The organism is Mycobacterium sp. C31M (assembly GCF_053345865.1).
This window is the reverse complement of record NZ_JBKFAX010000006.1, coordinates 170,651-225,897: the sequence shown is the minus strand read 5'-3', so window position 1 is coordinate 225,897 and position 55,247 is coordinate 170,651. Positions and strand designations below refer to the sequence as shown.

At 68.0% G+C, this 55,247-nt stretch carries 57 protein-coding genes and 2 pseudogenes (2 of these 59 running past the window's edge); 22 read left to right on the top strand and 37 right to left on the bottom strand.

The features are described from left to right. Together ACLBYA_RS11920 and pgm are read right to left on the bottom strand one after the other, a co-directional pair. Positions 1 to 1,102, bottom strand: partial view of an MFS transporter gene (locus tag ACLBYA_RS11920; protein ID WP_447709606.1) — the 5' portion only. The gene continues 167 nt to the left of window position 1, outside the view; 1,102 of the gene's 1,269 nt are visible here — the first part of the coding sequence; the start codon lies at positions 1,100 to 1,102; the stop codon falls past the left edge of the window. Next, positions 1,099 to 2,733: a phosphoglucomutase (alpha-D-glucose-1,6-bisphosphate-dependent) gene (pgm, locus tag ACLBYA_RS11915; RefSeq protein ID WP_447709605.1), complete on the bottom strand. Its 1,635-nt coding sequence runs from the start codon at positions 2,731 to 2,733 to the stop codon at positions 1,099 to 1,101. The genes ACLBYA_RS11920 and pgm overlap by 4 nt, the downstream gene beginning before the upstream one ends. Before the next feature lie 96 nt (positions 2,734 to 2,829). Here pgm and ACLBYA_RS11910 point away from each other — a divergent pair, with 96 nt between their 5' ends. Continuing rightward, positions 2,830 to 3,495 carry a hemerythrin domain-containing protein gene (locus ACLBYA_RS11910; RefSeq protein WP_447709604.1) on the top strand — a complete coding sequence of 222 codons (666 nt, stop codon included), beginning with the start codon at positions 2,830 to 2,832 and terminating at the stop codon, positions 3,493 to 3,495. Positions 3,496 to 3,560: 65 nt separating this feature from the next. On the opposite strand, the gene ACLBYA_RS11905 is transcribed toward ACLBYA_RS11910, so the two are convergent. Beyond that, positions 3,561 to 6,803, bottom strand: coding sequence for a BTAD domain-containing putative transcriptional regulator (locus ACLBYA_RS11905; protein ID WP_447709603.1), 3,243 nt, complete (start codon positions 6,801 to 6,803; stop codon positions 3,561 to 3,563). 47 nt (positions 6,804 to 6,850) lie between these two features. Here ACLBYA_RS11905 and crcB (ACLBYA_RS11900) point away from each other — a divergent pair, with 47 nt between their 5' ends. From crcB (ACLBYA_RS11900) to mbtN, 5 genes are all read left to right on the top strand, one after another. Beyond that, positions 6,851 to 7,225 (top strand): fluoride efflux transporter CrcB, encoded by a 375-nt coding sequence (gene crcB / locus ACLBYA_RS11900; RefSeq protein ID WP_447709602.1) that lies wholly within the window; start codon positions 6,851 to 6,853, stop codon positions 7,223 to 7,225. Beyond that, positions 7,222 to 7,578 (top strand): fluoride efflux transporter CrcB, encoded by a 357-nt coding sequence (gene crcB, locus ACLBYA_RS11895; RefSeq protein ID WP_447709601.1) that lies wholly within the window; start codon positions 7,222 to 7,224, stop codon positions 7,576 to 7,578. The genes crcB (ACLBYA_RS11900) and crcB (ACLBYA_RS11895) overlap by 4 nt, the downstream gene beginning before the upstream one ends. A gap of 63 nt (positions 7,579 to 7,641) precedes the next feature. After that, entirely contained in the window at positions 7,642 to 7,911 is a 270-nt protein-coding gene (locus ACLBYA_RS11890) for an acyl carrier protein (RefSeq protein WP_447709600.1), read from the top strand. A 17-nt stretch (positions 7,912 to 7,928) separates the two neighbouring features. After that, complete coding sequence (gene mbtM, locus ACLBYA_RS11885) at positions 7,929 to 9,500, top strand: long-chain-fatty acid--ACP ligase MbtM (protein WP_447709661.1); 1,572 nt, start codon at positions 7,929 to 7,931, stop codon at positions 9,498 to 9,500. Continuing rightward, positions 9,497 to 10,681: a mycobactin biosynthesis acyl-ACP dehydrogenase MbtN gene (mbtN, locus tag ACLBYA_RS11880; protein ID WP_447709599.1), complete on the top strand. Its 1,185-nt coding sequence runs from the start codon at positions 9,497 to 9,499 to the stop codon at positions 10,679 to 10,681. The genes mbtM and mbtN overlap by 4 nt, the downstream gene beginning before the upstream one ends. A 104-nt stretch (positions 10,682 to 10,785) precedes the next feature. Here the strand turns inward: mbtN and ACLBYA_RS11875 are convergent, their stop codons facing one another. Then, the gene (locus tag ACLBYA_RS11875; RefSeq protein ID WP_447709598.1) at positions 10,786 to 11,415 is read right to left on the bottom strand and encodes a GNAT family N-acetyltransferase; all 630 of its coding nucleotides are present in this window, start codon (positions 11,413 to 11,415) and stop codon (positions 10,786 to 10,788) included. Between the two features lie 68 nt (positions 11,416 to 11,483). Between ACLBYA_RS11875 and ACLBYA_RS11870 the strand changes: the two genes are divergently transcribed. Together ACLBYA_RS11870 and ACLBYA_RS11865 are read left to right on the top strand one after the other, a co-directional pair. After that, positions 11,484 to 11,675, top strand: coding sequence for a hypothetical protein (locus ACLBYA_RS11870; protein ID WP_447709597.1), 192 nt, complete (start codon positions 11,484 to 11,486; stop codon positions 11,673 to 11,675). A 9-nt stretch (positions 11,676 to 11,684) separates the two neighbouring features. Next, positions 11,685 to 13,376: a patatin-like phospholipase family protein gene (locus ACLBYA_RS11865; RefSeq protein ID WP_447709596.1), complete on the top strand. Its 1,692-nt coding sequence runs from the start codon at positions 11,685 to 11,687 to the stop codon at positions 13,374 to 13,376. Here the strand turns inward: ACLBYA_RS11865 and ACLBYA_RS11860 are convergent. Together ACLBYA_RS11860 and ACLBYA_RS11855 are read right to left on the bottom strand one after the other, a co-directional pair. Next, positions 13,373 to 13,768: a DUF2237 family protein gene (locus tag ACLBYA_RS11860; protein WP_447709595.1), complete on the bottom strand. Its 396-nt coding sequence runs from the start codon at positions 13,766 to 13,768 to the stop codon at positions 13,373 to 13,375. The genes ACLBYA_RS11865 and ACLBYA_RS11860 overlap by 4 nt on opposite strands. A 22-nt stretch (positions 13,769 to 13,790) precedes the next feature. Continuing rightward, positions 13,791 to 17,039 carry a beta-propeller fold lactonase family protein gene (locus tag ACLBYA_RS11855; protein WP_447709594.1) on the bottom strand — a complete coding sequence of 1,083 codons (3,249 nt, stop codon included), beginning with the start codon at positions 17,037 to 17,039 and terminating at the stop codon, positions 13,791 to 13,793. A 301-nt stretch (positions 17,040 to 17,340) separates the two neighbouring features. Here ACLBYA_RS11855 and ACLBYA_RS11850 point away from each other — a divergent pair, with 301 nt between their 5' ends. Then, on the top strand, positions 17,341 to 17,574 hold the full coding sequence (locus ACLBYA_RS11850; protein ID WP_447709593.1) for a hypothetical protein: 234 nt from the start codon (positions 17,341 to 17,343) through the stop codon (positions 17,572 to 17,574). Here ACLBYA_RS11850 and nagA read toward each other — a convergent pair. From nagA to ACLBYA_RS11835, 3 genes are read right to left on the bottom strand one after another with little or no spacing between them, the layout of a single operon-like run. Continuing rightward, the gene (gene nagA / locus ACLBYA_RS11845; protein WP_447709592.1) at positions 17,571 to 18,713 is read right to left on the bottom strand and encodes an N-acetylglucosamine-6-phosphate deacetylase; all 1,143 of its coding nucleotides are present in this window, start codon (positions 18,711 to 18,713) and stop codon (positions 17,571 to 17,573) included. The two genes, ACLBYA_RS11850 and nagA, sit on opposite strands and share 4 nt — an antisense overlap. Beyond that, on the bottom strand, positions 18,714 to 19,499 hold the full coding sequence (gene nagB, locus ACLBYA_RS11840) for a glucosamine-6-phosphate deaminase (RefSeq protein ID WP_447709591.1): 786 nt from the start codon (positions 19,497 to 19,499) through the stop codon (positions 18,714 to 18,716). Next, positions 19,499 to 19,960, bottom strand: a complete 462-nt coding sequence (locus tag ACLBYA_RS11835; RefSeq protein ID WP_447709590.1) for a PTS sugar transporter subunit IIA — start codon at positions 19,958 to 19,960, stop codon at positions 19,499 to 19,501. The genes nagB and ACLBYA_RS11835 overlap by 1 nt, the downstream gene beginning before the upstream one ends. A gap of 145 nt (positions 19,961 to 20,105) precedes the next feature. On the opposite strand from ACLBYA_RS11835, the gene ACLBYA_RS11830 reads away from it, so the two are divergent. Further along, the gene (locus ACLBYA_RS11830) at positions 20,106 to 21,554 is read left to right on the top strand and encodes a PTS transporter subunit EIIC (RefSeq protein ID WP_447709660.1); all 1,449 of its coding nucleotides are present in this window, start codon (positions 20,106 to 20,108) and stop codon (positions 21,552 to 21,554) included. Here the strand turns inward: ACLBYA_RS11830 and ACLBYA_RS11825 are convergent. Together ACLBYA_RS11825 and ACLBYA_RS11820 are read right to left on the bottom strand one after the other, a co-directional pair. After that, a complete protein-coding gene (locus ACLBYA_RS11825) occupies positions 21,551 to 22,102 on the bottom strand; it encodes a chorismate mutase (protein WP_447709589.1) in 552 nt (183 codons plus the stop codon). The genes ACLBYA_RS11830 and ACLBYA_RS11825 overlap by 4 nt on opposite strands. Then, positions 22,099 to 23,859, bottom strand: a complete 1,761-nt coding sequence (locus ACLBYA_RS11820; protein ID WP_447709588.1) for an N-acyl-D-amino-acid deacylase family protein — start codon at positions 23,857 to 23,859, stop codon at positions 22,099 to 22,101. Before ACLBYA_RS11820 ends, ACLBYA_RS11825 begins: the two co-directional genes overlap by 4 nt. A 375-nt stretch (positions 23,860 to 24,234) precedes the next feature. Between ACLBYA_RS11820 and ACLBYA_RS11815 the strand changes: the two genes are divergently transcribed. Further along, positions 24,235 to 24,741 (top strand): hypothetical protein, encoded by a 507-nt coding sequence (locus ACLBYA_RS11815; RefSeq protein WP_447709587.1) that lies wholly within the window; start codon positions 24,235 to 24,237, stop codon positions 24,739 to 24,741. A 110-nt stretch (positions 24,742 to 24,851) separates the two neighbouring features. Here the strand turns inward: ACLBYA_RS11815 and ACLBYA_RS11810 are convergent, their stop codons facing one another. Further along, positions 24,852 to 25,847: a DUF2993 domain-containing protein gene (locus ACLBYA_RS11810; protein ID WP_447709586.1), complete on the bottom strand. Its 996-nt coding sequence runs from the start codon at positions 25,845 to 25,847 to the stop codon at positions 24,852 to 24,854. Between the two features lie 65 nt (positions 25,848 to 25,912). Then, a complete protein-coding gene (locus ACLBYA_RS11805; protein ID WP_447709585.1) occupies positions 25,913 to 26,179 on the bottom strand; it encodes a hypothetical protein in 267 nt (88 codons plus the stop codon). 105 nt (positions 26,180 to 26,284) lie between these two features. Here ACLBYA_RS11805 and ACLBYA_RS11800 point away from each other — a divergent pair, with 105 nt between their 5' ends. After that, complete coding sequence (locus ACLBYA_RS11800) at positions 26,285 to 28,048, top strand: sulfatase-like hydrolase/transferase (protein ID WP_447709584.1); 1,764 nt, start codon at positions 26,285 to 26,287, stop codon at positions 28,046 to 28,048. Between the two features lie 79 nt (positions 28,049 to 28,127). Here ACLBYA_RS11800 and ACLBYA_RS11795 read toward each other — a convergent pair whose 3' ends face one another. Both ACLBYA_RS11795 and ACLBYA_RS11790 read right to left on the bottom strand, forming a co-directional pair. Then, entirely contained in the window at positions 28,128 to 28,808 is a 681-nt protein-coding gene (locus ACLBYA_RS11795) for a YceI family protein (RefSeq protein ID WP_447709583.1), read from the bottom strand. Between the two features lie 25 nt (positions 28,809 to 28,833). Further along, positions 28,834 to 29,010, bottom strand: coding sequence for a hypothetical protein (locus ACLBYA_RS11790; RefSeq protein ID WP_447709582.1), 177 nt, complete (start codon positions 29,008 to 29,010; stop codon positions 28,834 to 28,836). On the opposite strand from ACLBYA_RS11790, the gene ACLBYA_RS11785 reads away from it, so the two are divergent. Next, positions 28,994 to 29,818 carry an oxidoreductase gene (locus tag ACLBYA_RS11785; protein WP_447709581.1) on the top strand — a complete coding sequence of 275 codons (825 nt, stop codon included), beginning with the start codon at positions 28,994 to 28,996 and terminating at the stop codon, positions 29,816 to 29,818. The genes ACLBYA_RS11790 and ACLBYA_RS11785 overlap by 17 nt on opposite strands. A 44-nt stretch (positions 29,819 to 29,862) precedes the next feature. Then, on the top strand, positions 29,863 to 31,482 hold the full coding sequence (locus tag ACLBYA_RS11780; RefSeq protein ID WP_447709580.1) for a peptide chain release factor 3: 1,620 nt from the start codon (positions 29,863 to 29,865) through the stop codon (positions 31,480 to 31,482). Here ACLBYA_RS11780 and ACLBYA_RS11775 read toward each other — a convergent pair. The 9 genes from ACLBYA_RS11775 to ACLBYA_RS11735 form a co-directional block, all read right to left on the bottom strand. Continuing rightward, a complete protein-coding gene (locus tag ACLBYA_RS11775) occupies positions 31,445 to 31,855 on the bottom strand; it encodes a type II toxin-antitoxin system death-on-curing family toxin (RefSeq protein ID WP_447709579.1) in 411 nt (136 codons plus the stop codon). The two genes, ACLBYA_RS11780 and ACLBYA_RS11775, sit on opposite strands and share 38 nt — an antisense overlap. Further along, a complete protein-coding gene (locus ACLBYA_RS11770) occupies positions 31,852 to 32,049 on the bottom strand; it encodes an antitoxin Phd (RefSeq protein ID WP_447709578.1) in 198 nt (65 codons plus the stop codon). The genes ACLBYA_RS11775 and ACLBYA_RS11770 overlap by 4 nt, the downstream gene beginning before the upstream one ends. 36 nt (positions 32,050 to 32,085) lie before the next feature. Beyond that, a complete protein-coding gene (locus ACLBYA_RS11765) occupies positions 32,086 to 33,027 on the bottom strand; it encodes a mechanosensitive ion channel family protein (protein ID WP_447709577.1) in 942 nt (313 codons plus the stop codon). Positions 33,028 to 33,104: 77 nt separating this feature from the next. Then, positions 33,105 to 33,602: an O-acetyl-ADP-ribose deacetylase gene (locus ACLBYA_RS11760; protein WP_447709576.1), complete on the bottom strand. Its 498-nt coding sequence runs from the start codon at positions 33,600 to 33,602 to the stop codon at positions 33,105 to 33,107. Between the two features lie 8 nt (positions 33,603 to 33,610). Continuing rightward, a complete protein-coding gene (locus ACLBYA_RS11755) occupies positions 33,611 to 36,700 on the bottom strand; it encodes a helicase HerA domain-containing protein (protein ID WP_447709575.1) in 3,090 nt (1,029 codons plus the stop codon). Next, on the bottom strand, positions 36,700 to 37,311 hold the full coding sequence (locus tag ACLBYA_RS11750; protein ID WP_447709574.1) for a hypothetical protein: 612 nt from the start codon (positions 37,309 to 37,311) through the stop codon (positions 36,700 to 36,702). The genes ACLBYA_RS11755 and ACLBYA_RS11750 overlap by 1 nt, the downstream gene beginning before the upstream one ends. 39 nt (positions 37,312 to 37,350) lie before the next feature. Further along, a complete protein-coding gene (locus ACLBYA_RS11745; RefSeq protein ID WP_447709573.1) occupies positions 37,351 to 38,316 on the bottom strand; it encodes a DUF7159 family protein in 966 nt (321 codons plus the stop codon). Positions 38,317 to 38,395: 79 nt separating this feature from the next. After that, positions 38,396 to 38,785, bottom strand: coding sequence for a type II toxin-antitoxin system VapC family toxin (locus ACLBYA_RS11740; RefSeq protein WP_447709572.1), 390 nt, complete (start codon positions 38,783 to 38,785; stop codon positions 38,396 to 38,398). Further along, a complete protein-coding gene (locus ACLBYA_RS11735) occupies positions 38,782 to 39,039 on the bottom strand; it encodes a type II toxin-antitoxin system VapB family antitoxin (protein WP_447709571.1) in 258 nt (85 codons plus the stop codon). Before ACLBYA_RS11735 ends, ACLBYA_RS11740 begins: the two co-directional genes overlap by 4 nt. A gap of 141 nt (positions 39,040 to 39,180) precedes the next feature. On the opposite strand from ACLBYA_RS11735, the gene ACLBYA_RS11730 reads away from it, so the two are divergent. Then, a complete protein-coding gene (locus ACLBYA_RS11730) occupies positions 39,181 to 40,425 on the top strand; it encodes a plasmid pRiA4b ORF-3 family protein (protein ID WP_447709570.1) in 1,245 nt (414 codons plus the stop codon). Between the two features lie 143 nt (positions 40,426 to 40,568). Then, positions 40,569 to 40,838: a type II toxin-antitoxin system Phd/YefM family antitoxin gene (locus tag ACLBYA_RS11725; RefSeq protein ID WP_447709569.1), complete on the top strand. Its 270-nt coding sequence runs from the start codon at positions 40,569 to 40,571 to the stop codon at positions 40,836 to 40,838. Here the strand turns inward: ACLBYA_RS11725 and ACLBYA_RS11720 are convergent. Beyond that, the gene (locus ACLBYA_RS11720) at positions 40,824 to 41,051 is read right to left on the bottom strand and encodes an AbrB/MazE/SpoVT family DNA-binding domain-containing protein (protein ID WP_447709659.1); all 228 of its coding nucleotides are present in this window, start codon (positions 41,049 to 41,051) and stop codon (positions 40,824 to 40,826) included. The genes ACLBYA_RS11725 and ACLBYA_RS11720 overlap by 15 nt on opposite strands. 51 nt (positions 41,052 to 41,102) lie before the next feature. On the opposite strand from ACLBYA_RS11720, the gene ACLBYA_RS11715 reads away from it, so the two are divergent. Continuing rightward, the gene (locus tag ACLBYA_RS11715) at positions 41,103 to 41,192 is read left to right on the top strand and encodes a hypothetical protein (RefSeq protein ID WP_447709658.1); all 90 of its coding nucleotides are present in this window, start codon (positions 41,103 to 41,105) and stop codon (positions 41,190 to 41,192) included. Positions 41,193 to 41,264: 72 nt separating this feature from the next. Here ACLBYA_RS11715 and ACLBYA_RS11710 read toward each other — a convergent pair whose 3' ends face one another. Both ACLBYA_RS11710 and ACLBYA_RS11705 read right to left on the bottom strand, forming a co-directional pair. Next, entirely contained in the window at positions 41,265 to 42,119 is an 855-nt protein-coding gene (locus ACLBYA_RS11710; RefSeq protein WP_447709568.1) for an RNase H family protein, read from the bottom strand. Between the two features lie 92 nt (positions 42,120 to 42,211). Beyond that, on the bottom strand, positions 42,212 to 42,505 hold the full coding sequence (locus ACLBYA_RS11705; protein WP_447709567.1) for a hypothetical protein: 294 nt from the start codon (positions 42,503 to 42,505) through the stop codon (positions 42,212 to 42,214). A 96-nt stretch (positions 42,506 to 42,601) separates the two neighbouring features. On the opposite strand from ACLBYA_RS11705, the gene ACLBYA_RS11700 reads away from it, so the two are divergent. Next, positions 42,602 to 43,165, top strand: coding sequence for a hypothetical protein (locus ACLBYA_RS11700; protein WP_447709566.1), 564 nt, complete (start codon positions 42,602 to 42,604; stop codon positions 43,163 to 43,165). Between the two features lie 201 nt (positions 43,166 to 43,366). On the opposite strand, the gene ACLBYA_RS11695 is transcribed toward ACLBYA_RS11700, so the two are convergent. Then, positions 43,367 to 44,032, bottom strand: coding sequence for an NUDIX hydrolase (locus ACLBYA_RS11695; RefSeq protein WP_447709565.1), 666 nt, complete (start codon positions 44,030 to 44,032; stop codon positions 43,367 to 43,369). 66 nt (positions 44,033 to 44,098) lie between these two features. Here ACLBYA_RS11695 and ACLBYA_RS11690 point away from each other — a divergent pair, with 66 nt between their 5' ends. The 4 genes and pseudogenes from ACLBYA_RS11690 (at position 44,099) to ACLBYA_RS11675 (ending at position 47,130) form a co-directional block, all read left to right on the top strand. Then, complete coding sequence (locus ACLBYA_RS11690; RefSeq protein ID WP_447709564.1) at positions 44,099 to 45,478, top strand: ADP-ribosylglycohydrolase family protein; 1,380 nt, start codon at positions 44,099 to 44,101, stop codon at positions 45,476 to 45,478. Then, positions 45,475 to 45,633, top strand: a pseudogene (locus ACLBYA_RS11685) (nicotinamide riboside transporter PnuC); the annotation flags it as partial. The gene ACLBYA_RS11690 and the pseudogene ACLBYA_RS11685, both read left to right, overlap by 4 nt. Then, positions 45,614 to 46,087 (top strand): nicotinamide riboside transporter PnuC, encoded by a 474-nt coding sequence (gene pnuC / locus ACLBYA_RS11680; RefSeq protein ID WP_447709563.1) that lies wholly within the window; start codon positions 45,614 to 45,616, stop codon positions 46,085 to 46,087. The pseudogene ACLBYA_RS11685 and the gene pnuC, both read left to right, overlap by 20 nt. Next, a complete protein-coding gene (locus ACLBYA_RS11675) occupies positions 46,084 to 47,130 on the top strand; it encodes an AAA family ATPase (RefSeq protein WP_447709562.1) in 1,047 nt (348 codons plus the stop codon). The genes pnuC and ACLBYA_RS11675 overlap by 4 nt, the downstream gene beginning before the upstream one ends. Positions 47,131 to 47,136: 6 nt before the next feature. On the opposite strand, the gene ACLBYA_RS11670 is transcribed toward ACLBYA_RS11675, so the two are convergent. The 9 genes and pseudogenes from ACLBYA_RS11670 to ACLBYA_RS11630 all read right to left on the bottom strand — a co-directional run. Next, positions 47,137 to 47,544 (bottom strand): type II toxin-antitoxin system VapC family toxin, encoded by a 408-nt coding sequence (locus ACLBYA_RS11670; RefSeq protein ID WP_447709561.1) that lies wholly within the window; start codon positions 47,542 to 47,544, stop codon positions 47,137 to 47,139. Beyond that, on the bottom strand, positions 47,541 to 47,759 hold the full coding sequence (locus tag ACLBYA_RS11665; protein WP_447709560.1) for a type II toxin-antitoxin system CcdA family antitoxin: 219 nt from the start codon (positions 47,757 to 47,759) through the stop codon (positions 47,541 to 47,543). Before ACLBYA_RS11665 ends, ACLBYA_RS11670 begins: the two co-directional genes overlap by 4 nt. Before the next feature lie 5 nt (positions 47,760 to 47,764). Beyond that, a complete protein-coding gene (locus ACLBYA_RS11660) occupies positions 47,765 to 48,910 on the bottom strand; it encodes a Wadjet anti-phage system protein JetD domain-containing protein (RefSeq protein WP_447709559.1) in 1,146 nt (381 codons plus the stop codon). Then, positions 48,907 to 52,272, bottom strand: a complete 3,366-nt coding sequence (locus ACLBYA_RS11655) for an ATP-binding protein (protein WP_447709558.1) — start codon at positions 52,270 to 52,272, stop codon at positions 48,907 to 48,909. Before ACLBYA_RS11655 ends, ACLBYA_RS11660 begins: the two co-directional genes overlap by 4 nt. Next, complete coding sequence (locus tag ACLBYA_RS11650; protein ID WP_447709557.1) at positions 52,265 to 52,843, bottom strand: DUF4194 domain-containing protein; 579 nt, start codon at positions 52,841 to 52,843, stop codon at positions 52,265 to 52,267. Before ACLBYA_RS11650 ends, ACLBYA_RS11655 begins: the two co-directional genes overlap by 8 nt. After that, complete coding sequence (locus ACLBYA_RS11645) at positions 52,840 to 54,264, bottom strand: DUF3375 domain-containing protein (RefSeq protein WP_447709556.1); 1,425 nt, start codon at positions 54,262 to 54,264, stop codon at positions 52,840 to 52,842. The genes ACLBYA_RS11650 and ACLBYA_RS11645 overlap by 4 nt, the downstream gene beginning before the upstream one ends. A gap of 77 nt (positions 54,265 to 54,341) precedes the next feature. After that, positions 54,342 to 54,737, bottom strand: a pseudogene (locus ACLBYA_RS11640) (PIN domain-containing protein); the annotation flags it as partial. Beyond that, a complete protein-coding gene (locus ACLBYA_RS11635; RefSeq protein WP_447709555.1) occupies positions 54,734 to 54,973 on the bottom strand; it encodes an AbrB/MazE/SpoVT family DNA-binding domain-containing protein in 240 nt (79 codons plus the stop codon). The gene ACLBYA_RS11635 and the pseudogene ACLBYA_RS11640, both read right to left, overlap by 4 nt. Positions 54,974 to 55,018: 45 nt before the next feature. After that, positions 55,019 to 55,247 carry the end of a DUF6398 domain-containing protein gene (locus tag ACLBYA_RS11630; RefSeq protein ID WP_447709554.1) on the bottom strand. 1,463 nt of this gene lie beyond the right edge of the window, so 229 of the gene's 1,692 nt are visible here — the last part of the coding sequence; its start codon lies off the right edge, out of view; it ends in the stop codon at positions 55,019 to 55,021.

Here is a 55,247-nt window from a genome sequence, read left to right as displayed (position 1 = left end):
ACCCGACCAGCAGTGACCCGCCGATCGAACCCACATCGGCCATCATCTGGAACGTCGCCACCGCGGTGCCGCCACGCGCCTTGCTGCCCACGATGTCGGCGACCGCGGCCTGCTGCGGTGAGACGAAGATCCCGGTGGCGGCGCCGGCCACATAGGCCGCCACCATGAACTCCGGCAGCGACGACGTGAACCCCACCAACGCAGTCGACAGTGCCGCCAAGGTCAGCCCGAAGATCAGCAGCTTGCGCCGCCCCAGCTTGTCCGACAGATACCCGCTCGGGATGACGACCGAGATGTTGCCGACCGCGAAGGCGGTCAGCGCCAGCCCGGCCACCGCCGGACTCCGCCCGAGCACCTCCACGATGAACAGCGGGACCAACGCGATACGCAGGCCAAACGAGGCCCAACCGGTCGCAAAATTGGACAGCAGGGCCGCCTTGTACGCGCGGTGGGCGAAGACCACCCGGAACGGCACCGGCGGACCGTCGTCCTCGCCGGGTCCGGTGACGACGGTCGAATGCCGCAGGCTGACGAACACCACCGTCGCGGCCACCAGCAGCGCGGCACCATAGATCAGGAACGGCGCCGACAACCCGAACCCCGCGGTCAGCGCACCCAGGATCGGTCCGCCCACCGACCCGATCATGAATCCCGACGAGAACAGCCCGGCCACCCGGCCCCGCGCATCGGCGGGCGAGATGCGGATCATCAGCGCCAGCGAGGACACCGTGAACATGGCCGAGCCGACACCGCCGAGCGACCGGAACAGCAGCAACTGCCAGTAGGTTTCGGCGAGCGCGCACGCGGCCGTCGACAACGCGACGATGATCAGGCCGCTGATGTAGATCCGTCGTTCACCCCAGCGCTGGACCAGGATACCCGCCGGGGCCGCACCGGCCAGCCGCATGATGGCAAACGCGGTGATGACGAATGTAGCCGCCGCGATGCTGACGCCGAAGTGCCGGGCGTACTGCGGCAGGACCGGCGCCACCACCCCGAAGCCGAGCGCCACCACGAAGTTTGCCGCGACCAGGACCCAGACCTCACGGGGCAGGCGCGGTTTTGTCGTGGACGGACAGTCGTCCTCCGTACGAGAGCTCACCCGATGACTGTATTGACCACCGATTTGGCGGCCTCCTGCACCTCCGCCAGATGCTCCGGACCCAGATAAGATTCGGCGTAGATCTTGTAGACGTCCTCGGTGCCCGACGGTCGCGCGGCGAACCACGCGTTCTCGGTGGTCACCTTCAGCCCGCCCAGGCCCGCGCCGTTACCGGGTGCCGTGGTCAGTTTGGCGGTGATGGGTTCACCGGCCAGCTCGGTCGCGATGACCTGCTCGGCCGACAGCTTGGCCAGCCGCGCCTTCTGCTCACGGTCGGCGGGCGCGTCGATGCGAGCGTAGGTGGGCGCGCCGTACCGTTCGGCCAGTTCGGCGTAGCGCTGCGACGGCGTCTTACCGGTGACGGCCAGGATCTCCGAGGCCAACAACGCCAGGATGATGCCGTCCTTGTCGGTGGTCCAGGTCGACCCGTCGGTGCGCAGGAACGACGCACCCGCGCTCTCCTCCCCGCCGAAACCGATTGTCCCGGTGACCAATCCGTCGACGAACCACTTGAAGCCGACGGGCACCTCGATGAGCTTGCGGCGCAGCCCGCCGACCACCCGGTCGATGATCGAACTGCTGACCGCGGTCTTGCCGACGGCGGTGTCCGGCGACCAGCCCGACCGGTGCGCGTAGAGGTAGTCGATGGCCACGGCCAGGTAGTGGTTGGGGTTCAGCAGCCCGCCGTCGGGGGTGACGATGCCGTGCCGGTCGGAGTCGGCATCGTTACCGGTGGCGATCTGATACTTGTCCCGATTCGCGATCAGGCCGGCCATTGCGTTCGGCGAGCTGCAGTCCATCCGGATCTTGCCGTCGGTGTCCAGCGTCATGAACCGCCACGTCGCATCGACCAGTGGGTTCACCACCGTCAGGTCCAGCTTGTGGGTTTCGGCGATGGCGGCCCAGTAGTCGACGCTGGCCCCGCCCAGCGGGTCGGCGCCGATGCGCACCCCCTGCGCGCGGATGGCATGCAGGTCGACCACGTTGGGCAGATCCGCGACGTAGGCGTTGAGGTAGTCGTGGCGCTCGGCGACCTCCAGCGCCCGCGACAACGGGACCCGCTTCACCGCCCGGATGCCTTCGCGCAGAATCTCGTTGGCACGCTTGGCGATCACGCTGGTGGCGTCGCTGTCGGCCGGTCCCCCGTTGGGTGGGTTGTACTTGAAGCCGCCGTCGCGTGGCGGGTTGTGGGACGGGGTGACGACGATGCCGTCGGCCAGGTCTGTGTCGCGGCCGCGGTTGAAGGTCAGGATGGCGTGGCTGACGGCCGGGGTCGGGGTGTAGCGGTCGGCGGCGTCGATCATCGCGACGACATCGTTGGCGGCCAGCACCTCCAGCGCCGACACCCAGGCGGGTTCGCTCAGCGCGTGGGTGTCGCGGCCGATGAACAGCGGGCCGGTGGTGCCTTGGGCGGCACGGTACTCGACGATGGCCTGCGTGGTGGCCAGGATGTGTGCCTCGTTGAACGCGCCGTCCAACGCCGAACCGCGGTGCCCGGAGGTCCCGAACACCACCTGCTGGGCGACATCATCGGGGTCGGGCTGCACCGTGTAATACGCGGTGACCAGATGCGCGAGGTCGACGAGATCTTCGGGCTGAGCCGGCTGACCGGCACGCGGATTGGCCACCATGACCTCCATCCTTGCCTACCCGCGGGGCGCGTGTCTCGTTGTAGCCGCAAGCCCGTCACAAGTTCTCCGCAAGTGGACATCGTCAAGGTCGGTGGCATGAACAGCTCCCCACAAACGTCCCAACCCGTCGTGCCCGACCTGAGCGGGATCGCCCTGGCTCACCGCGCCATGGTCACCGATATCGGTCGGCTGGCCGACCTCACCACCGCGATCGCGCAGCGCCGCCGTCCGTGCAGCGCCAAGCGGGCCCGCACGGTGCACCGCTATGTCGAGCTGATGTGTGAGTCGATCCACCATCACCACTCGATGGAGGATGACGTGCTCTGGCCGATCATCGAATCCTCGGCGGCCGGCCTGGTGGACCTGACCGAGCTCACCGAGGATCACGCCACCCTCGACCCGCGGCTGGACCGGTTGCGGGCCGCCGCGGCCGCGTTCGCCCGCACCGGTGATGCCGAGTTGGCCCGGCCGCTGGCCGCCGGGCTGGCCGATCTGCACCGGCTGCTGCACGCGCATATCGCCGACGAGGAACGCGATCTGTTCCCGGTCATCCGCCGGCATGTGTCGGTGACGGACTGGGAGGCGGTGGAGACGGCAGCCCGCAAGTCCGGTCGGCTGTCCTTCGACGGGCCGCGGATGCTGGCGGTGGCCACCGATACCGAGCGCGCGACGATCGCCGCCGGGGTGCCCGCCCCGCTGATGCTGCTGCTGCGGTACCTGACCCGGCGGCACAACCGGTTCGACCGCGCGGTGTTCGGCTGAGCCCCCGATCCCCCGCCGAGAGTGACGAATTGGCCGGGCCTTCCTGGCACTTTCCCGCCCAAACGTCACTTTGGGCGGGAGAGAGCCTCCGCCTCGGTCGCCAGCCGCTGAGTCAGCTCGGCCGCGGCCCGCCGGTGGGCCGCGGCCTTCTCCACATCACCGTCAGCCTCGGCGACGGCGGCCAGCGCGGCGTCCACCGGCCCGGTCAGCAGGGTGCCGTTGTTCAGGCCGGCGAACCGACCGGAGTACGGCGCCAACTCGGCGGCGGTCGCCCGTGCGGTGTCCAGATCACCGACGGCGACGGCGGCGTGCACCCGCAGGGTGGCCATCGCGACAAAGTAGAAGGACCGCTCCAGCGGCAGGCGCTCGGACCAGATCTCGTGCGCCTCTTGGTCTCTACCGGCCTGCAGCAGGGCCAGCGTGGCACCGTCGGCGATGATCTTGGATACGAACCGGTGCACCGCGACCAGGTCGTCGGCGATCGGCGCCAGGCTGCCGCGGACCAGGCCCGCGGTTACCCGGCCGACGATCCCGATCTGCGCGCCGTTGGCGACCCCGTACTCGGCCAGCCTGGCCGACACGGCCAGATAGCCCTGCTCGCCCTCGTCGACTCGGCCGGCCAGGATGGCCAGTTGCGCACCGAGGGCGTCGAGCACGCCGAGCAGGAAGCCGAGCTGTCCGGTGCCGGCCCGCGCGACCGCCTGATCGGCGTGGGCGGCCGCGGCCGTCAGGTCCGAGCGCCCGGAGGCGTCCAGGAATGCGAACCAGTGCGCCACGGCCTGATAGTCCACGGCATCGAGCGCCTCTGCCACCGAGAGCATCTCCGCGACAACACTTTCCCGCTCATGCTCCAGGTCCGGACCGAGGCAGGCGAACGCGCGGACGTTGAGCGCCGCCAGCAACAGTCGCTGATCATCGAGCTCACGAACAAGCGTCAGCGCCTCGGTACTGGCGGCCAGTGCGGCGTCGTGCTCGACACCCTCCAACTCGGTGAACAGGGTCAGCAGCAGCCGGATTCGGGTTCGCGGTGGCTGTTCGCAATCCAGGACGCGCCGCAGTGGGTCGACGATCGCGGGGTCGGTCAGATCACCGGCCCGCACCCGCCACACCAGCGGGCTGTCCGATGCTGTGAGCGCCCGCACGGCCAACTCGTCGTCGTGGCCCACAGCGATCATGGCGTGGTGCAACTCTTCCCGTGATCTGAGCGCGTCACCGGCCTGGGCCAGCGCCGCGATCAGCCCACAGCGGGCGGGGAAACCCGCGGCCGGTTCCGCACCGGCCAGGTCGAACATCCGCACGGCGGCGCGCCACTGCCGGGTCGCCTCCACCGGCGCGCCGACGGCATCGGCATCGGTGGCTGCCCGCATCGCGAAACCGGCTGCCTCGGCGGCGGTGTCGGCCGTGGCAGCGGCCACGGCGTGATAGGCCAGCGAGGAGGCATCGGCACCCCGGTCGCGCAGCAGCGCCAGCGCCGCGGAGTGCAGTCGGGAGCGCCGCAGCACCGAGGTGTCCTCGTACAGGGTGTCGCGGATCAGGTTGTGCGCAAACCGGATCCGACCGGGTGCCGGCTCGTCGAGCAGACCGGACAGCACGGCGGGTTCCAGCGCGTCGAGCAGTTCCTCGTCATCACTGCGGGCGAGTTCGCCGAGCAGGGTGATGTCGACCTCGCGCCCCAGCACCGCCGCCTGTCGCAGCGCGGTGGCGGTCGGCGGCGGGAGCCGGGCCAACCGGCGGCGCACGACATCGCCCACCCCGGCGGGTATGCGTGCGTGGGCGGCGTCGACGCCCTCGGCGACCATCAGCCGTGCCAGTTCCCGTGCGAACAGCGGGTTTCCGCCGGTGCGCTCGCGCAGCAGCGCCACCGTCTCCCGGGTCACCGCGGGCAGGCCGCAGTCGGTGGCCAGTTCGACCAGCGCCACATCGTCGAGTCCGGTCAGCTGCAGATGCGCTGCGGTGTGGTTGGCCAACGCCGCGCGCGCCTGGCCGAGTTCGGCGCCGGATTCCGAGGGCCGGTAGGTCCCGATGACCAGCACCCGGTGTGTACCGAGCCTGTCGGCGGCCAACCGCAGCAACTCCAGGGTCAGACCGTCGGTGCGGTGCAGGTCGTCGAGCACCACCAGCAGCGGCGCCCGGTCGGCGACGTCGACCAGCACCTCGGCCAGCGCGTGTGCGATCCAGAACGTCCCGGTCTCCCCGGCCGGGGTGCCGTCATGCAGCAACGGGCCCAACGCGGCGGGCAGGTCCCCGCCGATGGCGGCCAGCACCTCGGTCCACGCCCAGCCCGCCGGGGCACCGTCCACCTCGGGGCTGCGCCCGGTTGCCACCGTCCACCCACCGTCGCGCAAGCGGGCCGCGGCGGCGTCGACGAGCGTGGTCTTGCCCGCGCCGGCCTCCCCGCCGATCCAGACGACCCGCAATCCCCCGGACGCCTCGGCGGCCGCCCGGTTGATCGCGGCCAGTTCGGCGCCGCGACCCCACGTCCGCTGCCGCACCGTCGGCTCATGCGGTGCGGGGGCCAGGGCGGGTTCCAGCCGGATCGGCTCCAGATGGTCGGCCTGGTTCAGGATGTCGGTTTCCAGGTCACGCAACGCGCGGCCGGGCTCCAGACCGAGCTCGTCGACCAGGTAACCGGCCGTGCGACGCAGCACCTCCAGGGCCGCGACCTGCCGGCCACTGCGATAGTGCGCGGCGGCCAGTAGGCACGCCGCGGCTTCCCGGGCCGGGTGGTCGCGCACCGTGGGCTCCAGCGCCCGCACCACGGCGGCATCATTGCCCAGCGCGGCCTGCGCGGCGGCATGCGCCTCGACGGTCGCCAACCGCAGCTCCGCGAGCCGGGTGACCTCCGGTGCCGCCCACAGCGCATCGCGCACCTCGACGTAGGGATCACCGGACCAGACGGTGACCAGGCGCTGGAGCCGGGCGGCGCGGTCGACGGCCTGCTCGGCGGCGGTGATGCCGGCCTCCATCGCCCAGGTGTCGACGGCTGCATCGGGCAGCTGCAGGCAGTACCCGGGTGCGGCGCTGACGATCACCCGGGCCGCGGCCCGGCGCTCGCGCCCCGGTTCGAGGACACGGCGCAGATGCGAGATATAGGCCTGCAGCGCAGCCAACGCCTTCGGCGGCGGTTCCCCGGCCCACAGATCCTCGATCAGCCGGTCGACGGAGACCACCTCGCCGTGCGCGAGCACCAACCGCAGCAGCACCGACCGCTGTTTGGGCCCGCCCAGATCCACCGGTTGCCCACCCACCCACGCCCGCAACGGGCCCAGTACGCAGATCCGCACCGGGGAAAGGTCCTGCGACGTCATGGTGTGCCGACCCTATCGGTCCGGCCCCGACCCGACATACTTTGCGGGTGGCGCTCACCGACCGGCGGGAAGTCGCCGCCGTCTTCATCGGCGGCGGCATCGGCACGCTGGCGCGCGCCGGCCTCACGCACCTGCTCGCGGTGCCGCCCGGACACTGGCCGTGGGCCACCTTCACCGTCAACATCGTCGGCGCGGCACTGCTGGGTGTCGTCGCGGCCCGACTCCCGGGCCCGGGCTATCCGCGCGCGCTGCTGGGGACCGGGCTGTGTGGCGGGCTGACCACGTTCTCGACCATGCAGGTCGAGACGGTGCTCATGCTGGAGCACGGGCACTACGGCCTGGCCGCGGGATACGCGGTGGCCAGCGTCGGGCTGGGGTTACTGGCCGCCTACGCCGGGACGAAGGCGGCGCTGCGGATATGACGGTCTGGATCGGCGTCTTCCTCATCGGCGGCCTCGGCGCGGTGTGCCGACTACTGGTGGACCGGGCGGTGCTGACTCAGGTCGGCGGCATCTTCCCGTCGGGCATCCTGGTGGTGAACGTGACCGGGGCGTTTCTGCTCGGCCTGCTGGGCACGCTGGCGCTCAGTCCGCATACGGCCTTGTTGGCGGGCACCGCGTTCGTCGGCGCCTACACCACCTTTTCCACCTGGATGCTGGACACCGTCCGCCTGGCCGAGGAACGCCGTCGGCGCTACGCCGTACTGAACATCGTGGGCAGCGTCGTGCTCGGACTGGGCGCGGTGTGGCTGGGTCAGCTCGTCGGCCGGCTGTGAGTGGCGTGTAGCACGTCAGGTAAGCCTACCCTGAGTAAATTCTCAGGTGTAGGGTCGCCGAACATGGAAATGTCACAGCCCGAAGCGGTCCATCCCCAGCTCCTGGCAATCCTGCGTGAGGACCTCAACGTCGACGTCAGCCGGGTCACCCGCGACTCCAAGCTGATCGACGATGTGGGCATGGATTCGGTGGCGTTCGCGGTGGGCATGGTGGCGATCGAGGACCGACTCGGCGCCGCACTGGACGAGGAAGATCTGCTCAGCTGTGAGACCCTCGGCGACCTGGAGAAGATTGTCCTGGCGAAACTGCCTGCGGACCAGGCGAACTCGTGACCTCAGCGCCATCGGTTCTGGCGCAGGCCTTGTCCCGGTCGATGACCTCGACCGACCGCGCGCTGAGCGTTCTCGACACCGAGACCGGGGCCTGGAACCGTCACCCGTGGGGTGAGATCCATGCCAGGGCCGAGAATGTGGCCGCCCACATCTGCGATGCCGGAACATCGGCCATCGGCCTGGTCGGCGACCCGACCGCCGAGTTCATCTCCGCGATCCCGGGGGCTTTCCTGGCCGGCGCCGGGGTGTCGATCCTGCCCGGCCCGGTACGCGGCGCCGACCCGAAGCGCTGGGCCCGGGTGACGCTGGATCGCTTCGCCGCCATCGGGGTGCGCAAGGTGTTCAGCCACGGCACGCATCTGCGCGAACTCAGCGCCGCCGACAGCCATCTCGGCGTTTACGACATCACCACCATCGCCCACCCACAGCGCTCGCACACCCACATCGGCACCGTCGGAGACGCCGATACCGCGGTGCTGCAGGGCACCGCCGGGTCCACCGGCACACCGCGGACCGCGCAGCTGTCGCCGGAGGCCGTGCTGGCCAACATCCGCGCGCTGATCAACCGCGTCGAGGTCACCGACGCCGACTGCGGGCACTCCTGGCTGCCGCTGTATCACGATATGGGGCTGTCCTTCGTGCTGACGATGGCGCTGTCGGGCGCCGAGCTGTGGCAGGCACCGACGACGGCGTTCTCGGCGCAGCCGTTCGGTTGGCTCAAGTGGCTCACCGAAAGTCGTGCCACGCTCACCGCGGCGCCGAACATGGCCTACAACATCGTCGGCAAGTACTCCAGCCTCATCAGTGATGTCGATTTCTCGGCACTGCGTTACGCGCTCAACGGCGGTGAGCCCGTCGACTGTGACGGCAGCCGCCGCTTCGCCACCGAGATGGCCCGCTTCGGGCTGGACCCCGGTGCGCTGGCGCCGTCCTACGGTTTGGCCGAATCCAATTGCGCCGTTGCCGTTCCCACGCCGGGACAGGGTCTCCAGGTCGACGAGATCCACGTCGTCACCGATGACGGCGGGTATGTGCGCAAGCATGCGGTGCTCGGTGCGGCCATCCCCGGTATGGAGATCCGGATCGCCGCCCACGAGCGCTTCTCCGGGGACGTGTCCGACCGCGAGGTCGGCGAGGTCGAGATCCGCGGCACCTCGATGATGCACGGTTACCTCGGCGAGACACCGGTGCAGGCCGAAAGCTGGTTCCCCACCGGTGATATCGGATATTTCCTGGACGGCGGCCTGGTGATCTGCGGGCGCGCCAAGGAGATCATCACCGTCGCCGGCCGCAATATCTTCCCCACCGAGATCGAGACCGTCGCCGCTCAGGTCGACGGGGTGCGTGCCGGTGCGGTGGTCGCCGTCGGCACCGACGGCCCCGCCAGGCCCGGGCTGGTGATCGCCGCCGAATTCAAGGGCGCCGACGAACCCGCCGCCCGCACCGCCATGGTGGAGCTCATCGCCTCCGAATGTGGCGTCGTGCCTGCCGATGTCGTGTTCATGCGGCCCGGGTCGCTGCCCCGCACCTCGTCGGGCAAGCTGCGCCGACTGGAGGTCAAACGTAATCTGGAAGGCGCCGGACAATGACGCTGCTGAACGAACCTCCTACGACCGCCATTCCGGTGGCCGAGTACGAGCAGTTGCTGGGTCGGGTGTTCGACGACCGCGTCCGCGACTGGACCGCCGAGGCCGAGCGCACCGACAAGTTCCCCCGTGAATTGATCGAATACCTGGGCGCCGAAGGTGTTTTCAGCGCCAAGTGGGGCGATGCCGTGCAACCCGATGTGGCCAAGGTGATCGCGCTGGCCTTGGAGCTGGGCAAGCTCGGCTCGGCCGGCATCGCAGTCGGGGTGAGCCTGCACGATTCGGCGATCGCCTTGCTGCGCCGGTTCGGCCGCTCCGATCATCTGCGGGCCATCACCGAACAGGCCATCCGCGGTGAGACGGTGCTGTGTGTCGGGGCGTCCGAGGAGTCGGGCGGGTCGGATCTGCAGATCGTCGGCACCACGGTGCGTTCCGAGGGCGGCGGTTATCGGGTGCAGGGCATCAAGAAGTTCGTATCGCTGTCCCCCATCGCCGATTACGTGATGGCGGTGGCCCGCAACATCGACAAGGACCCGGACAGCAAGCACGGCAACGTCGTCGTCATCGCGGTGCCGTTGAAGGATCCCGGCGTGCAGGTGCAGCGGCCCTACAACAAGGTCGGCGCCGGCCCACTGGACACCGCCGCGGTGCACATCGACACCTGGGTGCCGGCCGACGCACTGGTGGCCCGAGCCGGCATCGGGTTGGCCGCCATCTCGTGGGGTCTGGCGCACGAGCGGATGTCGGTGGCCGGGCAGATCGCCGGCAGCTGTCAGCGGGTGCTGGGAATCACGTTGGCGCGCATGATGAACCGCAGCCAGTTCGGGCACACGCTGTACGAGCATCAGGCACTGCGGATGCGGATGGCCGATCTGCAGGCCCGTGTCGACCTGCTGCGGCACGCACTGACCGGGATCGCCGCGGGCGGTACCTTGGACCTGCGCACCGCCGCCGCGATGAAAGTGTGCGCGGCACGGCTCGGCGAAGAGGTGGTCTCGGAGTGCATGCACATCTTCGGCGGCACCGGATATCTGGTCGACGAGACCCCGCTGGGCCGCTGGTGGCGGGATATGAAGCTCGCCCGTGTCGGTGGCGGCACCGATGAGGTGCTGTGGGAGTTGGTCGCCGCGGCCATGAAGCCCGACCACGACGGTTATGCCGAGATGATGGGCAACGCCGGCTAGCGGTCCCCTCGCGAACTGGGGGCACCTCCCCCTTGCGAGCAGACGCAAATGGTCGCATTTCCCCAGGGATTTGCGACCATTTGCGTCTGCTCGCCGGAAAAACTTCAGCGCAGCGCCGGGATGTCCTCCGGGGTACGCGGGAACACATACAGCGCCATCTTGCGGTTGGACATCTGATGTTCGCCGAGGAACGTGCACCCCACGTACTCGACGAGCCGGCGCGCGCCGGTGTTGCGGTGATCGGGATCGAACATCACCCGCCGGCACTGCGGCTCCTGGGCGAAGATATCGGCCATCAACTTGGGCAGCATCAACGGCGCGATGCCGCGGTTGACCAATTTGGTGTCGGCGATCGCGGCATGCACACCCAGGTCGTACGGGTGCGCCTCATATCGGGTCGCGATGGAATCCTTTGCGGCCCTGTACACCTCAACATAGCCGATGTCCTCACCCTTGCGGCTGGTGACATACGGACGGGAGAACGTCCCGGCGAGTTGGGCTTTCAGGTACAGCCGCCACCTCTCGGGCGGCCAGTCGTACTCCCACGCCTCGACCAGGTGCGGCATGTTCATCCACTGCGAGATCATCTCGGCGTCGGTGTCGGGGTCGGCCACTCGCACGCCGTAGGGCTCTTTGACGAAAGGTGTCAGCGGAGGGCCGACCCGACGCACGTCGTCGGGAGTGTCGGTCAGCTCGCGCGGCAGGATCGGCAGCGCCTCGTCAGTCTCGATCATTTGATCGCCGAGCCTACCGAAACGGTGGAAGTTGAGGACGGCTACGCCACACATGCGAGGCTGAGATCATGACCCGCGATCACGTCGAGGAACTGCGCCGCTGGGAGGACACCGGCGCGCACTGGCAGGTGGTGGCGCGCCGTCCCGGCGAGCTGACGATCGCACTGTTGCGCTGTGACGGCGGTGAGGAGGTCGACCGGTTCACCTCGAGCGACCCGGCGTTGCTGGCCTACGTCGGAGCCCGGGATGGTTCGGCTTAGAGTCAGGTTGTGCAGATCCCGATCGTCGACGCCGCGCTGAGCCGGCTGGGCCGTGGCCGGGTCCCCGACGAGCACACGAACGAGGAAGCGATCCTCGAGGCCGAGGAGCAGGAGAACGTCGCGGCGTTGGACGCCGAGCTGCCCACCACCGATCCGGCGCTGGCCCTGCAGAAACTGGAGAACCGGCTGGTCCGGCTGCACCTGGGCACCCCCGATGTACTCAGCGACGAGCAGCTGCGCCGGCTGCGCTACCTGCTGAACTTCGCCAAACTGTCCGAGTTCGAGCCGGGCGCCGCCGGCCCGGGCGGCACCCGGGGCCGCGGTGATGTGGCGGTGGCCGACGAGCTCGTCGGCTGGCGCACCCGGGTCGCCAACACCCTGCACGGCCCGCTGCGCGAGGACCGCGACCCGATCCGCGCGCTGCGCGATGCCCGCCACATTCTCGACGCACTGTCCGAGGACCAGGACGAGCAGCGCACACTGCTGGCGCAACGGCATGCCGACCAATTCTCGTTGGCCGAACTCGACGCCGAGGTCGGACACAAGAAGCTGGTGACGGTGCTCGGCGGCGGTGGTGGCGCCGGGTTCGTCTACATCGGCGGCATGCAGCGGCTGCTGGAGGCCGGCCAGGTCCCCGACTACATTATCGGGTCGTCGATCGGCTCGGTGATCGGTGCGGTGATGGCGCGCTCGCTGCCGGTGCCCATCGAGGAGTATGTGGACTGGGCCAAGACGGTCTCCTACCGCGCCATCCTCGGACCCGAACAGCTGCACCGTAGGCATGGCCTGACCGGGATGTTCTCGCTGCGCTTCGACGAGTTCGCCCGTGCGCTGTTCACCCGCGCCGACGGGGAACAGATGCGGATGTCTGATCTCGGCATCCCGTTCGAGGCGGTGATCGCCGGTGTGCGCAGGCAGCCGTTCGCCGCGCTCCCCGCGAAGTTCCGCCATCAGGAGCTTGCCGTGCTGCGGCTGCGCACGCTGCCGTTCCTGCCGATCGGGATGGGCCCCGAGGTCGCCGCGCGGATGTGGCAGGCCGCGGCGTTCATCGACTCCCGCGTGGTGAAGGCGATCGTCGTCGGCGGTGACGAACTGACGAGGGACTTCAACGTCGTTGACGCGGCATCGTTCTCGTCGGCGATCCCCGGGGTGCTGCACCACGAGACCCGTGATCCGCGGATGGTCGGAATCCTTGACGAGGTGCTGTCCACCCACGATGTGGCGGCGATCGTCGACGGTGGCACCGCGAGCAATGTGCCGGTCGAGTTGGCTTGGAAGCGAATTCGCGACGGCAGGCTCGGCAGCCGCAACGCGTGTTATCTGGCCTTCGACTGTTTCCATCCGCAGTGGGATCCACGGCATCTGTGGCTGGCGCCCATCGCGCAGGCCATCCAGCTGCAGATGGTGCGCAATCTGCCCTACTCCGATCACGTCGTCCGGTTCGCGCCGACGCTCTCACCGGTGAACCTGGCACCGTCGGCCGGTTCCATCGACCGGGCCTGCGCATGGGGCCACAAGCGGGTAGACAAGGCTATTCCGGTGACATCGGCACTGCTGCAGCCGATCTGGTGGGAGGACACGCTGCCGTCGAACGGCACGCGGGCCGCGCGAGATACAGCCACCCCGATGAGCACGGTGCTCTCCGAGGTGCAGCGGCCACGCAACCGGCTGCAGCGGTGGCGCAACCGGCACATCACCTAGAGATCGCTGGCGTCGTCCGGGACGTCGACGGCATGTTCGGCCAGCACCTCCAGCGGCACGATGTTGAGGGTGCGTTCATGCGTGCACGCCATCACCACCGGGGCCGCGAAGCCGTCCTGATAGGCCCGCAGCCAGTTGACCGCGGTGACACACCAGCGGTCACCGGGCACCAGGCCGGGAAAGCGGTACTGCGGCATCGGGGTGCTCAGATCGTTGCCGATCGACCGCTGATGTTCCAGGAATTCCGCGGTCACCACGGCGCAGATGGTGTGCATACCGGCGTCCTCGGGGCCGGTCGAGCAGCAGCCGTCGCGGTAGAAGCCGGTCACCGGATCGCTGCCGCACGGCTCCAGTGGGCCGCCCAGCACGTTCAGTTCGGGGTGTTCGGGCATGCCCCCATCATGCTCGTCGGGCTCAGAGCGTGGTGACCGCCACTCCGTTGAGGGCCACACCGATCATCTGATACAGCGACCGCGCCACGTTGGTGTAGGCCGCGGCGATGGTGTTGGAGCGTTGCAGCGTCAGGTTTCTGAAGGTGATGCCGCTGACGGTGGCCCCGTTCTCGGCGATCATGCCGAGGATGCGGCCCGCACCCAGTGGGGTGCCGGTGACGGTGAGACCCTCGAAGGTGACGTTACGGATGCTGGTGCCGGCATTTCCGGCGTACACCAGGACCGCGCCGTGCACGACGGTGGCGCTGGTGTTGGCGTTCGTGACGGTACCGCCGTTGATGCGAACCCCGTCCACCGACCGGGTGTCATAGCTCCACTCGGTGGCGATGTAGACACCGGCCGAGTCGGTATCGCGGACAGTGATGTTGTTGTAGGTGATGTTGGTGCCGCCCACGACGCTGACGCCGCGGCCCCAGGTGGTGCCGTTGACGGTCGGATTGTTGATGACGATGTCGCGGCTGGTGCCGCCGACATCGGGCACATAGGACACCACCGCGATACCGTCGTCACCGGTCCACTCGGTGTACGGGTTGTTGAGGACGCCGTTGTGCGACCCGTTGGTCATGTGGATACCGTCGGCACGCGAGCGGATCACCCGGACATCGGTGAGCTCGAAATACCCTGCGTTGTCGATGTATATCCCGGCGCCGGCCGAGCCCTTGATGGTCACGTCGGTGACGGTGACATGGTCGGCCATGATGACCAGCTTGTGGTGCTGCGGCGCGTAGTAGCGCGGTCCGGTCAGCGCCGCGGACAACGTGATGTCCTTCAAGGTCACACCGTCGGCCAGGATCTGCACCGATGAGGTGTTGTCATTGGTGGCGTGCAGGGTGGCCCCATTGCCGTTGATGGTCACCCCGGCGACCCGGATGGTCAGCACGCCGGAGTGCTGGTAGGTCTGCGGCGCCAGCGTCAGGGTGTCCCCCGGTTTCAGCGCGTCGAACATGCTCTGCAGCAACGACGTACTGTCGCCGGGCACCGTCGTGGTGTTGGGCGCGATCGGCACCGTGACCGTGACCGTGACCGTGGCGGCCCCGACCCGACCGTCATTGGCGGCGACGGTGAAGGTGACGGTGTCGATGCCCGGGGTCTGTGCGGCCGCGTCGCGGGCGGCCTGGGTGGGTGTGAAGGTGTAGCCGCCCCGGGCGTTGATCAGCAGTGTGCCGCCGGTCGGTGCCTTGGTCACGGTGTAGGTGAGCGTGTCCCCATCGGGATCGGTGATATTGAGATCACCGGTGACCGCGCCGTTCTGGGCGTTCGGCGTGCCTACCGTCGGAGCGCCTGCAGTAGGGGCGGTGTTACCGCGGGTCAGGGTCAGCGTGCGCAGTGAGTTGTCGACCATGTCGGTGATGTAGATCTGCGAGCCGTCTGGGCTGAGAGCCAGTCGGTGCGAACCGGTTTCGGCCCGGGAGTCGATGGTGACCGTCTGGATGACCGCACGGGTGGCGGTATCGACGACCGAGACGGTATCGCGGCCGTTGGCGACGTACAGCAGGCTGCCGTCGGGGCTGAGCGCCAGGCCCTGCGGTTTCGCGCCGACGGTGACGGTGCCGGTGACGGCGTGAGTGGCGGTGTCGATGACCGAGACGGTGCCGCTGCCGTAATCGGTGACGTAGACACGTGCGCCGTCGCGGCTGGCGACGAGTTCGGAGGGGTTGGCGCCCACGGTGATCGGGCTGCCGACGACCTTGTTGGTGCCGGTGTCGATGACGGTCACGGTGCCGCCGCTGTTGTTGGCGACATACAGCCGGGAGCCGGCCAGCACGAGCCCGTTGGGCTTACTGCCGACTGCGATGGTCGCGATGACGGTGTTGGTGGCGGTGTTGATCACCGAGACGGTGTTCTTGCCGTTGTTGGCGACGTAGATCCGTGATCCGTCGGCGGAGACGTCGAGACCGTAGATCTGGCCACCATTGGTGGTGATCTTGGTCAGCACCGTGTTGGTCGCGGTGTTGATGACCGAGACCGCATTGCTGCCGCCGATGTACAGGCGGGTGCCGTCCTGGCTCAGCGCGATCGCCTTGGGCTCGTTGACGACCTTGATGGTGCTCGTCGATCCGGTCGCCCGGTCGATGACCGACACCGTGTTGCTGCCGGCGTTGGTGACGTAGATCTTGGTGGCCGACACCAAGACTCCCGCGGGGCTCCACCCCACCCCTTTCGAGCTGGGACCCGACAATGCGGCGGGCAGTACGGGCACCGTGACGGTGACGGTGCTGGACTGCACACCGTCGCTGACGGCCACCGAGAAGGTGTCGAAATCGGCGGTGGGGGTGATACCCGCGGCCAACCGCGCCGCGGCGGACGGGGTGTAGGTGAACTGCCCGGTGGCCGCATCCACGACCAGCGAACCCTGGCCCGGTCCACCGGTGACGCTGTAGGTCAACACCGTTCGGGCCTGCGGCTGGTTCACCGCACCGTTGATCGCGCCGGTCACCACACCGGTCACCTGATCCGGGATTTCTTGGGTGGGTGACGCCGTGGGCGGCGTACCGGTTCCCGAGTCCGACGCGGCGGCCGGCAGCAGCGCCTCCTCTGTCTGGCGACGGGTCCAGGCCAGCAGGGCGAGCGCGGCCGGCGTTTCGACCGGGATATCGCGCGTGGTATCGGCGGACTGGTCGGAGGTGGCGGTCTCGGCGGCCACCGGTGTCATCCCCTGTGCCGGGGCGACGACATCCGGGATGACCGGCGGTTCAGGGGAACTCGGCGCCGGTGCGGTGACGGCGACTTCGGCCGGTGCGGCGGGCTCGCCGGCGGCTGCACGGACGGCCTCGGGTTCCGGGTCGGACTCGACCTTCGGTTCCGGTTTCGGGGTAAGGTCCCGGCAGGTGGTGCACGCGACGGTGGCCCTGCGGTCGCGGTCGGAGCGCTTGCGGACGGTGGCGGGCGTGGGGGTGTCGGCCGGTTCCGGTTCAGCGGCCTCCGGAAGGTCGACGTCCGGTTCGTCGTCGGGTTGGTCGTCGGGTTGGTCGTCGGGTTCGTCCGCAGGTTCGGGATCCGGTTCGCGTTTCGGGTCCGGCGACGACGAGGCCGGCGAATCGGATGGGGATTCGGACGGCGACGAAGACTGGGACGCGGTGGACGTATCCGAGCTGTCGGCGTCGGTGGAGGCCTGGGCGATCGCGGGCACACCGAGGGCCGCGTATCCGATTCCCAGCGACACCGCCAGCACTCCGATACGACCGACGTGCTTTGCATAATCAGTTGCCATGAGCCAGCCCGTCGACATCAGAGGCGAACCTCGTATTTGGTTATTTCATTCGCGATCATGGCCAATTCGCCGTCGAAATGCATGCTAAATCAATGAATTTCACCCAAACGTGCTGGTAATCACGCCATTTGCGAGTGGCGATCACGATTTATTTAGATTCACTTATTGTTTGCTATATCTGCCATTTTTCGCGGAGTTTGCGGCATAACGACGTTCGGCGAAGCCTTAGCTCCGCTTGCCACTTTCCCGCAGACGAAACTTCTTGCGTTCGCAAGGAACTTCGGGGGTTTACAGTGATCGCGTGGTGCTGATGTTCATGGTTCGGGTCATCGACGTGATGGTGCGCGCGGTCCGCCTGATGGCGAGCGGCTCGCCGGCGGGTATCGCCCTGCTCGCGCTGGTGGTCGTGCTGTTCACCGCCGGCGCGTTCTCGGCTGTCGCCCTGGCGGCCTGGCTGCTCGCGAACCTGCAGAACAACCACGGCTGGATGGACGCCGTGCTGCCCTGTGCGTTGGGCGGCAGCTGCTCGCGCTAGACCGGGCCGACCACCCACACGCCGCGGTGCAGAACCCCGGTCACCGCCAGCTGCGTGTCCAGCACCACCAGGTCGGCAGCCGTCCCGGGCATCAGACGGGCATCCGGTAGGCCGAGCGCCCGCGCCGGATTCACCGAGGACTGCGCGACTGCCGCCTGCAGCGCCGCATCCGGCTCCAGCCCGCTGTGCGTGACCGCGAACCGGAACACGTGATCCATGGTCGCCGTGCTGCCGGCGATCGTCTCGGTCCCGGCAACCCGCGCCACCCCGTCGAGCACCTGCACCCCCAGCGGGCCGAGTTCGTAGAAGCCGTCGGACATGCCGGTGGCTGCCATGGCATCGGTGATCAGCGATACCCGTTGCGGCCCCGCACTTTGGGTGATGTGCCGGTAGATCGCCGGGTCGACGTGCACCCCGTCGGTGATCACCTCGACGGTCACCCGCGGATCCTCCAGCAGCGCGATGACCGGACCCGGTTCGCGCCGGTCGATCGGTCGCATGGCGTTGAACAGGTGGGTGCCGACGGTGGCGCCGGCGTCGATGGCCGCGCGGGTCTGCGCATAGGTCGCCTCGGTGTGCCCGACGGCGACCACCACACCGGCCGCGGTCAGTTGCTCGATCGCCTCAAATGCGCCTGCCCGTTCCGGTGCCAGGGTCACCATCCGCACCGCGCCGGCACCGGCGGCCAGCACCGAGTCGATCTCGGCCGGGTCCGGGTCCCGCATCAGCGCGGGTTCGTGCGCACCGCAACGCTGTTCGGACAGCCACGGCCCCTCCAGGTGGATACCGGCCAGCACACCGGCACGCACATCGGCGGCCAGCGCGGACACCTGGCGCAGCAGCTCCTCGGGACCGGCGGTCACCAACGAGGCGACCAGTGTGGTGGTGCCGTGCCTGCGGTGCAGCCCGGCGGCGGTGGCGGTCCGTTCGGTATCGCCCGCGGTGAAGTTCGCACCGGCCCCGCCGTGCAGATGGGTGTCGACGAACCCCGGCACGACGGTCACCGCACCCAGCGCGTGATCCACCGGCCCAGGCGGATCGCCGGCACCGACCGCGCGTACCGAACCTGCCGACACGTCAATCCAGCCGGGCCGCAACAGTTCTGCACCGGTCAGCAGGGTGTCAGCGGTGAGCAGCACTCAGATGCCCTGCCAGTCGGGTTTGGACCGGTAGGTCTCGCGGTAGTACTCGGCCAGTTGCAGCCGGCGGGCGGCGGCCTCGTCGAGCAGCACCGTGACATGTGGATGGTGTTGCAAGATGGTGCCCGGCCACATCGCGCTCACCGCACCCTCGACGAGGTGGTGGACGGCCTCGGCCTTGCTGCGGCCGGTCGCCACCAGGATGACGTGCCGGGCGTCCATGATGGTGCCGAGCCCCTGGGTCAGACAGTGTGTGGGGACGGCGTCGATGTCGTCGTCGAAGAAGCGGGCGTTGTCGGTGCGGGTCTGGGTGGTCAGCGTCTTGATCCGGGTGCGCGAGGCCAGCGACGACCCGGGCTCGTTGAAGCCGATGTGCCCGTCGGTGCCGATCCCGAGGATCTGCAGGTCCACTCCCCCAGCCGCCCTGATGGCCGCCTCGTAGGCGGCACAGGCCGCCGGGATGTCATCGGCCAGCCCGTCGGGTCCCTGCACGGCGCCGTCGGCGAAATCGACCCGGGAGACGAACACCGTGTCGATGACGTTGCGGTAGCGCTCCGGGTGATCGGCGGGGATGCCGACGTACTCGTCGAGGGTGAACCCGCGGACATCGGCGAACGAAAGTTGGCCCGCGGCATACCGAGTCGCCAACTCATCGTAGATCGACAGCGGCGAGGACCCGGTGGCCAGCCCCAGCACGGCGTAGGGTTTGCGCCCCAGCAGCGCCTCGATCGCATCCGCGGCGATGGTGCCGATCGTCGCCGCATCGGGCGCGATGATGACCTCCATCAGCTGCTCGCCGTGAACAGCCCGGCACCGGCGGCCAGGTTCGCGCCCAGCGGCGGGGTCACCGCGATGTTGCCGGGTTCACGCTCGTCCATGATCACCACCGGCACGATCGGGTTGAGCCCCTTGGCCAGAATCGCCGGGACATCGTAGGTGATGATCAGCTGACCGGCGGTGACCTGCGCACCCTGTTCCAGGTGGGTGGTGAAACCCTCGCCGCTCAGCGCGACGGTGTCCAGGCCGAGATGGACCAACACACCGACCTTGTCGGCGGTCAGCACGATATAGGCGTGCGGCATCAGCTTCAGCAGCGTGCCGCTGACCGGTGCGACGGCGTCGATGACCTCGTGCGGCGGGTCGATCGCCGCACCGAAACCCACCATGCCTTGCGAAAACACCGGATCAGGGACATCGCCGAGGGCCACCGCGCGGCCGGGCACCGGAGCAAGAACGGATGTCGTCATGGTTGCACCCTACGAGCGTCGCCGAACACGGTCTTGGCTTCCGGCGTTCTCGTTTAAGCTCCGGTGAATGGGCGGGAAATCGAAAACTCAAAGTAGTCCGCGAATTCCGGGGTTCGCACAGTTGCAGCGGCTCGGCAAGAGCCTGATGCTGCCGATCGCGGTCTTGCCCGCGGCCGGCATCCTGCTGCGGCTGGGCCAACCCGATCTGCTGGGCCGTATCGAGGCCCCGGTCGTCGGGCCGTTCTTCCAGGCCATGAGCGCCGCGGGCGGCGCGTTGTTCGACAATCTGGCGCTGTTGTTCGCCGTCGGTGTGGCCATCGGGTTCGCCAAGAAGGCGGACGGTTCCACGGCTTTGGCGGCCGTCGTGGGCTATCTGGTGATGGACAAGGTCTTCGAGACCATGTCCCCGTTTGTGCTCGACGGGATCCTGGACAAGGCCGGTGAACAGGCGCAGATCAACTACAGCGTGTTCGGCGGCATCGTCATCGGCCTGCTGACGGCATGGTTGTTCGACAAGTACCACACCATCGAGTTGCCCTCGTATCTCGGCTTCTTCGGCGGTCGGCGGTTCGTACCGATCGTGGTGTCGCTGGCCAGCCTGTTCGTCTCGTTCGCGATGAGCTACTTCTATCCGATCTTCGACGCCGGCCTGACCAGCCTCGGTCAGTTCATCGGCGGTGCGGGAGCGATCGGTGCGTTCGTGTACGGGTTCGCCAACCGGATGCTCATCCCGGTCGGTCTGCACCACATCCCGAACTCCTATATCTGGTTCCTGTACGGCGATTACGAGACGCCCGACGGGGTGGTCACCGGTGAGCTCACCCGGTTCGCCGCCGGTGATCCGACGGGCGGGCACCTGACCGCGGGCTTCTACCCGATCCTGATGTTCGGTCTACCGGCCGCCGCGCTGGCGATGATCCACGTGGCCAACAAGAAACAGCGCAAGGTGGCGGTCGGCATCCTGTCGGCGGCGGCGTTGACGGCGTTCCTCACCGGTGTCACCGAACCGCTGGAGTTCGCCTTCATGTTCGTGGCATTCCCGCTGTACGTCATCCACGCGGTGCTGACCGGCCTGTCGCTGGCGATCGCCTACGTGCTCGACATCCACCTCGGGTTCTCGTTCTCCGCCGGCCTGATCGACCTGCTGCTCTACGGCGGCGCCCCGGCGGCCAAGAACATCCCGCTGTTGGTCGGGATGGGCCTGGTCTTCTTCGTCATCTACTACCTGCTGTTCCGGTTCGCGATCACCCGGTGGAACCTGCGCACCCCGGGCCGCGAACCCGAGGAGGAGTTCGAGGCCGAGCAGGCTGCCAATCTGGGCGAGGGCACCGCGTCGACGACCGCGGTGACCGATCGCGCCGAGGCCGGCCGCACCGAACAGGTCATCGCCGCGTTCGGCGGCCGGGAGAACCTCGTCAACGTCGACGCCTGTATCACCCGGCTGCGGATGGAGGTGGCCGATCCGGCCAAGGTCGATCAGGCCCGGCTGAAGTCCCTGGGCGCGGCCGGGGTCATCGAGGTCGGCAACAACGTGCAGGCGGTGTTCGGCACCGAGGCCGAGGCGCTGAAGAACGACATTCTCGGGGTGCTCTAGCGGCAGTAATCGTGTGTCGCGTGCTCCAGTGCGCGGCGGTACACCGGATCCAGGCCGCGGTTGACGGCGGCCTCGTTGACCGATGCCGCGAGTTCGGCCGGGCAGCTCGGGGCGTGCAGATCGTCCCAGCGCTGCGCGATCTCGCTGACCATGGTCTGGTTCAGCTCGTCGATGGTGACGCGGGTGGCGGCCAGGTCGGGTGCGGTGGCCGGGACGGCGGCGGGGTCGAGCTTCCAGAATGCAAAGATGCTGTGCTGCAACGACACCGTCGCATCGATCTGGTCGCGGAACACCTCCCGTACGTATGCTGGGTCGGCGCCCTGGGCCTGCGCGGCGGCCGCGACGGTGTCGAGCACCTGCTGTTCGCGGGCCGGGTCCTCGATCTGGCCGCCGGTCAGATACTTCGACGCGGCGACGGGGTCAGCGGTCTGCAGGCGTTGGGCGGCGGCATCGACGAGCGGCAGCAGCGGGCTGAGCACATCGGCGGTCGCCGTCGGTGCGCAGGCGCACCACGCCAGAGTTAGGGCGACGGCGGCGGCGCGCCTCACCGGGCGCCGCGCACCAGTCGGCCCGGGCGCGCGCCGGTGTCCGCGCCGTCGCGGCGGGTGACGACGCCGTTGACGATGGTCGCGGTGTAGCCGGAGGCGCCCTGGACCAGTCGGTGACCTCCGGCCGGCAGGTCGTAGGCCATCCGGGGTGCGTGCAGGGTCAGCGCGTCGAGGTCGATCACGTTGAGGTCGGCCTTCTTTCCGATGTCGATGACACCGCGGTCGGCCAGCCCGAACAGCTGCGCGGTGTCGTGGGACTGCTTACGGATCACATACTCCAGGGGAAGTCTCGCACCCCGGTGCCGATCACGCGCCCAATGTGTCAGCAGGAAGGTCGGATAGGAGGCGTCACAGATCATGCTGCAGTGTGCGCCGCCGTCGGACAGGCCGAGCACCCCGGCGGGATGGGTCATCATCTCCCGGATGGCGTCGTGGTTGCCCTCGGCGTAGTTGAACATCGGCAGCATCAGCATGGTCGATGCGTCGGCGCCAAGCATCAGGTCGTACATCGCGGCCAACACATCCTGGCCCCGGTCGGCGGCGATGGCGGCCACCGTCTTGTCCTTGGTCGGCTCGTAATCGGGCGGTTCACCCAGGGAGTACAGCCGGTCCGCGGAGTATTGGGCGAGTGCGAACATCCCGTCGAACAACACGTTCGGATCGAGCGGCAGATCATCCTCGGTCAAGATCGCCTGCCGGACAGCGGGTTCGGCGAGTCGGGCGGCCAGTTCCTCGCGACTGCACTGGGTCTTGAGCCGACGATAGGTGGGTCGGTGGGTGAACGCGTGATGCCCCGGGAATCCGAGCAGCATGCCGAACGGGCGGGCGGCGACCTGCGGGTGCAGCCGGCTGCCCGCCTCGTGCGCGGCGGCCGACAGGTCGAGTTGTTCGCGCCACAGCTGCGGGTCGGCGTCGACCTGGATGAGCGCGAAACTCAGTGCGCAGTCGATCTCTTCACCGAGGCGGCGCATCCATTCCAGTTCCTTGCGTGGTGCGACGATATCCTCCCCGGCTGCGCCCTGCGGTGCGAGTTCGAACACCGCGCCGCCGCCGGCCGCGGTGGCCCGCCCGAGCGCGAACAGTTCGTCCTCGGCGGCGAAGGTGCCCGGCACCGGTTCCCCGTCCATGGCGCGGTGGGCCAGTGTGCGTGAGGACGAAAAGCCCAGCGCCCCAGCCTCGATGGCGTCGCGGACGATGCGGGCCATGGTGGCGATGTCCTCGGCGGTGGCGGGTTCGTTGCGGGCGCCCCGCTCCCCCATGGCGTAAGCGCGGACGGTGCCGTGCGCGATCTGGCTACCCATGTCGACGGCGAGTTCACGGCGGCCGATGACGTCGAGGTACTCGGCGTAACTCTCCCAGCCCCAGGTGATGCCCTCGGTCAGGGCCGTGCCGGGAATGTCCTCGACACCCTCCATCAGCTCGATGAGCCACTGCTCCTGGCCGGGGCGCACCGGGGCGAACCCGACACCGCAGTTACCGGCGACGACGGTGGTGACACCGTGACTGCTCGACGGTTCCAGCATGTCGTCCCAACTGACCTGCCCGTCGTAGTGGGTGTGGATGTCCACGAACCCGGGGGCGACGATCTTGCCGGTGGCGTCGATGGTCTCGGCGGCCTCACCGTTCAGCGTCGGATCGCCGGGCCCGCGCCGTCTGACCTCCACGATCTTGCCGTCCTTGACCGCGATGTCGCCGGTGAACCGGTCGGTGCCGGTGCCGTCGACCACCGTCCCGCCGATGATCTTGAGATCGAACATGTCCCGCTCCTTCGGACCCGTTGCCGTCGTGTCTAACAGGTCCACACACCCCGACTAGGCAGATTTCGAAAAGTGTTCACTGATAGGTGCCCCCGGGGTCTGGAACCGAGACGCCCACGAGACGCTCTGACGAGATCGACCTCACGGTCGCGATTACCGACCCACGGCCCAGAATGCGCAACCTTCAGATCGAACTCGGCACGAGATCGACCTGAGGGTCGTGGATTCCACGAGCTCCACACCAAACCGCGACCCCGGTGTCGATCTCGTCAGAGCATCACGAGTCCTATCTGGGCCGGAACCCCGGATGGGTTATCCACGGCCCGGCATCCACGCGCGCACCGAAATGTCGGTGCCCGCGCCCACGATGACCTCATGGCATGGAACACGAGCCGCGAACCCATCGTCGGCAGCGCGGCCCTCACGGCCGTCGCGCTGCTCGAGCCGTTCATGGCGGCAACAGGAATCAGCATGGACAGCATCTGGCAACTGGCCGAGCGGTACCGGGGCACCCGCGCCATCAGCACGGCCGGCGACACGCTGCTGGACGTCGAGCCGCGCGCGACAACGCCGGAACAGACGAGGGTCCGGCTGCTGCTGCATGACAACGGAATTCGCCCCACCCACTTCCAGATTCGCATCTTCGACGGCTGGGATGACAGCGTGGTCGCCATGGGATGGTCCGACCTCAAGGTCGCCGTCGATTGCGACCTGACCGACGCGCAGTGCGCCCACATCATCCGGACGGCGGAGTTCCTTCGGGGCATGGGCTGGCTGTACATCCCGGTGCTGTCGCAGCACACCGACCGCTCGGTATGTCATCGCACCTGGACAGCGGTGATGTCGCGGCTCAGGAGGCGGCCGACCGTGCCTGTGCACTGAGATCCGGCAGCGGACGCGCGCAGATCGTGTCGGGAGACACCCCCCGGTGGCTGCGCGGCCAGACCGTGATCGTGCAACCGGATTTCACCGTGGTGGGGAGCCTGTCCCGTTTATAGGTCTGCGAAGCAGGGGTCGCTGTCCCCGGACGGGATGGTGGCATCCGTGCTGGAGAATGTGCCGACCACACCGGTATCGGTGACCTCGACGCTGTCGGCCTTGATGCCGAGCGGGAAGTTGTCGTTCAGCTGGGTGGTCAGCCCGTCCAGGGCGGTCTGCACGGTGTCCTTGTCGAACACCCCGGCGACATCCTGCACAACAAGCTGCAGGCCACCGTCGCGGACCTCAGGTTTGGCGGTGATCGTCGTTCCCCCGCTCGCGTCCAGGATCAACGTGCCCACGGCCGCGTCGGTGCGTACCCCGGTGACCAGATCACCGACGACCGGCAGATTCTCGGCGACGGTCTGCTTGATCCCGTCCGCGGTCCAGGACAGTATGGCCCGCACAGATCCGATGGTGCCCTTGGAGTCGGCGGATTCGGCCAAGTCGATATCGCTGAGCGTGACGTCGGCGGTCATCCCCTTGGCGGCCTGGACCCGGTCGCCGGTGGTGACCACCGCGATATCGGCGTAGTTGTCGGTCAGGTACTGCCACAGAAACGGCGGGTTCACCGCGAACGAGGCCTCGGCGGTGTCCTCGACCAGGCAGTCGGTGATGGCCGACAGCACAACGTCGGCCCGGTGCCGGGCATAGAGTTCGGCGCCGGCCAGGCTGCCGATCAGCGCGGCGACCACGATGACGGCGATGAGCACGAGGGTCTGCCGGTTGCGTTTGGCCGGCGGTTCGGGTGGCTGCGGGCCGGGCGGCAGGTTCTGCAGCGGTGGCGGCGGGATGGGCGGCGGGGGCGGCACCGGGATCTTGCGGGTCGCCGGGTCCGGCACCCGGAACTGCTGGGTGGGCGGTTCGGGCACCCGGATCTGCTGGGTGGGCGGCTCGGGCCGCGGGATGCGCTGGGTCGGCGAATTCGGGTTGGGCGGTAGCGGGAGCCGACGCGTGGCCGGGTCGCGCGGCGGGTCCGGTGGCGGCGGTCCGGGCGGCGTGGGCGGCATCACCCGATTCTGCCGAAAACGACGCCGGCGGGAAACCGAAGTCTCCCGCCGGCGCGCTCCCCCGGCTACTGCTCCGCGGTCGAGTACCGGGTCCAGAAGGCGAATGCCACCAGGCCCGACGCCGCGGCGACGGCGATCCACACCACGAAGGAGATGATCAGCGAGATCGGCGACAGCCCGAAGCTCGACAGCGCGAAACCGGCGTACACCAGCCACAACAGCCGGTAGATCGACCAGAGCACGCTCAGGCCCGCGAAGATGGCGATGACCAGGGCGGGGGTGCGCTCGACGCGCTTGGTCAGGTCCTGCAGCTGGGCGGGGATCAGGTTCATGTCTGCTTCCTTTCGTGGTGCGCCGCCACATCGGCTGCGTCATGGCACAAGTACAGCGAGCCGCATTCGCTACCGATCCCAACAATTCGGTGTTGGATGTGACGCATGGGAAACCCCGACATCGTCATCCTGATGACCGACGAGGAACGCGCCGTGCCGCCCTACGAGTCGGCCGACGTGCTGGCCTGGCGGGAGCGGGTGCTGACCGGGCGGCGCTGGTTCGACGAAAACGGGGTCAGCTTCACCCGGCACTACACCGGATCGCTGGCCTGTGTGCCGAGCCGGCCGACGCTGTTCACCGGGCAATACCCGGACCTGCACGGGGTCACCCAGACCGACGGGCTGGGTAAACGGTATGACGATTCCCGGTTGCGCTGGCTGCGCCGCGGTGAGGTGCCCACCCTCGGAAACTGGTTCCGCGCAGCCGGATACGACACCCACTACGACGGCAAATGGCATATCTCGCATGCCGATCTGACCGATCCGGTGACGGGCAAGATCCTGGCCACCAACGATGACGACGGCAATGTCGACGCGAAAGCCGTACAGGCCTACCTGGATGCCGATCCGCTGGCACCGTACGGGTTCTCCGGCTGGGTCGGACCGGAGCCACACGGAGCGTTGATGGCCAACAGCGGTTTTCGGCGTGACCCGCTGTTCGCCGACCGGATCGTGACGTGGCTGGAAGACCGTTACGCTCGCCGCCGGGCCGGTGATGCCGCGGCGCTCAAACCGTTCCTGTTGGTGGCCAGTTTCGTCAATCCCCATGACATCGTGCTGTTTCCGGCGTGGTCGCGGCGGACTCCGCAGCTCACGCGAGCGACTCCCCCGCATGTGCCCGCGGCACCGACCGCCAGTGAGGATCTGCACGACAAGCCGGCCGCGCAGGCCGCGTTCCGCGATGCCTATTACTCCGGGTACGGGCCGACCCGCGCGGTGGCCCGCACCTACCGGACCAAGGCGCAGGAGTACCGCGATCTGTACTACCGGTTGCACGCCGAGGTGGACGGCCCGCTGGACCGGGTGCGCCGCGCCGTCACCGCGGGGTCGACCGAGGCGGTGCTGGTGCGCACCTCAGACCACGGAGAGCTGCTCGGCGCGCACGGTGGGCTGCACCAGAAGTGGTTCAACCTGTACGACGAGGCAACCCGGGTGCCGTTTGTCATCGCCCGCACCGGTGCCGCGGCGACGGCGGCCCGGGTGGTCGATGCGCCGACCTCCCATGTGGATCTGGTGCCGACGCTGCTCGGCGCGGCCGGGGTGGACGTGCCGGCGGTGGCCGCGCAGTTGGCGGCCGAGTTCAGCGAGGTGCATCCGCTGCCGGGCCGGGATCTGATGCCGGTGGTGGACGGCGCGCCGGCAGATGAGGACCGTGCGGTGTATCTGCTGACCCGCGACAATGTGCTGGAGGGCGATTCGGGGGCGTCGGGTCTGGCGCGACAGCTGGGCCGTGATGTGAATCCTCCTGCGCCGCTGCGGATCCGGGTGCCCGTTGATGTCGCCGGCAACTTCGAGGGGTTGGTGGCGCGGGTGGACGGTCGACTGTGGAAGCTGGTGCGCACCTTCGACGATCCGGGCACCTGGACCGAGCCGGGGGTGCGGCAGCTGGCCTACACCGGGCGCGGGGCGCAGCGCTACCGCAGCGATGTGCTCGACGATCAGTGGGAGCTCTACGACCTGACCGGCGATCCGGGGGAGGCGCGCAACCGGTGGGACGATCCGACGCTCGACGAAGTCCGCGCCGAGCTGCGGACCCAGCTCAAGCAGGTGCGGGCGGCCGCGGTGCCCGAGCGCAACAACCCGTGGCCGTATGTGCGGCGGCAGGCGCCGGCAGCGCGGACGGGGTTTCTCGCGCGGTGGCGGCGCTGACCTGCGCTCGAGATTGCCGTCATTGGGGCACTTACTCCGCACTTTGTGTCGATAACTGCAATCTGGCGGGGCGCCAGCGTCACCGCTTGGCCAGCTGCACCAGGAACTCGATGGTGGCCACCGGCTGCACCTCCAGCAGCGACGCGAACGGCCGGGGCGGGTCGACGTTGAAATCGTAGAACCGGATGACGATGGTGCCTGCGATGTCGACGCGGTCGCCGCTGCGCCGGATCTCGGTGGCGGCGACGGCCGGTTGGGAAATGCCGTGCAGAGTCAGGTGGCCCGGGATGTCCAGAGCCACGGGGCTGCCGTCATCGGGGATGACCGACAGGTCCAGCGGGGTGTTGACGACGAGCGTGGCGGACGGGAAGGTCGCGGTGTCCAGCGCGTCGGTGCTGCGGAAGCGTTCGTCGCGGCCCGGCCGCCCGGAGTCGAAGGTGGCGACATCGACGGTGAATTCCGCTGACTGCAAACGGGATTCGACGACATCGACGCGGCCGGTGACGGCATCGGTGCGGCCGGTGACGTCGACCAGTTGCCAGAACAGTTCCTGCTGCACGCGGTAGCCGGCCACCCCGCCGGGTTGCACCACCCAGGATCCGTCGATGCCAGTGCTCGCGGGCCTGGTCTCGGCCGACAGGGCCAGGACGGGGTCCGGCGGGCCTTCGATATAGGTCTTGTACGCCCACGGGCTGAGCGCGACGGCAGCGACGAGCAGCACCACCAGCACACCCGCCACGATCGAGATCGCCTTGCGCACCAGTTGATGGTGACAAAACAGCCGGCTACCCGGGGTGATCTTGACCGAAATTGCTCAGGTACGCCAGCGCGTCGGCGCGGTCCAGCAGCTGGGCCTTGCGGTCGGCGAACTCGCGGGCCGGGGTCGTGTAGCGGGCATCCAGGTGGGCGGCGGGGCACACAGGGTGCACCGGCATACTGGCGCCCATGTCGACCTGGCTCATCACCGGATGCTCCACCGGACTCGGACGTGCTCTTGCCGAAGCGGTCATCGCCGCCGGCCACAACGCGGTGGTCACCGCCCGGGATGTCAGCCGGGTGCAGGACCTCGCCGATGCCACCCCGGACCGGGTGCTCGCCGTCGCGCTCGACGTGACCGACGTCGGGCAGATCAACGATGCGGTCCAGCAGGCCGAAGACCGGTTCTCGGGCGTCGACGTGCTGGTCAACAACGCCGGGTACGGCTACCGGGCCGCCGTCGAGGAGGGTGACGACGCCGATATCCGCACCCTGTTCGACACCCACTTCTTCGGCACGGTCAATGCCATCAAGGCCGTGCTGCCCGGGCTGCGGGCCCGCCGCTCCGGGGCCATCGTCAACGTTTCCTCGATCGGCGCGCAGATCACCCCGGCCGGGTCCGGGTACTACGCGGCGGCCAAGGCCGCGATCGAGGGACTCAGCGGATCGTTGCGCGGTGAGCTTGCACCGCTGGGCATCTCGGTCACCATTGTCGAGCCCGGCCAGTTCCGCACCGACTTCGCCGGCCGCTCACTCACCCAGTCGGCCACCCCGATCGCCGACTACGCCGAGACCGCTGGGAAGCGCCGCAAGGAGAACAACACCGTGCACGGCACCCAGACCGGTGATCCCGTCAAGGCCGCCGCCGCCATCATCGCCGCGGTCGAGTCAGCACAACCGCCGGGCTTCCTGCTGCTCGGCAACGACGCGCTGACCCTGTATCGGCAGGTCGCCGACACCCGGGCCGCCGAGATCGCCGCCTGGGAAAGCGTGAGCGCCGGGACCGATTTCTAGCGATTATCGGATTACCGACCTGGGCAAATATCATCGGAAGTGTTATGACCGAGAACGCCGTCACCACCGCCGAGACCAAATCCGCCGCCAAGGTCGCCGAGGAGGCGACCCGGCGGCGCACCTTCGCCGTGATCAGCCACCCCGACGCCGGTAAGTCGACGCTGACCGAGGCGCTGGCGCTGCATGCCCGGGTGATCAACGAGGCCGGTGCCATCCACGGCAAGGCGGGCCGCAAGTCCACCGTGTCTGACTGGATGGAGATGGAGAAGGCCCGCGGTATCTCGATCACCTCGACCGCACTGCAGTTCCCGTACCGCGACTGCGTGATCAACCTGCTCGACACCCCCGGTCACGCCGACTTCTCCGAGGACACCTACCGGGTGCTGACGGCCGTCGACGCCGCGGTCATGCTCATCGACGCCGCGAAAGGCCTTGAGCCGCAGACGTTGAAGCTGTTCCAGGTGTGTAAGCATCGCGGCATCCCGATCATCACGGTGATCAACAAGTGGGACCGCCCCGGCCGGCACGCGCTGGAGTTGATGGACGAGATCCACGAGCGGATCGGGCTGCGCACGACCCCGCTGACCTGGCCGGTGGGTATCGCCGGCGATTTCCACGGCGTGATGGACCGCCGCAAGGGGCACTACATCAAGTTCACCCGCACCGCCGGTGGTGCGACCGCCGCCCCGGAGGAGCACATCTCCGCCGAGCAGGCCCACGACTCCGCGGGCAACGACTGGGACACCGCCGTCGAGGAATCCGAACTTCTGTCGATGGACGGCTCGGACTATGACCGCGAGACGTTCCTGACCGGGGCGTCCTCGCCGGTGCTGTTCACCTCGGCGGCGCTGAACTTCGGAGTGAACCAATTGTTGGACGTGCTGGTCGACCTGGCGCCGTCCCCCGGTGCGATCGTCGATGTCGAGGGGGCGCCGCGGGCGGTGACGTCACCGTTCAGCGCGTTCGTGTTCAAGGTGCAGGCCGGGATGGATTCCTCGCACCGCGACCGGATCGCCTATGCGCGGGTGTGCTCGGGGACGTTCGAGCGTGGTGATGTGCTGACCCACGCCGGGACCGGAAAGCCGTTCGTGACCAAGTACGCGCAGTCGGTGTTCGGCCAGCAGCGCTCGACGCTGGACGACGCCTGGCCCGGCGATGTGATCGGGCTGGCCAACGCGGCCGCGCTGCGTCCCGGTGACACGCTGTATCGCGATGTGCCCGTGGTGTTTCCGCCCATCCCGAGCTTCTCGCCGGAGTACTTCTCGGTGGTCCGCGGCAAGGATCCCAGCAAGCACAAGCAGTTCCGCAAGGGCATCGAGCAGCTCGACCAGGAGGGCGTGGTGCAGGTGCTGCGCTCGGACAAGCGCGGCGAGCAGGCGCCGGTGTTCGCTGCCGTCGGACCCATGCAGTTCGAGGTGGCCAGCCACCGGATGGAGACCGAGATCGGGGCGGCCATCACGCTGGAGTCGCTGCCGTATCAGGTGGCGCGCATCGTCGACCCCGAGGACGCCGAGTTCATGAACAAGCAGGTGTCCGCCGAGGTGCTGACCCGCTCCGACGGGGTGCTGTTGGTGCTGTTCTCGACGCCGTGGCGGCTGCAGGGTTTCGAGCGGGACAACCCGACGATCAAGTTGCGGTCGTTGGTGGCCGCGGCGGACGGGTAACCGCAAAACCCGTCAGTACCTCGGCGATGTAATCGAGGCCGCAGTCGGCGGTCGCGACCTCGTTCATCAGATCCTCGGCTCGATCCACATCGAAGTCAGGTGCCAACTCGACGCCGTTGATGAACAGGAAAGTCCACGCCGCCGCCCAGGCGGTGCGCTTGTTGCCGTCGACGAGCGCGTGATTGCGCGCCAGCGATTGCAGCAATGCCGCAGCTTTGTCCCACAACTGTGGGTAGGCATCGACGCCGAAAACCGTCGCCTGCGGGCGGGCACCAGCGGCGTCGAGCAAGCCGTAGTCCCGGACCGCGAGCTCGGCACCGAACGCGATCGACCCAGCGGTCAGCACATCCTCGCGGTCGAGGTATTCCGTCACGCCAGGCGGCGGTTCAGTTCGGCCGATCTTTCGGCCACGATCCGGGCCGCCTCGGTGACCCGACGCCGATGCATGCTTGCCCGCTCCATGACCGCTGCGTGCACGAACTTCTTCAGCGACAGGTCGTCGGCCTTCGCCGCTGCGCGGATCTGCTCCATCTCGGCGTCATCGAAATCCACGTTCAGCGAGGGCATACACCACCGTACCTGGATTGGTACCGAAACCGGTACCTATTCCTCGGCCCCAACCGCAACCGGCGGCCGCAGCGCCGCGTACGGCAGGTCGATGCCGTGCTCGTCGTAGGCCTTGAGGATCTCGCGGCGCAACCGGCGCTGCACCGACCACTGCGCGTTCGGTTTGGTCTTCAGGGTCAGTCGCAGCGTCACCTGTTCCGGTGACATGGACTGCACCCCGAGCATCTCCGGCTCGCCGATCACCTTGGCGGCGATCGTTTCGTCCTTGATCGCCTCGCGTGCCGCCTCCAAGGCGACCTGCTCGGCCTGGTGCATGTCGGCACTCAGAGCGACCGGCACCTCGATGCGGGCGACGGCGTAGTCCTGGCTCATGTTGCCGACGCGGGCGATCTCGCCGTTGCGGACGTACCACAGCGTGCCGTCGATATCGCGAACCGTGGTGATGCGCAGGCCGACGCTTTCCACCTCGCCACTGGCCTCACCCAGATCGACGGTGTCGCCGACGCCGTACTGGTCTTCCAGCAGCATGAACACCCCGGTTACGAAGTCGCGGACCAGGTTCTGCGCACCGAAACCGATGGCCAGACCGACCACGCCGGCCGAGGCAATGAATGGTGCGATGTTCACCCCGAACACGTTCAGGACGCTGAGCACCACCCAGACCAGCAGCACGATCGACACCGTCGACTTCAGCACCGACCCGATGGTGGTGGCCCGCTGCTGGCGCCGCGCGGCGACCCGGGCCGCGTTGGACGAGGAGCCGGCGCGGTCGCGCAGTCCCCTGAGCAGGGCGGGCCGCTTGGATTCGACCCCGGTGTCCTTGGGCGCACGTGCGAGGGTGGCGCGGTCGATCATGCGGTGCACGATGAAGCGCGCGACCAGCGCGACCAGGATGTATACCGCCACTCGGATGGGGACTTCGATGAGCCAGTGTCTGTTGGTGTCCGTCCATTCGAAAGCAAGATTGACCACATCCATGTTTTCGACCGTACCCACTACGGCTGCGCGTCAATCGGGTGTCGCAATGCCACAGCAGCCACTTGCGTCACGTGCGTTCAGCCCAGTTGTGCCCGGACCGCCTCGAACGTCGCCGTGTCGAAGGCGACGATGTGCGCTTGCGTGAGATTCGTCTCGGCCGCGGCGATGGTGTCGATGGCGGCCTTGATGGCATCGCCTTTGGGCCATCCGTAGATGCCGGCGCTGATCAGCGGGAAGGCAATGGTGCGGGCCTCCAGCTCATCGGCCACCTGCAAGGACCGCGCGTAGCAGGACAACAGCAACGTCCGGTCGCGCTGACCGGCCGAGTAGTTGGGGCCGACGGTGTGGATGACCCAGCGGGCGGGCAGCCGACCGGCGGTGGTCCAGCCGGCATCCCCGGTGGCCAGACCGTTCGGGAACCGTTTGATGCAGTCGTCGAGCACCGCGGGGCCGCCGGCGCGGTGGATGGCGCCGTCGACTCCCCCGCCGCCACGCATCGCGTTGTTGGCGGCGTTGACGATGGCGTCGACGCTCTGCTTGGTGATGTCGCCGTGCACGGCGGTGATGGTCGGCATGACGACCACTATGCCTGCGCCAGCGCCAGCACCTCTTCCGGCGACGGCGGGCTGTCCGGGTGATACGACAGGCACCACGGTGCGGTGATCCGGTGGAACGACTTGCCCTCGGTGGCGACGTAGAAGTTGCCTGCCCGCAGCCGGCTGATATCGCTGATCAATCCGCCCTTGGCGCGGGCCATCTCCTCGGCGGTGGCGATCTGCACCGGCGAGTTCAGCAGACCGTAGAACTGGGTGGCCGCGTTACCCGGAATCGCGTTGTCCAGGCCCTTGGGCTGCTGCGTCGCGAAGATCAGCCCCAGCCCGTACTTGCGGGCCTGCGACGCCAACGCCAGCGTGCTGCGGGTGCTCGCGGTGACCCCACGCGCCGGAGCCAGCGTCTGCGCCTCGTCCATCACCAGCAGACCGCCGAGCGGTTTGTCACCGGCCGGGTTGCGTTTGATCCAGGCGAACAACGCCATCTGCAGCCGGCTGACGAAGCTCTGCCGCTGCTCATCCGAGGGCAGCCCGATCATGCTGATCACCGACACCCGGGCGCGTTTCCCGTCGGCCGGGGTCAGCAGCTCGCTGGGATCCAGCGGCGTGCCGGCACCGCCGAACAACGGATCGTTGACGGTGGCGGCACGAAGGTTCTGCGCCATTTCGGCGGCCATCCGGGGCGCGTCGGCGAGTTCGCTGACATCGTCGGGCAGGTCGGCGAGCATGTTGATGAACCCGGGCAGCGTCGGATCAGGCCGACGGCCATACTCCTGCAACGCTTCTCGCAGCACGGCACGGGATCGGGCGGCCTTGGCGGTCTGCCCGGAGATCTGGGCGCGCGGCTCCAGGGCGGCGACGGCGGATTCGACGGCCTCGATGAACTCGTCGTGGTCGTCGAGCACGCTGGCAAAATCCGGCAGCGGCTGGAATGCCAGCGGCCGACCGGTGGAGCGGCGCGGGGTCCAGATCACGACATCTGTGTTGTCCAGGTATTCACGGGCGCGGTCATTGTCGGCGCGCCGCCAGCCGGTCGGCGGGGTGGGCCAGGCAGAGCCGAGTCGGGACAGATCGTTGTTGGGGTCCAACACGATCGATGACACCCCGCGCAGCGCGGCCTCCTCGACGAGGCGGCGGATCAGCACCGTCTTGCCGGATCCGGAGCCGGCGAAGATGGCGACGTGTTTGCGCATCGCGGCCAGGTCGATCGCCACGGTGGCCTGGCTGCGCACGTCGATTCCCAGCGGCATCTTATCCCTGCCGGCACCGAACTCGGGGCCGTCGTCGATCGTCTCGGCGGGTTCCTCGATGATCTGAGTGGGTGTGTCCCCGTTGAGGTTCAGTGCCTCTCGCAGCAGGGTGATGCCATGTGCAGGCCGGCGGGCCCGCAGCCAGCCGGTGAGGCCGGCGACGTCGTCGTCGATCAGATCGCGCAGCGCGGTCATGGTGCGGATGTCGTCATCGGACAGGGTCAGGGTGCGACCACCCTGGGTCTCGAAGTCCCGGATCAGCGCCTCGGTCTTGGGGCCGGACGGCCACGGGCTGTTGCGCAGCAGGAACAGGCTGCGCCGGTCACCGCCGTTGTGTAAACCGGTGGCACTCAACACCTTTTTGATGCGGTTCTGCGCGGCGACGGCATTGGTGGCACCGATCGCGCGAAACGCCCAGTGCCGTTCGTCATCGGTGGCGGCGTCCAGCGTCTGGCGCAGCCGGGCGTGCAGTACGACATGCGAGCCGGGCGGCGGGTCGCAGACATAGGATTGGTCATCGCCGTGTTCGGCGATCCAGGCGGTCAGTGCGGCGCCGAGCAGTGCGGGAACGGCGGTGTCCTCGCCGTCGGCATCGACCGCGGCGGCCGGGACCGCGCGGGAGCGGTACTGGGTGAACAGCCGGTCGATCTGCGTGGTGTCGGCCTCCTCGCCACCGGTCTCGGTTTCTGGCGGTAGCTCGGTGGACAGCTGCGTCAGCTCGATGATCTCTTTGCGGCGCAACAACTCCCGCACGTGGCCGTCGGCGCGGATCAGCAGCTGACGCGGGGTGTAGCCGGCCGCGTCTTCGAAGGCCTCGGGTTTCAGGGGCCAGCTCGGATACGGCGGGTGGAATCCGACGGTCAGGTAGGCGGCCTCGAAGCGGCGTTCCAGGATGGCCCGGCCGATCTCAGCGCTGGGAAGCGGGGCCAGCGGCGCGGTGACCCGGAAGCGGTCGGACACGCTGGCGGTGGCGCGGTCGCGGATGCTCTCCCACGCCGAGGGCAGGCACGCGACGACAGGAACGGTGCGGCGCATGGTCTGGCGTACCGACATCAGGCCGTGCGCAACCTGTTCCAGCACACCGTCACCGGAGCCGGTGCCCTCGCCGGTGCGCGCCGAGGACTGGGCCAGCAGGGTGTCGATCTGATCCAGCGCAAGCACCGACGGGCCGGCCAGCGCGGCGAGCCGGGCGATATCGCGCACACAGTGCTGGGCCGAGGGCGCGGTGCCGCGCAGTCGCCAGTGCAGCCGATCGTCAGTGCCGTCCTCCTCGCTGCCCTGCAGATACGAATCACCGATATCGCGGGCGACAAGATCGTTGGCGGACAACAACACCAGCGCACGCAGCGTCTGGTGGCAGTCGCGGACATCGCGGCGGGCCTTGGCCAGCGCGTTGACGAAGGCGTCCAGCGTTTCGCGCTCCAGGTCCTCGTCGCCGATGATGGCGCGACGGTCGGCGCGTGACACGTGGGCGATCGAGGACAGTTCCCACAGCAGGTCTTTGAGCTGGGTTTCGCGGTTGGCACCGCGGCGCCCCAGGCTTTCCAGCACCCCGGCGCGTACCGACTCCCAGAAGCTGGCGGCGTCCAGCAGTTCGACGACGAAGAAGAACCCGCCACCGGCCTGTACCCGTTCGCGGATCTGGCCGAGCAGGTGGGTCTTGCCGGAGCCGGCCTGGCCACGGATGGCGACGCCGAGCGGGGCGGATTCCGGGTCGCGCAGCGCGTCCTCGAAGGCCTCCATGACATCGTCGACGGCGCGTTCGTTGAGTCCGCTGACGTGGGTGGGTGCCTGCGGGCGCCACAGGTCGTCGCTGGTGGGTGCCCAGGTCAGCCGCAGCGCGGCCAGTGCTTCGCGGTGTGCGTCCTGCATCAAACCTCAATCGCCATAAGGTGTTTGGCCTGCCCGCCGACGGTCAGGGCGGCGGCACGGTCGTCGTCGGTGAGGACCTTCTGGTTTTCTTCGGGGATCAGGCTGACGGCGCCGCTGCGGTACAGCTCGGTCAGCGTGACGTCGATATCGGTCAGGTCCGGCAGTTCGGCGCGCAGCCGGGCCAGGCCTACCCAGGCGCCCGGGCGCGGAGCCAGCGCGGTGTAGGTGGCCCTGATCCGGTCGGCACTGCTCTGCTCGGCCGGCGCCCCGAACACGTCGGCCAGGCTCAGGTCGGCGGTACCCAGGTAGTGATCCAGCCCGGCCAGCACCGTGTAGAGGGTCTTGGCGGGCCCGGTCGAGCGGGGCGGCGCGCCGGCGGTGATGATGTCGCGGCATAGTCGCCAGCCGCGGTCGGTGAGATCGTGCACGTAGCGGCCGCTGCTGCGGTCCGACTCGATGAGTTTGAGTTCGTTGAGCTTGTCGCGGCTCGGTTTGTCCAGCTTGGGGCCGTATTCGATGAGCTCCGGGTTGGGCACCGGACGGGACTGGGCCATCAGGACGAGCAGGACCGCGCGCTCGGTCCCGGTCAGGTCGGCGGGCGTGACACTCACGCGTTACAACGTAGCGGCATGCGCATCGGGTGGCGCGGGCTACCGGACGCGGTCGATGAACGGCAGGCGGTCGAGCATCGGGTTGTCGCGGATCCGCGGTGGCCGCGGCGGCGCCATGGGGGCCGGGGCGGCGGCCGGCGGCGGTGCGATGTTGAGGTGACGGGCGAGCTCCGGGGCCTTCGGCGTCTTCGGGGCGGCGGGCGGCGGCGCGGCCGGAACGACGTTCTGCGCGAGCTGCGGGCGTGGGTCGGGTTCGGGTGCTTGCGCGGGTCGGTCGGGCCAGGCCAGGGTGAGCGACAGCGAGACGACGAACACGATGACCGCCGCGACCAGGGTGACGGTCAGCGCGGCGACCTTGGTGATGCCCGACTTTCGCTCGGGTTCCTCGGGGATGTTGGCCACGTGCGCGGACGCCAGCGCGGCGCCGCGGGTGAGGGCGAAGTCGGCCTCGGTGCCGGTGATGACGGGGCGGTCGGCGTCCTGACGTAGGGCAGTGACGACGTCGTCGGTGTCGGCGGAGCCCAAGATGTAGACGGCGTCGGGGCTGGGCTTGGCGGCGCGCACCACGGCCAGGACGCGGTCGGTCAGGGTGTCGGCGTCGACGTGCTCGACACTTTCGACGTGGGTCTGGAAGCCGTCGACGGTGGCGACGACGGAGCTGTCGGGTTCGACGACGGCGACCACCAGGAAGTCGTTGCCGGTGAGGTCGGCGATACCGCGGGCCAGGGCGCCGGCGGCGTCGACATCGCGGACCGGGACGACGGGTGCTCCCCCGCTGTAGCTGTCGAGGGCCTCGCGGACCTTGATGGCCTCGTCCTGGGCGTCATGTGACCAGGTCAGGCCGACGGCGTGCAGCGGGTCGTCGGGCAGTTTGGCCAGGTAGTCCTCGATTTGTTCGACGTCGAGGACGGTGCGGTCCAGGTGATCGCCCTGGCCGGTGACGCCGTCCACCAACTCGCCGTGGATGTCCTTCGAGGTGACCGAAAGACCCAGTACGAGGCTCACGCCGATACCCCCTGCTCTATCTCCTGTGATCTTGAGGTTACCCAGTTTGGCCGGGGACGACGCGTCGTCCGTGTCCGGGTCAGGCGGACGTGATGTCCGTATGGGTGAAGTCGTCGCCGACGAAGAGCAACGGATCGCCGGTGACGTCGGCCAGTGCGTAGGAGTAGCAGTCCCCGAGATTCAGTCCGGCGGGATGTCCACTGCCGCGACCGAAGTCGCCGTAGGCGCGCGCCGCGCTGGCGGCTTGCTCGGCGTCGAAGGCGATGGTTTTGAGGCCAAGTTGATCGATTATCCGTTGCACGCGGCGATAGTCCTCGGGCGCCAACCGGCGCACGAGGACCGCCGCGACCTCGACGACGGTCGCGGCCGAGATCTTCGCCTCGGGGGCATCGAGGATGGCATCCACCAGTCGATCCCGCTCAGGCTCTCCGAGGACAATGGCCACGATCGCCGACGTGTCGACGATCACCTGGGCAACCCGTCGCTGTCGTAGAGATCGTCCTGCGCCGTGCGGATCTGGCGCTTCTGTTGCGCGGTGAGAGTCAGGTGAGACAGCAGCTCGTCGACCTGCGTCCGGCGCGCAGCCCGGCCCCGTACTCCGTCGATCTCGGCGAGCTTGGCGCGGACAGCCTCCTCGACTGCACTCGTTTGACTGAGTCCGGTGCGGCGGGCGAGCTCACGCACGAGTTCCGCGGTGCGCTCGTTCTTGATATTGAGCCCCATGGGTAGAAGTCTAGATAGACACGGTAGAAATCGCTACGGAGGTATCGCCTATGCCCTCCGATGGAGGTCTGCCCAGGCGGCCCGTGGTATGAACGCCGTGGGCAGTGGGACGGTGTTTCCAACCCAGTGCGGGAGGTCGACGTGACGGATATCTTGCGGGTCCGGGTCAAGTTGGACGGGTCGTCACCGCCGATCTGGCGGCAGGTGGATCTGCGGGCCGACCTACCGTTGGATCTGGTGCATCTGGTGTTGCAGACGGTATTCGGTTGGGAGAACCGGCATCTGTACCGCTTCTCCGTCGGCGGTGGGCCGTTCGAGCCGGGCAGCCACAAGTTGCTCTGCGCCGCGGACATCGCCGAGGGCGACAAGGGCCTGCCGGTCGAGCAGGTCTCGATCGGCGCGGTGCTGACGCACCCCGGTTTCCGGCTGGCTTACGTCTACGACTACGGCGACAGTTGGGACGTCACGCTGGAATCGGAGAAGGCCTTCACCGCGCTGGGCCCCTACCCCGCCGTCATGGTGGTCGACGGTGAGCGGGCCGGTCCGCCGGAAGACTGCGGGGGCGTGACCGACGGCGCCGAGTTGGCGCGACTCCTCGATGACCCCGCGCTGTTCGACAAGCAGTGGTACAACAACATCCTGCAGGGGCCGGGTTTCACCGCGCTCACCGATGGGGTGCATCCCGATGTCATGTTCCTGATCGGACGGCTGCGGGCCGGCCCGGTCAACTCTGATTTTGCGGCGTGCCTACCGCTGCTGGGGTCCGGCCCGACGATCCCGGACGATGCGGAGCTGCGAGCCAACGTGGCTGCCTTCCAATGGTTTCTCGATCGCGGCGCCGACGGTGGGATTCCCTTGACGTCGGCGAGCTACATGAAGCCCGAGGACGTGGTCGCCGCATCGGCGATGGTGCCGGCCATGGGTGACTGGATCGGCAAGAACAATCGGGAAGTGAATTGTGAACCGCTGCTGCGCTTTCGCGAGATGTTGCAATCGCTCGGCTTGCTCCGAAAGCACAAGGGGGCGCTGCTGACGACCAAGGTCGGTCTGAAGGCGCGGAACGATCCCGCGGTGCTGTGGCAGCATCTGGCGTCGCGGCTGGTGCCTACGGAACAGGGCTCGTTCGAGCGGCACGCGACGATCTTGCTGCTGACGCAGGCCGGTGGTGCTGCGGACGGCCGGATGAATCTCGAGATGGCGGCCGCCGCGATGGACGCCTTCGGTTGGCGGCTCACCGACTACGACCGGGTGCCGACGTGGCTGTTTCACCGATTACCCGCCCATGATCTGCTGATAAACGTTGCCGACCGACCACGCAGCTTTCGCGACGAGGATATGGTCAGCCCGGCCGCGGCGGCGTTGGCACGGGCCGCGTTACGGCGGTGACTGGACGTTCTTGGCTCCGTCATCGCGTCCGGAATTTGAGGCGACAATGCACCTGTAGAAGCGGTACTACGGGTAGTACTGCTCGGACATGGACGTAGGAATTACCGCTGGTCCCGCTGACGCAAGTGGCTTAACGTAGATTCGTGTACACCACCGTGACCAGCTCGGTGGCCAAGAACAAGCTCGATCAGATCTTGGCCGATATCGAGCGCACCGGGGAGTCCGTCACGATCACCCGCCACGGGCGCCCGGTCGCCAAGCTTGTACCGGTCGCTACATCCCCGCGAGTATTCGGCCAGCCGCCACACTTACAGGTACCCGCGGATTTCGACGCTCCGCTGCCCGAGGAAGCGCTCGCCGGCTGGGATAGTGGCCGATGTCCAAGACCTATCCGGCACTCAACTCCGCCGTGAGTCGATGAGGTCGAACATCACGTTGTCCGTGATAACCGTTTCAGCTTTGGCGACAAGCCGACCGTGCGAACCCTGCTCTATTCGTGCAGTCCGGCCGCCTGGGACTATGCGCAGCCCGCTCCCGTAGACCGAAACATCGACCGTGGCGCCTGGGACGAGGCCCAAAGCGTCACGCAGTGGCTTGGGGACGACGATCCGCCCTCTTGAATCCATCGTCACCTCCATGGAATCAGATTATCGAGAATGTCCTGATCGAACTTCCATATCTCGGGAACCAACGCATGGAACGTGTACCGCATCGGTACGCAGTTGCGACTCCGGTGCCGTCCGGAACTCGGGGCGGCAATGCACTAAAGAAGTGACACTGCCCGTAGTACCGCACTTTCAGACGCATTGTGCCTCCAGATTCCGACAACCCACCGCGCCCTATCCGGTCAACGCGCCGGCGCGGCGGAACTCCGCGGCGAACGCCTCCGCGATACCCGCGGCTCGGCGGGCATACCCATCACCTCGCAGATCGCTGTCGCCCCGCCGCTGACGCGACGCCAATCGCGCGAGGGCGTCCGCGCCCTCGTTCAGTGCATGTCCCGAATGCCCGCGCACCCAACCGATTTCCAGCCGTGGTCCGTCGGCGTAGATGCGTCGGCGGAACACATGCAGCGCCCGCTCGACCGACACCGGCGTCGGGTAGTTCACCGGCAGCACCGGATCGCCGGATATCCACCGCCTGACCATGTCTACGGCGCGTCGGTTATCGCAGAGAATCGTCAGTCGACGTCCCGGCAGTTGGCACACCGCATCGCCGATCGCGCACAGTTCGGCGACGAGGACCGGTTCGGTCCCAACCGTGCGGGAGCGCGAACGGTAGTTGGCCAAACCGTACTCACCCGATGACGTGAGCCAACCGAATCCCGCGTGCATGTCACGCACCGATCCATCGGTCGCGATCACCATCGGCACACCGTCCAACAATGGAACCAGCGGTGGCGGCGCGGGCGCGTGCGGCTCGCGCATCGCGACTGCGGCATCAAGCATTGGTTGGTCTGCGTGGTCAGGACGATCGATCCACCAATCCCGGACATCGCCGGCGATCTCATCGGTGTGCTGCCACAGCGGACTGGAGCGCGGTAGCTTGACGACGAATCGAACGCGTCGCCCGGCCCGTTCGGCAATGATCCGAGCAATCGAATCCAGCACTGCCACCTCGACGTTGGGAACCGCTGATACCGTCGACCGCGACCACCCGTCCCCGAGCGCCACGCATTGGATGCCGAAGTCCACAGCCGACACATCGATTGCAACAGTCTCTATCGGACGCGGACACGCGAGCGCCACATCGACCGGTCGGTCACGCGCTTGCGGCAGCGGCACCGTCACGACATCTCCGGCGGCAGATACTGGCCGTGCACACCGCGCGGGTCACCCTGTTGGAACAGCCGGTCCTCCCGATCGGCGCGCTGGGCGAGCATGTCGCGCTGGAACTGCTCGGCGCGCTGCTGCTCCTCGCGCTGCTGGGCGGCCTTCAACGCCCAGAATCCCGCGCCGGCCAGCACGCCGATCACCACGAGAACGACCAGCAGCCAAGGATGTTGGGCCACCAAACCCATCAGGAAGAACCCGCCGAACACCGCCAACGCGATCAGCGGCCGCCGGTTCCCGGTATGCACCACCGCCCCATTGCCTGCGACGGCGACCGCCGAGGACGATCCGCCGCTGAAGATCGCTGTCGATGGCGACCGGTAGCTTCTGGCCCGGGAGGTTCGATGACGCAGGACTACGTGCCGGCGCGGGTGCTGGTTGTGGTGGGGTCGCCGTGGCGCGACGCGGTGTTTGCGCTGCTCGGGGCGCCGCTACAGCCGTGGCCATCAACGGACGACGCCACCGTTGTCGTGATCGACAGCGCACCGCGACTGGTGCTCACAGCCCTCGCCACCGCCGGCCCGCCGCACTCGGTCGTCCCGCTGACAGACATCGAGACCGCGATGGGCTGGTCACTGCCCGCCGACGACGTCCTTGAAGGCGACCGTGTCGGCGCGCTCCTGGCGGTGCTGGACAAACACCGCTGGCGCGACACCACGCCGGTGTTCGGGCATTCGACGCTGGCGGCGGCGGAAACGCTGCTGACCTCCGAGGGCCGGTGCACGGGTTGCTGGGCGGAGTTCGATCTGCAGACCGCGGCCGGCCGGGACGCGGTACAGGTACGCACCGTCGGGGGCAACAACGACTGGCCGGCGGCCCTGTGCACCGAATGCCAACGCAGCATGGCCGATCGGGACTTCACCAACTTCCTGGACTACCGGTTCTCCCGGCATCCACGCTGTCCGTAATGTCATGGCCGGCGCACCGCGAACGCCTGGTACGGGATGCCGGCCTTCCCGATGCGGTACGCACCGTGGGAGGCACCGCAGGGCTGCTGTGTAATGCCGACTGACTGGGTATGCCGATTGTGCGAGCACGAGTGGTAGACGCCCAAGCACAGCCACCTTTGTCCATTCAATGAGGCCGGGGAGGCGCCGTAAGGCTGCGCGTCAGTGTGATCGAATGGCCGCTCGGCGCCGGAACAGTTCGGCCGGCCGCCCCCGTCCGACGGCAACCCGCTGCCCGGTCGGCGTCAGCTGCGCCTCCATCGCGCGGCGGAAGGTGTCGCGCTGCAACGTCTCTCCCGCCACCAGTTCGTGGACCAGGCGCAGATCGCGCAGGGTGAACTCGGCACCGAGCAGCCCGTCGGGGTCCGGGGCGGTGCCGTAGCGGGCGCGGACCTCCTGTGCCGCGCGGCCGATGATCTCGGTGTGGTCGTACACCAGCCGGCCGGGCGCGGTGACCGGCACCAGCCGGGTGGACGCCAGGCGGCCCGCGAGTCGCTCGGGCCCGACGACCGCGACATGGGCGACCGACAGCACCCAACCACGGTCATCGCGACCCAGGGCATCGAACACATGCAGCTGGCGTGGCGCCAGCCCCTCGACGCCGGCCTTGTCGCGCAGTGAACGCCTGACGGCCATCGCGAGGGTTTCCCGCTCGTGCAGGAAGGTGCCCGGCAGCGCCCAGCCGCGACCCTGCGGGCGCCGGACTTGCAGAACCGCCAAACCGATTTCGGGATCCGGGGTCAGCACCGCGGTGTCCACGGCGACCGAGGGCCGCGGATAGTCCGTCAGGGCCCGTCCGCTGCTGTTCACCGCATCTCCGTTGTCCATGTCAGTGCCACAGCGTACAGTCAACCATTAATTAGCGCAGTTTCGCGCAAAATGGGAGGGGATGCCATGACCGCACGTCACGATCGCATCGAAGGCTTCCTGTTGGGCACCGCCGCCGGCGATGCCCTGGGCGCGCCGTACGAGTTCCAGCCGCCGCGCGGCCCCGAGCTGCCGGTCGAGATGGCCGGCGGCGGGGGTTGGGAACCCGGCGAATGGACCGATGACACCGCGATGGCCGTCGCCATCGCCGAACTCGCCGGAGACGACCTGCGCGACGAAGCGGTGCAGGACGCCCTGGTGGCCCGCTGGTACGAATGGTCGCGCACTGCCAAGGATGTCGGCATCCAGACCCGTGCGGTGTTGTCCGCGGCCGCGCGCGGCGGGCCGATCACCGCTGCCAAGGCGCGGGCAGCCTCGGCCGCACACCATGCCGATACCGGGCGCACCGCCGGCAACGGGTCGCTGATGCGCACCGCCCCGGTCGCGCTGGCCTACCTCGACGACGAGGATGCCATGGTGGCCGCGGCGCGAGCGATCAGCGAGCTCACCCACTTCGACCCCGATGCCGCCGACGCCTGCGTGCTGTGGTGCTGCGCGATCCGGCACGCGGTGCTCACCACCGATCTGGATGTGCGAATCGGTTTGGGCCACCTGGATTCTTCGCGTCAGGGGCTGTGGGCGCAGCGCATCGAGGAGGCCGAGCGGGTCTGCCCGGCCGACATCCCGAACAACGGATGGGTGGTCGCCGCGCTGCAGGCTGCATGGTCGGCGATCCACGGGTGCGGCGGCCACGGGCCCGCGCACCTGCGCGACGGACTGGATGCGGCGGTGCGTGCCGGGTTCGACACCGATACCGTCGCCGCGATCGCCGGCGGACTGCTCGGCGCGGCGTATGGGGCTTCGGCGGTGCCGCTGCAGTGGCGGGCGCTGCTCCACGGGTGGCCGGGGCTGACGGCCCGCGGGCTGGTCGGTCTGGCGCACGGCGGCTCGCCGAACCCGAGCTATGCCGGGTACTCCGTCGACGCGCTGGTCCCTCACCCGTTCGACGACGGTCTGCTGATCGGCGGTATCGGGGCGCTGCGCAATCTGCCCGACGGTGTCGATGCGGTGGTGTCGCTGTGCCGGGTCGCCGATGCGGACGTGCCCGTCGGCATGCCGCATGTCGAGGTGCGTCTGATCGACGGTGCCGATCCGGACGAGAATCCGCACCTAGATCACGTCCTGCGCGACACCGTGGCCACCGTGAAAGCGCTTCGTGCGCAGGGCCGGACCGTGTTGCTGCACTGCGTCGAGGCGCTCAGCCGCACCCCGACCGTGGCGGCGCTCTACGGGGCCGGCACCGTCGGGATGGACGAATCGTTGCGGGCGGTGCTGGCCGCGCTGCCGCACGCGGATCCGAATCCGGCGTTCCGCGACGCCTTGAAGCGACTGGGAGGGACATCATGATCGATGGTTTGAATGCGGTGCTGTTCAGCATCGGCAGCGATCAGATCAGCACCGCCGAGCTGCTCGGCTTTGTCACCGGCGGCCTGTGCGTGGCGCTGACGGTGCGGCGCAGCATCCTGAATTTCCCTGTCGGCATTGCCAACTGCGTGTTCTTCCTGGTGCTGTTCAGCTCGGCGCAGCTGTGGGCCGGCGCGGCGTTGCAGCTGGTTCTATATCGCGCTCGGGGCGATCGGGTGGTGGCAGTGGCAGTCCGGGCGTGTCACCGACGACGAGATCGTGGTGCGCCGCGCTGGGTGGCGGGTGCTGGCCGGGTGTGTGGCGTTCGTGGTGTTCGGCACCTGCGCGCTGCACGTGATCCTGGTGGCAGTGCAGGGGTCGGTGCCGTTCTGGGATGCGTTGACGACCTGCCTGGCGCTGGCGGCGCAGTTCCTGCTCAACACCCGGCGCATCGAGACGTGGTTCTTCTGGATCGCCGCGGACTGCATCTACATTCCGCTCTACCTCAGCCAGGGTCTGTCGCTGACGGCGGCGGTGTACGCGCTGTTCCTGGTGATGTGTGTGCTCGGGTTGCGGGAGTGGAGCCGGTCCCGTGAAAGGGTGGCGGTGTGAGGGGGTTTCGGCACGGGTTGATGATCGGGAAGTTCTATCCGTCGCGCATCGGGCATCACGAGGCGATCCGCGCGGCTGCCGCTAGATGCGACGAGTTCACGGTGCTGGTGATGGCGTCGGCCGTCGAGACCATCCCGTTGGCGGATCGGGTGACGTGGATGCGGGAGGAGCATGCCGGCGATGCGAATGTCCGGGTGGCCGGAATCCGGTGTGATGCCCCGATGGATGTGACGGATCAGCGGGTGTGGGCCGCGCAGGTCGCGATCATGCGGGCCGGGATCGGGCCGGCGGCCGTCGACGCGGTGTTCAGTGGGGATGACTACTGCACCGAATTGGCGCGGTGGTTCGACGCGAAGGCGGTGCCGTTGGAACGGTCGGGCAGTTCGACGTCGGTGCGCCGCGATCTGGCCGGGCGGTGGGTTGAGTTGGCGGCGCCGACGCGGGCCGGGTTGACCTGCCGGGTTGTTGTGGTGGGCGCCGAGTCGACGGGAACGACGACGGTCGCCCAGCGGTTGGCGGCGCATTATGGCGCGTTGTGTGTGCCGGAGTACGGCCGCGAATACACCGCTCTGAAGATGGCGTCCGGAGCTGCGGTGGATGAACTGATCTGGACCGCTGAGGATTTCGACGTGATCGGTCCGGAGCAGACCCGCCGCGAGGAGGCCGCGGCGCGGGCCGGCGGCCCGGTCCTGATCTGCGACACCGATGCGTTCGCGACCGGGGTGTGGAAGCGGCGCTACCTCGATGATGCGTCCGGTGGGCCGTGGACGGCGGTGCCGCCGCGGGCGGTGTACTTGGTGACCGATCACGAGGGTGTGCCCTGGGACGACGACGGGATGCGCGAGGGCGACCTGGCGGTGCGGGCGGCGATGACGGGTTGGTTCATCGATGCGTTGACCGCGGCCGGGCATTCCTGGGTGCTGTTGACCGGGACCCTGGAGCAGCGGATGGATATCGCGATCCGGACCATCGATCCGTTGGTGGCGCTGCGGGCGCGGTTCGGGGAACCATTGCGGGGGCCGGGGTTCGAGGCGACCGGGTGATTCAGTTCAGCTGATTGCCTCGGCCTGCGGCCACGCGCGGGCAAGCCGTTCGTCGGTGGTCAGGAGCACAAGATCCTGGTTGTCGGCCAGCTCGACATACAGCGCGTCGGTCAGGCGCAGTGAATCCCGCCGAGCCCACGCGCCGACGATCAGAGAATCCAGACCGTGCCGGGTGATCGGCGCCCGACTCAGCGCGTCGAGTGCTGCATCAACCTCGGCCACGGTGACCACACCGGCGCGTTGCAGTCGGCCCAGAGCCGACAAGACCTCGGCATCAAAATGGGCCGGCGCATGCATGACGGTGCGGGCGAGCCGCGCGCGGACCGCGCCGAAGCGGTCGGCGGTGCGGGCGAGCAGATCGACCATGGCGCTGGCGTCGACAACCACGTGCTCCGGCGGTGTCGGCACGCTCACGACTCGAATTCGGCACGCGCGGCGTCGATTGCGGCCACGACATCCGCGTGCCGCGCTGCGGCCGCGCCGCCGGACAGCCCGTCCAACCAGACGTCGGTGGCGGAGTCCTCCAGCTCGGCACGAATCGCCGCCTGCGTCAGCGCCGACACGTTCAGGCCGTGAGCTCGTGCTCGTTCGGCCAGGTCATCGGGGAGATACACGTTCACCCTCGCCATACACACTAATATACACACATAAGCCGATCTTCCACCCACCGCCAGTCGATCCGCTCCTGCTCCAGCCGGACCCGCTCGGCCAGTCGGTCTTCGACCACATCGGTATACAGAGCCAGCTCGGAGGGCGTCAGCCGGGTGAGGGCCGATCGCGCCGGTCGATCCTCGGTAACCCACCTGTCCTGGTGCGCCAGCAGCGTCTCGCGGTCCATAAGCACCGAGCGCGTCGTCGGCAGCCAGGCGCGCAGTCGGTCGAGGATGGCGAAGCCGTGAGTGTCGATGTCACCCCAGTACGCCACCACGACATCGGACAACCACGGCATTCTGCCCACCTGGTCGACCTCAAAACCTTTACCCCACAGCACAACACCATCCTCGGGTACCGAGGCGCTCAGATAGCTGATCTCGTTCTCGACGATCACCGCGGTCCGGGGACGTAGGGGCAGCGCAGCCAGCTCATCGGCACGTGCCGCGATCTCGGTCAGCGGGGCAGGTAATCCCAGCGTCGGCCCGAATCGGACCCGGACCATGGCCGGTTTGGTCCGAAGGCCCAGGTCGTCGAGAAAGGAGGTACGTGACACCCCCAACATGTCTGCCAGATCCGATCGGTATCGCTCGGCGAACTTGGTGTCGACCCCGGGTGCGCTGATCTCGCGCAGGTATTTTCGCGAGTCCCGATGGGTGTCCAGCCACTCGTAGGCGGCGATCAGCCTTGCCATCTCGGGCTGCAAAGCCAACACGCGATGCGGTGCCGCGACGGCCCAGGCATGCAGGGGTGGGTGTTGTTGGACAAGGGTGAGCAGTTCGCCGAACCGATTGACGACGGACTGCGTCCCCAGCAACGCCCACGCCTGTTGGTAACTGGACACCACGGCGCGATGTGGAAGCTGGTTGCGGCCGATCTGCCGACCGCCCACCGACTTCCACTCCAGGCCGTACCGGGTGTCACTACGCCGGCCGGTGTCCAGTGCGGTGACCCAGTCGCGGACGGCACCGATATCGTCACCTATCTGCGCCGGTTTGGGTCCGCGCAGCACCACGACGATTGGCTCCCATGGTGCCCCGGCGGCGAAGGTACGCAGCAGTGAGCCGTCGTCCCACCGGCGCCGGACCCTCGCGGCGATATCCTCAGGTGTGCTCCACCCGGGGGTCATGTGCGTGAATTATCGCGGCGGGTGCGGAACTCCTCGATGGTCATCGTCTGCAGTCGCGAATAGGTCCCGCTCGGGTTGTCGACGATGCCGATGGCCTTCACATACGGTTCGATGACGTGCACCTTCTGCAACGGGGTGACGATCAGCAGCTGCAGTCCGAGGGTGCCGAACAGGTCCAGGGCATAGCGGGTCGACATGTCCGAGCCACGGCCGAACGCCTCGTCGATGACCGCGAAGCGGAAGTCGCGGGACTGTTCGGCGCCCCACTCCAGACCGAACTGGTAGGCCAGCGACGCGGCCAGGATGGTGTAGGCCAACTTCTCCTTCTGCCCACCGGACTTCCCGTCGGAATCGCTGTAGTGCTCCCATTCCTCGTCGGTCTCGTCATCGCGCTCGGAGGCGGAGAAGACGAACCAGTTGCGCACATCGGTGACCCGGCGGGTCCAGTTCCTGTCCGAGTCGGCGTACCCCTGGCGACCGCGGAAGCGCTCGATGATCCGCTTCACGTCCAGGAACCGTTGCTCGGAGTATTGATCGCCGTCGACGGCCAGGGTGTCGTTTGTCAGGTTGCGTAGGTCCGAACGGAACAGCGCCACATCCTGATTGGTGGTGGGCTCCTTTTCCAAGCGGATGTAGCGGCCCGGGTTGTAGGGCACCGCACCGAGCGCCTCGTTGATGCGATCGATGCGTTCGTCGATGGCTGCGGCCTGCCGGCCCAGCCAGTTGTTGAAACCGGCGAGCTCCTGGATGGCGTTCCTGTTCAACTGCTCCTTGAACTCGGTTTCGAATCGCGGTAGATCGTCGGTGGCGACGCGGTCTCGCAAGGACTGGAAGTCGCCGCGCGCTTCGACGCTGGCATCCATATCGGCGCGCAACTCGGGCCAGCGGTTGAGCACCGCACCCATATGCTGAGTCAGATTCAGGCTGTGCCCGTTGAGTTGGGCGGATATCCGTTCGATACGCCGATGCAGGTCGGCGGACAGTGTGGTCTCGGCCTCGGCGCAGTCAGCGGATCGCCGGGGTATGCCATCGCCCAGGCGTTCGGCCAGAGCCGAGTAGGACGCCCGGGCCGTGTCGCGCTCCGTGGCCCCGGCGATGCTTTCCTCGTCACGCGCCCGGTCCTGCTCTGCCCGGTGTCGTGCGGCCGCCGTCGTGGCCAGCTCACCGGTGATCATCTTGATCCGCTCCCCTACCTGGGCGGCAGCCTTTTCGTTGCGCTCCAGTGCCGCGGTGATCTCCGTCAGACGCGACGACCCTGCCTGCAGCCGAGCGCGTTCGGCATCGTGGGCATCGGCGCGAGCGATCGCCTCGTCGATGTCGAGGTCGGCCCACGCCCGGAATCCGTCCACTCGCAGGAAGGCATCCAGGCGAAGCTGCAGGACGTCGCGTTGGTCACCCAGCCTCGCGGCCCGGGCGCCGGCGTCGTCGCGGTCACGCTCCCGCTCGGTCAGCTCGGTGCGCAGCGCGCCGAGCTTGCGTTCGTTGACCCAGCCGAGCACCCAGCGGCGCGGGTCGTCGACCCGATGCCGGTCGTCCTTCTCGTGGCGGTCCCCGGAGCGCACCTGGCCTTCGCGGGTGACCGCACGGTGATGGCTGCCGAACTCCTGTAGGTCTACCGCGCAACGATAATCGGCCCGCTTGAGCAGCTCGGTACGCAGGTAATCCGCGAAGGTGCCCTCTCGCACCTCGATGCAGTCGGCCAGGACGAGGCCGCTCTGGCCGCTGGGCTGCAGTCGGACGCGTTGCTGGGGCACCCTCTCGTACACCAGCTTTGCTCCGCGGCCCGCGACGGTGAGCCTGCGCGCATTCACCCACCCGGCGACGGCGTCATAGTGCCGTTGCGGCACCAACAGCGACAGAGCGAATCCGCGTAGTACCCGTTCGGCGGCACCACGCCACGCGGTGTGCTCCTCGTACACGTCGAGCAGTTCTCCCGCGTAGGGCAGATCTTCGGGGGTCAGTCCCAGCGCCGCACACAGTTCCGCCCGGACAACCACCTGTTCGTGCGGCAGGTTGTCGGTGCGCTGCTCGAGGCTAGTGATCTCGTCGGTGAGCCGCTCGCAACTGCGGCGGCCCTCCCGTTCCCGGCTGATCGCGTCGGCGGTGGCGGTATCGAGTTCGCGCTTCTGCGCTGTGAGCTCAAGCCGGTGATCGGCGATCTGTGCGGGCAGTCCGCTGAACTCGTTGCTGTCGGTGACCGGCGACAGGCCGGCGTCGTTGACCGCCCGATCGAACAGAGTCCTTGCTGCGCGGCGTGTTCCGGCCTGCTCCCGCGCCGCGTCGGCTAGTCGTTCCAGCTCTCCGATGCGGTCACCACCGGCGTTGGCGCGCTCGGCGATCAGAGTGTCACGCTCGGCGCCCAGCCTTCGCTGCTCGGATTCGGCGGAGTCCTGCCGGCTCAGTAGCGCCGCGCCGTCGGCGTCCAGCTGCGCGATCTCCTCGGCGAGCAGGCCGAAACGAAGTTCGGCGAAGAACAACCGCAGTGCCGCCCGCTGCACGCCCAGGTCATCGCGTTCGGCGAGGGCTGCATCGTACTTCGCGGCGGTGTCGACGACCGGTTGCAGCGCTTGAAGTTGTTCGCGGGCACGGGTGACGGCGTCGTGCGCTTTGGTGAGATCGTCGAAGTGCCCGATGATGTCGCGGACCCGGTCGCTGGAATCGCTTGGTTCCAGCATGTGGTCGCGGACGAAATCGTTGAGGTTGCCGACCGACTTCATCGACACGGTCTGGTGGAACAGTTCGAGGGCCTGCTCGGAACGGATACCGAGCAGACGTCTCAATGATGTTGCGTATTTCGGGAATTCATCGAAGATCTCGGCGCCCGCACCACGCAGGCGCTTGCGTAGGTCGCGCAGGTCGGTGCCGAAATCGGCGAAGTCGGTCGCGACCGACAGTGCCTTGCTGGCGGTGAGGAAGAATCGGTAGGGCTGGCCGGTGCTTTCGCGCTGTTGAAATATCTGGGCCAGGGTGACCGTTTCGTCGTGGCCGTGGTTGTGGAAAACGCCGAGGATCACCGAGTAGGTGCGCTTGTTCTCCCGCAAACCCTTCGGCCGGGACTTGCCGGTGGCCTCGTTGCGTTCGGATTTGTAGTGACCCTCTACGTAGGACCGCAGCGTGCGTTCCTTGGCCTCAGCACCGGCGGCCTTGTTGTAGGCGGCCTTGTGGGATGGCACCAGCAGCGTGGTGAGTGCATCGACGATGGTGGATTTCCCGGAACCGATGTCGCCGGTCAGCAGCGCGGTATCGGTGGCGGGTGTGAACCGCCAGACATGGTCGTCGAACGTGCCCCAGTTGTACACCTCGGTGTACTGCAACCGGTAGCCGGCCCGGTGTTCGGTCGCGGCGAAGGCGTTATCACTCATCGGATGCCACGCTTCCGGCGTATTCGCGTAGTTTCGCCGCGAAGTCGGACAGCGTCTGCGCGTCAACGTAGGCCTTCAGGATGCGCCGCACCTCCCAGTGGTCACGCTGGCCGCGCAGCTGGTGCAGGAATCCGAGCTCCGCTGCCTTCTTGATGGTCGTCTCGGCCTGGTCGACGACGCGGGCATCGTTGGTGGAGTCGGCCTGGAACAGGCGCAACATCTCGACGATCTGTTCGGTACTGAGCACCAACCGGCCCTCGCCACCACCGGTCTCGAACTCGACGAGGCGTTTGCGAAGCAGCACCAACAGCAGGCTGACGTTGTAGGTCAGCGCCCGGCGGCGCACGAGCCGCGGCAACGCCTCGGCGCCCTCCTCTTCAGGGCGCGAACGCAGATATGCGTAACCCTCGACATCGTCAATGACCACATCGACCCCGATGGTGGCGAAGTGGTCGCGCACACCGGCGCCCAGACGTTCCAGCGTCGCCCAGGTGTCCTCGTCGGTGGTGCGGTAGACGACGCCCTGCATCAATCTGATGATGGCGGCGGCAACGGCGTGGTCGTTGTTCATATCCGTTTCACCGTCACCTTCGGCAGCCGCGCCCGCTTGGTGACGTTGGGATCATCAGGGTCGCCGTAGTCGAGGACGGTTTCCTGACTGTCGTCCATCTCGATACACACCCCCTCGTCGTCGAGCGCCAGATAGCCCACGATCTCAGCGGCGCCCTGCTCAATGGGGTGTACGGCAATGACATCGGACAGCAACGCCGACGAATGCTGCGGCAGCACAGCATGAATAGTGTCGAGCAACCGGGCCCGATCGACGTAGGTCTGGGTGAACAGCGCGGCGGGATCCACCTCCTCGGACGCCTCACCGATGGTGCTCTCCACAGCCACCGCGACCGGGGTCTGATAGAGCGGCCGTTCGAACGGCAGCACCACTTCGATTCCGGGTTCGTCAACTTCCAGACCGAATGACGGTGGTGTACGGCGCAAGTCGAGCGCCGCTGACTCCACCGCCCGCACCAGGTCAAGGACGCGGCGGTTCTCCAGCCAGACCTGATCGTCGAGAAACCGTCGCAATTGCTCGGAGATCTGGCGGACCGTGCGCTGGGTGCGGTCGGCCGCCTCGGACCAGTCGTGGTGGATTCCGCGGATCCGGTGATCGGCCTCGATGGTGTCCAGCGCCGACACCTTGGCGAGTAGGTCGGTGAGCTCGGTCTGACGTTGGTCGGATAGCAGGAAGTCGTAGAAGGCCTGAAAGCTCCGCCCCTGATCGGATCCCGCGATCTCGGAGCGGCTGCCGACGAGTTCGTTCAGCAACTCGCCCTTCGAGCCGTCCCAGCCCGCGATCTTCTCGCGGGCGGCGCGGTCCAGTGACCGAAAGTTCTCCTCGACCTCGCGAAAGTCCGACAACAGTTCGCGCGCCGTTGTTGACAGCTGCTGGTAGCGATCGCGGACGCCGGTGGCGTCGAGCACAGCGATCTCGCCCGCCTCGACCGCCGCGATCTCGGCGTCGATCTCGGCACGCCGACGGTGTAGTTCGGCCAACCGGACGTCGGTTTGCAGTTCGGTTCCGTGCACGATCTGGCGTAACAACGCGACCACGGTGTGCAAGCGAGACTCGGTGCCCACGAAAGACCGGCCGTGCAGGGTGCCGATCCAGCCGTAGGCCTTCTCGAACGCCGGGGTGACCTCGTAGTGGACCTCGTCATCACCGGGCGGATAGAAGCGGCGCAGGAATCCGGCGTCGGTGGCCGCCCAGTCCTCCAGGTAGGCACGCGGAGGCTTGGGGTAGCGCGCGTCCTCGATGTTCAACGCGTACAGGTGGTCGTCCAGGGCGTCGGCGACCTCGCTTGCCGAGCACGCGCCGCGGTTACCGTCTACGAAATATGCCCCGAGGAACGACAAGATCAACGAAGCGTTGGTCGCACGCAGTAGCCGCCAGGCGGGGTGCCGGTCCCGCAGCGCCTCGATCGCGTCGTAGTCCACGAGGTGAGGGTATTCCCGAGGGCCGACAGAATCACGGACCGCCAGTCGTTGACGTCGCCCGTCACCAGCTCGGTGGCCACACCAAGAGCTTCATAGGTCGATCGCGCACGAGCATCCCTGGTGGCAAGAACGGCATCATGTGCGCGCGCCGCCAGCGCGACCAGCCCGTCGTAGGTCGCTCCGCCGGATATTCAGCGCCGGGCAAGCTCGCGATGTGCGTTACGGGTCGCCCGCGCGTCAAGCGCGAGGGCTTCGTCGAAGTTCTCGTCGATCAGTTCGACCGCGTCAGCCGGCAGGACCCGAGCATCACCGGGCAGGCGTGTCAGCACCGAGTACGTTTCGGCCAGCGCATGCCCGCTCAGCCTGAGCGTTCGACCGTTCGCCCACTGCGCAACGCCGATGTGCTGCCGATGCGAGGCGACCAGTAGAGGTACTGCGACGCTTGTGTCGATCGCGGTGACTGCCGTGTTCAACGGCGTCCGGCATCGATGATCGCGAACATCATCTCGTCGGTGACCACGGTGTCGGCCCTGGCGACCAGGCGTCCGTCCTCGCCGCGCTCCAATCGTGCGGTTCGCCCGCCGGGAACGATCTGCAACCCTCCACCGTAGGCCGAGATGTCAACTTTGGTCCCCGGCGTCAGCTCCAAGGCATCGCGCAATTGTTTGGGCAGGACCACACGCCCCCCAGAATCAACGATGGCCTCCATGGGACCATGGCTACCATTCAAATCCCATCGGACCCGCGGAATGCCTCAGCCCGCCGACTCAATCCGCTGCCGCAGTTCGTCGCGCCGGGCAACGATCGACTTGCGCCGGGCGGCGACCAGATAGTCGGGTGACCCAAGACCGCCGTCAGGGAAGCCGCCGGCCCGCAACATCACCCCACCCCGCTGCGAGGGGCTGCTCTTGATGTCGAAGTGCCGCACAATGTCCGAGGCCTTCAGCTTCGACCCGTAGTCGAACAAGCCGTTCGCCCTGCCC

Coding starts and splice junctions, on each gene's coding strand:
- pgm (WP_447709605.1), bottom strand. CDS start 2,733: ATGGTGGCCAATCCGCGTGCCGGTCAGCCGGCTCAGCCCGAAGATCTC.
- ACLBYA_RS11910 (WP_447709604.1), top strand. CDS start 2,830: ATGAACAGCTCCCCACAAACGTCCCAACCCGTCGTGCCCGACCTGAGC.
- ACLBYA_RS11905 (WP_447709603.1), bottom strand. CDS start 6,803: ATGACGTCGCAGGACCTTTCCCCGGTGCGGATCTGCGTACTGGGCCCG.
- crcB (WP_447709601.1), top strand. CDS start 7,222: ATGACGGTCTGGATCGGCGTCTTCCTCATCGGCGGCCTCGGCGCGGTG.
- ACLBYA_RS11890 (WP_447709600.1), top strand. CDS start 7,642: ATGGAAATGTCACAGCCCGAAGCGGTCCATCCCCAGCTCCTGGCAATC.
- mbtN (WP_447709599.1), top strand. CDS start 9,497: ATGACGCTGCTGAACGAACCTCCTACGACCGCCATTCCGGTGGCCGAG.
- ACLBYA_RS11875 (WP_447709598.1), bottom strand. CDS start 11,415: ATGATCGAGACTGACGAGGCGCTGCCGATCCTGCCGCGCGAGCTGACC.
- ACLBYA_RS11870 (WP_447709597.1), top strand. CDS start 11,484: ATGACCCGCGATCACGTCGAGGAACTGCGCCGCTGGGAGGACACCGGC.
- ACLBYA_RS11860 (WP_447709595.1), bottom strand. CDS start 13,768: ATGCCCGAACACCCCGAACTGAACGTGCTGGGCGGCCCACTGGAGCCG.
- ACLBYA_RS11855 (WP_447709594.1), bottom strand. CDS start 17,039: ATGGCAACTGATTATGCAAAGCACGTCGGTCGTATCGGAGTGCTGGCG.
- nagB (WP_447709591.1), bottom strand. CDS start 19,499: ATGGAGGTCATCATCGCGCCCGATGCGGCGACGATCGGCACCATCGCC.
- ACLBYA_RS11835 (WP_447709590.1), bottom strand. CDS start 19,960: ATGACGACATCCGTTCTTGCTCCGGTGCCCGGCCGCGCGGTGGCCCTC.
- ACLBYA_RS11830 (WP_447709660.1), top strand. CDS start 20,106: ATGCTGCCGATCGCGGTCTTGCCCGCGGCCGGCATCCTGCTGCGGCTG.
- ACLBYA_RS11820 (WP_447709588.1), bottom strand. CDS start 23,859: ATGTTCGATCTCAAGATCATCGGCGGGACGGTGGTCGACGGCACCGGC.
- ACLBYA_RS11815 (WP_447709587.1), top strand. CDS start 24,235: ATGGCATGGAACACGAGCCGCGAACCCATCGTCGGCAGCGCGGCCCTC.
- ACLBYA_RS11810 (WP_447709586.1), bottom strand. CDS start 25,847: ATGCCGCCCACGCCGCCCGGACCGCCGCCACCGGACCCGCCGCGCGAC.
- ACLBYA_RS11805 (WP_447709585.1), bottom strand. CDS start 26,179: ATGAACCTGATCCCCGCCCAGCTGCAGGACCTGACCAAGCGCGTCGAG.
- ACLBYA_RS11800 (WP_447709584.1), top strand. CDS start 26,285: ATGGGAAACCCCGACATCGTCATCCTGATGACCGACGAGGAACGCGCC.
- ACLBYA_RS11785 (WP_447709581.1), top strand. CDS start 28,994: ATGTCGACCTGGCTCATCACCGGATGCTCCACCGGACTCGGACGTGCT.
- ACLBYA_RS11790 (WP_447709582.1), bottom strand. CDS start 29,010: ATGAGCCAGGTCGACATGGGCGCCAGTATGCCGGTGCACCCTGTGTGC.
- ACLBYA_RS11780 (WP_447709580.1), top strand. CDS start 29,863: ATGACCGAGAACGCCGTCACCACCGCCGAGACCAAATCCGCCGCCAAG.
- ACLBYA_RS11770 (WP_447709578.1), bottom strand. CDS start 32,049: ATGCCCTCGCTGAACGTGGATTTCGATGACGCCGAGATGGAGCAGATC.
- ACLBYA_RS11765 (WP_447709577.1), bottom strand. CDS start 33,027: ATGGATGTGGTCAATCTTGCTTTCGAATGGACGGACACCAACAGACAC.
- ACLBYA_RS11760 (WP_447709576.1), bottom strand. CDS start 33,602: ATGCCGACCATCACCGCCGTGCACGGCGACATCACCAAGCAGAGCGTC.
- ACLBYA_RS11755 (WP_447709575.1), bottom strand. CDS start 36,700: ATGCAGGACGCACACCGCGAAGCACTGGCCGCGCTGCGGCTGACCTGG.
- ACLBYA_RS11735 (WP_447709571.1), bottom strand. CDS start 39,039: ATGGGGCTCAATATCAAGAACGAGCGCACCGCGGAACTCGTGCGTGAG.
- ACLBYA_RS11720 (WP_447709659.1), bottom strand. CDS start 41,051: ATGGATTCAAGAGGGCGGATCGTCGTCCCCAAGCCACTGCGTGACGCT.
- ACLBYA_RS11700 (WP_447709566.1), top strand. CDS start 42,602: ATGACGCAGGACTACGTGCCGGCGCGGGTGCTGGTTGTGGTGGGGTCG.
- ACLBYA_RS11695 (WP_447709565.1), bottom strand. CDS start 44,032: ATGGACAACGGAGATGCGGTGAACAGCAGCGGACGGGCCCTGACGGAC.
- ACLBYA_RS11690 (WP_447709564.1), top strand. CDS start 44,099: ATGACCGCACGTCACGATCGCATCGAAGGCTTCCTGTTGGGCACCGCC.
- ACLBYA_RS11665 (WP_447709560.1), bottom strand. CDS start 47,759: ATGGCGAGGGTGAACGTGTATCTCCCCGATGACCTGGCCGAACGAGCA.
- ACLBYA_RS11660 (WP_447709559.1), bottom strand. CDS start 48,910: ATGACCCCCGGGTGGAGCACACCTGAGGATATCGCCGCGAGGGTCCGG.
- ACLBYA_RS11655 (WP_447709558.1), bottom strand. CDS start 52,272: ATGAGTGATAACGCCTTCGCCGCGACCGAACACCGGGCCGGCTACCGG.
- ACLBYA_RS11650 (WP_447709557.1), bottom strand. CDS start 52,843: ATGAACAACGACCACGCCGTTGCCGCCGCCATCATCAGATTGATGCAG.
- ACLBYA_RS11635 (WP_447709555.1), bottom strand. CDS start 54,973: ATGGAGGCCATCGTTGATTCTGGGGGGCGTGTGGTCCTGCCCAAACAA.